Source organism: Microcoleus sp. Pol12B5, assembly GCF_036701335.1.
GTDB lineage: Bacteria > Cyanobacteriota > Cyanobacteriia > Cyanobacteriales > Microcoleaceae > Microcoleus.
On record NZ_JAUBQQ010000042.1, the window covers coordinates 1 to 50,698 of the forward strand.

Sequence of the window (50,698 nt, forward strand, 5' to 3'; positions counted from 1 at the left end):
GTCCCGCCCGTCCTTTTTGGACGGGCGGGACGCCCATCCCACTTTCAAGAGTGGAAGTTATTTAATTCTCATTCCTAACATGAGGTCCACGCTTGATAAGCGGGCATAGGCCTCCGTGGGCATAGGGCATACCTCACCAAGATTGAGAACTGCTGTAATTTTTTTTGAACTATAGCAAGCGCGCCCGACGTTTATGACCCAGATGTGGCAGTATTTTCAATCAGCTTTTTATGGGCGGCGTCGCAGAAACGGCCCACAAAAATTATTTTTTATTATGGAATAGGCCCGAAACCCTGTTGCCGACATTGCTGAAATCCTTGCCGAAGATTGCTTCTGATATCTTTTCCGGTTGAGTGGGAATGATAAAGTCAAGGTCAATAATTCCACATTCCCCCACTCCCCACTCCTCATCATTCCAGTGTTACCGGAATTCATATGACTTCTCTCCTGGGTAACTCAAACCTTCTTCCTTCTTCCTTCTGCTATATTTTGCCAGGTTTGGACTCGCTAAGCAGTTTGGCAACAGCAAGCAAGATGAATTATCATACAATGGTCAGAATGTTAAAAAATGTAAATATACTAATGGGGGTGTGTCGGAATTTTCAACAGAATTAAAAAGTGGACAGCAGGACACCCTTACTGTTGCATGTACGATCGGGACTTTAAAATTATTTTATGACAACTTCAAGATTTGATTTTCAAGACTTGAAACGCCGCTTTGGGCGGATTTCGCGGGTGCAGACGGCAACGCTAGTCGTGTTGGGGGCGGTTGCTTTCGCAGGTGCGATCTCCGCAGCCTGGTTTGGAAGTGAAGGTACAGTCAGCGGTATTTTTGCCACAATCAACACTTGGCAGCAAAACCCGCCTGTGTGGCTGCAAGTGCCTGCTACGAGCAAGATGTATTTGTTAGCGCCGACGATCGCACTTGTCTCCGTTGCTTTAGCTGCAATTAAAATTTCGCCTCAACCGCAGAAATGGTCGCGCGCTGTGGTAGTTGCAATTGTTCTGGCTTTAACCATTCGCTACGTTTTATGGCGATCGCTCGCTACTCTAAATTTAAACGATCCCCTCAACGGTATCTTTAGTTTGGGGCTATTTTTCCTAGAAATGTTACTGGTTTTCAACACCACTATTCAACTGTATTTAATGCTGAGAATCAAAGACCGGCGTCGAGAAGCCGATCGCATGGCAGTTGCAGTTGAAGCTGGAAACTTCACCCCGCCAGTAGATATTTTTATCCCAACCTACAATGAACCGGCTTTCATTTTACGGCGCAGTGTGATCGGCTGTCAAGCATTAGATTATCCCAACAAAAAAGTATATTTGCTTGACGATACTAAGCGGTCTGAAATCAGGTTGCTGGCCAAAGAACTGGGATGCGAGTATATAACCAGACCAGATAATATTCACGCCAAAGCTGGAAACATTAATCATGCCACAGCCCTTACAAATGGAGAACTAATTGTAGTTTTCGATGCGGATTTTATTCCCACTAAAAACTTTTTAACTCGCACAGTTGGATTTTTTCAAAATCCCGAAATCGCCCTCGTTCAAACACCGCAAAGCTTTTACAATCACGACCCCATCTCTCGTAATTTAGGTTTAGAAAATGTGCTGGCGCCGGAAGAAGAAATCTTTTATCGGCAAATTGAAATCATCAAAGACAGCGCCGACAGCGTGGTTTGTTGCGGTACATCTTTTGTTGTGAGGCGGAGTTCTTTAGAAGCAGCGGGAGGCTTGGTCACAGATTCAATCTGCGAAGATTATTTTACCGGAATTCGGCTGTCAGCAACCGGATATCGGTTAGTTTATTTAGATGAAAAATTGAGTTCTGGTTTGGCGGCTGAAAATATAGAAGCTCATCTAAATCAAAGGCTACGCTGGGCGCGAGGCACGCTTCAGGCATTTTTTATTGATTCCAATCCTTTAACAATTCGCGGTCTCACATTCGTACAAAGGCTGTCTCATTTGGAAGGATTACTGCACTGGTTTACCAGTTTAACCAAGGTTTTATATCTGTTAATACCTTTAGCTTATTCATTTTTCGGCATCATTCCTTTGCGGGCAAGTGCGCGAGAATTGCTGTACTTTTTCCTGCCTTACTATTTGGTGCAACTTACTGTGTTTTCTTGGCTGAACCGCAGATCTGGATCGGCTTTGCTTTCCGATGTTTATTCGTTCGTCCAGTGTATTCCTTTAGCGGTGACGGTGGTGAGTTCCATGCTGAATCCCTTTGGGAAAGGGTTTCAGGTGACGCCAAAAGGAATGGCGAGCGATCGCTTTCGTTTTAACTGGAATTTAGGGTGGCCTTTGATTGTATTGTTCGCAGCTACAGCAGCCAGTTTGTGGCACAATTTAAACATTAATTTAGTTAAAAATGTTGGCACAGTACAGTCAATATCCGAAAGTGTACATTTGTCAAAAGGAATGAGTTTGGGATGGATTTGGAGCGGGTACAACCTGCTGATGATCGGGATTGCATTGCTGATTTTGGTGGATATTCCTAAGCCGGACATTTACGAATGGTTCAATTTACGCAGGGTTGTACAATTGAATATTGGCGGTAAAAGTTTTTGGGGTATAACCACTGTAATTTCGGAAAGTGGCGCGGAAGTTGCTTTGACGCAGTGGCCAAGTTTTGCGGTGCAAAATAAAGGCAGTAAAGAAAGTTTTACAGAAGCAGAGATTTCGCAAAAATATGCCTTTGAGACAAGTTTATCCCAGGGTAAAATGAAACCACTATCTCGCAGTGCGGCAGTCAAACCAAGGAGATCGGTAGCGCCGTCTGTTGTTGAGTTGGGTACAGAGCGTAGTTTAGCAAAAGGTTTAATTGATTGCGATTCTGCGACTTTGGAAATCATGGAAGAGAACTGTTTTATTCCTGTGGCTAAGATTGAGTTGGTGAGCGATAAATCTCAGTTGGAGTCAAGTTTTCGGGATGGAAAAGAGTGCAGTTTTGTGGAATTTCCCACTGTGCGAATTGCGTTCGATCGCCTGAACATTAGCCAGCACCGCTGTTTGATCGAAATGCTGTACTGTCGGCCGGGCCAGTGGCAGCGCCAGGAAACTCCAGGAGAATGCCGAGCGCTGTGGCTATTGTTGAGGATTGCTTTGAAACCGAGGGCTGTTTTCGAGAGGAATAGGTCAGTTAGACCGATCGCAGTTTCGCAACTTTAGCCATATCTCGCTGTTATATCCTGATTAAAACATCACAGTATGAATATTGGGTAACATAAAGTTAGTTATTTTTATCTAAGTTACCTAATCCATGAAACTCAACTCATCTTTGTTTTATAAAGCGGTTTTGGTGGCAAATTTGCCCCTAGCATCTGTCACCGGTGTGAGGGTCGGTGTTCAAGCCGAAACCAAAAACCATCCTGAGAATTATCGCTCTAAATGCAGTTTTTACGGACAGAATCAACGACAAGCACAAACAATAAGCCGTTCAGTCAAGCAGAATCCCAACAAAATTACAAGTGTCTGGGATGATGGGTTCACAATTAATCTAAAGTTTTCAAAAGATGGTGTTTGGGAATCAAGGCCATCTCGATCGAAAGCAGGAATATAGGAGTTACGCATTGACAGAATAACAAAATAGTGAATTGATAAATATATGTCGTCTACTTTTTAGGTATCGGACAATCAGAGAAATCACGCTTACCCTCCACAGCGCAATGCAATCTAGACCTATACACCTTATTTTTACTGTCAGAGCCAAAGTTTGGAGGTTGTAGCAGGTTATCAGAAATATTGGGAGACGTTTCACATTCAGGGTGTGAATCGCTTTTTATTGAGAGAGCGATATGAACCGAAAGATTTATTCAAGATAATAGAGAAAATTATTAACTTGATAGGAGGAATACTAAGTGTAGACGATACTGTTATAGAAAAGATTTACAGCGACCCGAAAAATGCCGAGTTAATCAGTTATTTTTGGTCAGGAAAAGCGCATAAAACAATTATTGGTTTAAATTTAATTACTCTATATTACAGCGATATTAATAGTAATTTAGTGCCAATAAGTTACAGAATATATGATAAAAGGAGGAGAAAACAAAAAACGATTATTTGAGAGAGATGATAAGTGAAATAATAAGCTGGGGAGTCAAGCCAAGAATAGTGACAGGAGACAGTTGGTATTCAGGAGTAGAAAACTTAAATTTCTAAAAAACAAGAAATTGGGTTTTCTATTCGGAATTGAAAAAAACAGAACTGTCTCAAATGAGCCGCATAAGTATTGCCAAGTAAGGAATCTGGTAATTCCAGAGTCTGGATTGAGAACTCATCTGAAAGAATTTGGATTTGTCAAGTTGTTTAGGAAAGACTTTAAAAAAGAAGACTCTAGACATTCTATCTTGTATCTTCCCGATGAGGAAAAAATTAAAGATATAACTAGAAATGAATTTATGATAATTCATGATACTCATTGGGGAATTGAAACCTTTCATTGAGCCATAAAACAAGTCTGTGGAATTTGTCGGTTCATGGTTAGAGATATTCAGGCAATCAAGACTCACATCTTTTGTTCCCTTCAAGCTTTTGTTAGGCTGGAGTTTATGGGCGTTGAAAAAATAATTAGCAATTGGTATGAAGTACAACGGAATCTATTTACTTTAGTTGTAGGTGAGCATATTTTTGCTAATCTTAATAGTAATGGCACGATCTGCAACGCATAGATAATGTTTTTTGTCAATGCGTAACTCCTAGAGTCATAATAAATTATTTAATATGCTGCGTGATTACACAATCATTCTGCCTATTCAGGACGGCGAATATCTGAGGGGTGAAACCCCTCAGACATTCGCCAACAGTCTCAAAAAATCCACACTACACTGTGCTAAATTCATTAGAAACTATGAACCCTAGTCTAGGAATAAACATCGCCGGCTACATTAACGGCGAATTTGGTATAGGAGAAGGTGTCAGAGCTAATATCAGGGCTGCAGAAGCCGCCGGGATTCCCTTCGCCATAAACAATTTTACCCGCAGTCCTCACCGCAAACAAGACACCACATATCAAAACTTTAGCCAAGACAATCCCCATCCCGTAAACTTAATTCAAGTCAACGCCGATCAAGTTGCAGCCTTTATCAAACATACAGGTTCCACCTATTTTGAAAACAAATACAATATCGGATTTTGGGCCTGGGAACTTCCCGCATTTCCCCCAGAATGGCAGCCAGCATTTAATCACTTTCAGGAAATATGGACTTACAGCAACTATTGCGCCGAGGCAATTTCTGCACTTGCGCCAATTCCAGTCATCAAAATCATGCCCAGTATTGCTCTTCCCGCACCTTCCCTGAACAGAGAAGCACTGAATTTACCGAAAAATAAATTTATTTTCTTGTTTGTATTCGACTTTTCCAGCCGCATTGAGCGCAAAAATACTTTAGCGACAATTCAAGCATTTAAACAAGCTTTTGGCGAAGATGACAGCCTCTTGTTGATTATCAAATCTTCTAATTCAAACAAACATTTAGAGGAGCAAAACTTATTAAATTCTGCCATCGCCAATTGTTCAAATATCAAACATCTAGACGGGTATTTGTCCAAAAATAAACTAAACGGTTTGCTGTATAATTGCGACTGTTATGTATCCCTGCACCGCTGCGAAGGATTTGGCTTAACAATGGCTGAAGCCATGTTTTACGGGAAACCCGTAATTGCCACCGGCTATTCATCAAATACAGAATTTATGAATGTCGGCAATAGCTATTTAGTCAAGTATAAGTTAATCCCAATTGAGCAAGATTGCGGGCCTTACAAAAAAGGCAATGTTTGGGCCGAAGCGGATGTGGAACACGCTGCTGATTTAATGCGGTACGTTTTTAACAATCACCGGGAAGCTCAACAGATTGGAGCGATAGCCGCTGAGGAAATTAAGACTTTACTCAACCCGCAAGTTACAGGTAATAAAATTAGAAAACGTCTCGAATATATTGCCGAGATTACCGATAACTTTCAAAGCATACCTCTGTCAGGAACATCCAAAGCGAAGTCTGCCAAAATTAGGGCTAACTTGCCACAATCAAAGCAACAAAGCCAATCAAAAGGAGAGCTGCCAAACGAGCCGCCGAAGGTTAGCATTTGCATTCCGACATACAACGGAGAAGCATTTATTGGGGAAGCAATTCAAAGTGCTTTGGCCCAAACATACCCTAACATAGAACTGATTATATCCGATGACGGCTCCACAGACCGCACAATTGCGATCGCCCAATCATTCCAATCACAAACCTCAGTCGATTTCCGCATCATACTGCACCGCAACTACGGCTTATCCCAAAACTGGAACTTCTGCATTTCCCAAGCAACAGGCCAATACATTAAATTTCTCTTTCAAGACGATTTAATCGCACCAGAATGTATTGAAAAAATGGTCGCACTCGCCCAAGAGAATCCCAAAATAGGTATGGTTTTCTCCCCGCGTGGCATCACCATAGCTGAAGATGAATCCAACCCGATTTTGCGGAAAGCTTCCCACTCAATTAAAGATTTGCACAAAAGCTGGTCGAATTTAAAATCTATTCAGCACGGCAAAGAATTACTGGCAGATACTAACTGCTTGAGCAACCCGATAAACAAAATTGGCGAACCGAGTACCGTCTTAATTGCCGCGCGAGTATTTGCCGAAATAGGATTATTTGACTCGGGATTATCTCAGTATGTAGACTTAGATATGTGGTGGCGAATCATGGGGAACTATCACATCGGATTTGTAGATAAAAAACTGTCGTCACTGCGGATTCATCCCGAACAACAAACTTGGAAAAACTTCGCTGCTGGGGAAAATTATAAGGATGTAGTAAGATTTTACAAAAAACTACTAAATAGTCCTGATTACAGTTTCCTGGATCAACAAATCAAACAGACAATCCGCCAAAAGCTGGCATTGAGAACCCAGCCGAGTTTATCGGAATTGTCAGCAATGCTTGATCAATACAATAAATTCCCCTCGAAACAGCCTCTTCTCGCGCTGCGCCCCTACCGCCAACAGCTAGCTGAATATTGGCTGAATTTGCCAGCGGAAAAATTAGAAACTGCTTACTCGAAAGACATGGGGAAAGCTCATAAATTGCTACTAGATAGCGCCCTCAAAAATGAAACTTTAACTGAGGAAGAACAACGTTTTGTCCAGCAGTTGTCCTCGAAACTTGCTGAAGGAGGGGAAATTGCCGAGAAGATGCAATATCTCCTCGCAGCGATGCTGTACCGGGACGCTTATCAGTTGCCACTTGAGTATAACAATGCAGCGATTCCCCAGTGGTTTTTTGAGGACTTTTTGAAATTTATATTTCAGTCTCCCGGTTATTTTCAACAAAACTGGGAAATAGAAAGGTACTCTGAATATTTCCAGCAGTTAATCAAGTACGTCGCTGCTAATATCGCCAGTTTTCCCGATTCAGAAGTTTGGCGTTATTTGGCGGCTTTTATTGCGAAAAATGTTAGCTTCCAAGCTTTGTATTTGAGCGAGATAAATCTGCTCAATATATTAAGTCAGCGAGCTGATTTTCTGGAATTTTATTTGAAAAATATCGGCTGTCAAGTAGAAGGGAATTTTCCTCAGAGAGAACCTGAAATAACTAAAATCCGAGTTGGCTTTTTGCTTGATAAAATTAGTGATGAATCCGAGACTCGTACTGCCATCTCGAATTTTGAATATTTAGACAGAAGCAAGTTTGAAATTATCCTGTACTATTTCCAGGTACAAGACGAGCGACTGGGGAAATATTGCGAAAATTGCGCCGACAAACTGGTGCAACTGTCAGAAGATTTGCCCAATCAAGTTCGAGAAATGCGATCGCACGATTTAGATATTCTGCTAATCTGCACCAATACTACCGACACTTCTCAACCAAGCGCCCTTCTGTGCCTGCACCGACTAGCGCGGGTGCAAATAGCTACCGGTGCATCAAACCCCGCAACCACCGGAAGCCGAAATATCGATTATTTCATTGCTGGGGATTTGACATTGCCCGCAGGTGCAGCAGCAGAGTATCGCGAAAAATTAATTACTTTAAAAGGGTCGGGAGTTTGTTTAAGCTATACTGTACGCTCAGCACCTGCCAGAGTTGAACCGACTCGCAGGAGTTGGGGAGCCACTAAGGAATCTGTAGTGTTCATGTCCGGCGCTCCAGCTTTGACAATTATCCCAGAATTGAGAGAAACTTGGGCAAAAATTATTGCTGCCGTACCGAATTCTATTTTAGTTTTGTATCCCTTTAGTTCCCGCAATGGAAACTATCCGACGGTGCCTTTTTACAACCAAATTCGATCGCTCTTTGCCGAATTTGGGATTGACAAAAAGCGCTTAGTTGTGATTAAGGCGCTGCCATCTCGCGCCGATTGCATAAAATGTCTGGAATTGGCTGATATATATTTAGACTCCTATCCATACAGCAGTGGCTGCTCCTTAGCAGAAGCCCTGTTGGTGGGGTTGCCTGTAGTGGTAAGAAAAGGGCAAACAACTCGATCGCGACAATCAGCCGCCGTGCTCGAAGAACTGCTACTTCCGGAACTGGTAGCAGACAGCGAGAACTCTTATTTAGAGCTGAGCACAGCACTGGGAACCAACCCAGAACTGCGCCGGCACTACCGCGAGCAAATCCAGGAAAAAATGGCGGCAAACCCCAAATATCTCGACAGTCGCGCTTGCTCGACCCAACTCGAAACACTCTTTGAAAGACTATTCCGAGAGTGAAGGAAGAAGGAAGTTCAGCAACTAAGCAGTGTACGGGATTTAACGGATAGATGTTGAGGGAAGATTTTCCCACTCTCCCACTCTCGCATCCCGTTACCATTCTGAGCCCCGCGGGGAACCCCTCGCTAGGCAGAGCGTCAAGAAATAGACGGCAATAGCGCTAGCCCACTGACGGTCTGCTATCATCGGGAAATCGAGGGGTTAGTGGTTGTCGCTCTTTTCCTGCCACAGCTAAATTAAAAGGGGAAGCGCAAGTCAGTTGGAGATAAAAAAATGACAGGACTTTTTCAAATAGGCGATAAATTACTGCAAGCTCAGGATATGCCATCGCTCCTGAAGCGGTATCAGTTGATGCCACAATTCTTGCGGGGTGTAATAGTAGACCAAGCGATCGCATCCTTTAGTTGCAGCGACGAAGAACGCAAATCCGCCGTCGAGAACTTTCTGGCACAACACCAACTGACAGCCCCGGAAGCCAAAGAAGCTTGGCTGCGCGGCCAAAATATGACGGAAGAAGAACTTCAAGAGATGGCCGTTAGGCCCTTGCTGATCGAAAAATTTAAGCAAGCCACTTGGAGACCTAAAGTAGATAATTATTTTTTAACCCGCAAAGCCAGCCTAGACCACGTAGTCTATTCCCTGGTACGCACCAAAAATCCAGCACTAGCAAACGAACTTTACTTTCGCATTCTCGAAGGGGAACAAACCTTTGCTGAAGTGGCCCGCGACTATTCCGAAGGGCCCGAGTCCAAGTCAGGCGGCTTGTTGGGCCCAGTACCCCTCTCGCAGCCCCACCCGGCAATCAGCAAACTTTTGTCCGTCAGCCAGCCAAATCAACTCTGGACGCCGCGTCCTCTGGCAGAATGGATGGTAATTATTCGACTAGAAAAGTTCATGCCGGCCCAGCTCGATGAATCGATGCGGCTGCACTTGATTAACGAACTCTTTGAAAGCTGGCTCGCCGAACAGATATCGCAAATAGGCCCGCTACAGCCCCTCTCTTCCGTGTCTTCAATATCATGACAATCCAGCAATTGGGTCAGGGGCCCCCGGATTTATCCGTGGAGACTTGAAAAAGCGTAGCATCCTGACAAAAACCCCCTGGATTAATCTGTTGATTCAATCTAAAATCTAAAATCTAAAATCTAAAATTGGATGACTTCTTCCGCTGTTTCCCTCTCCCAAATTCAGGATTTCCTAGCTCAAACACCTCCCTTTGACCGACTGTCAGAGACGGCTCTGACAGCCTTGGTGGCTAAATGCCAACTCCTCGGCTACCGGACGGGGCAACCCCTGTTTGAACGGGAAAAAATGCCGACTCAAGTGGCAATTATCTATCAAGGCCAGGCCCGGCTGCTGGGCTTTGACCAGCGCTCGCAGCGCCACGTAAGTTTACGCTTGGTGCAGTCGAAGGAAATCCTGGGCTGGGCTGGCTTGCTCAGGGGAGTTCCCTGCGAAACGGCGATTGCTTCTACAGATGTGATCGCGATCGTTCTACCTGCCGAAGATTTCCTGAGCGTACTGGAAAAACAGCCGACTTTTGGAGAAGCCTTTCGCGAACACTGTTCCTTGAGCGAAGTATTTGAACTGTTGAGTCTGGAATTGCAGCGCCAAGCCGACGGCACTTCCAATCTCAAGGAACTCACCCTGCAAGCTTGGCAAGACGCGACAGTTGTAAACGTACCAAACGGCAACAAAAAAACTCAAGACATCGCCAAAGAGCTAGATGCCGATCGAGTTTGGCTTGTCAGCAGCGGCGTCTTGGGCGACTTTCCCACCGGCAGCCGCTTCTCTGTGGAAAACGCAGCCAAATCCTTAAAAGTAGAAGGCCGCCTCGGCGCCCGCTTGGTCGGCTTCCGGGAACCCCCAGAACCCCAACCCGAAACAGACTCATTAAATGGCTCGACAGATACAGTAGGTCCAGGGCAGAATCCGCCCAACGGAACATCGATCACGGTTATAGACGCCCCAGATCGTCCCCCAGAACCCGCAAGCGGTCAACCAAAGGATGCCGGGAGATACCCAGTTTTCCGCGCCAAAGGGCAGATTGAGGCCCCGCTTGCTTGCTTCCAAATGTTGAGCAAGTATTTTGGCCTCAAATTTCGTCGAGATATCATCCGCAAAGTTCTAGAAAATCAGTTAAAAACCGCCGGTTCTATCAGTATGCAAGCTTGCGGGGCGATCGCCCAAAGCATCGGCCTCACGCCCCAATTGGCGCAAGTGCCAGCAGAAGCAATCAACCGCATCAAAGCTCCCGTAATGATTAAATGGCAAGATAGCTTTGCCATTATTTACAGCATCACCGAGCAAGAATTGGTGATGGCCACGCCCGAACAGGGGCTGATGCGGAAGCGGATACCTCAGTTTAAAGAAATCTGGGGCGAACAGGGAGAAGTCCTGCTCCTGCAAGCTCCGCAAGTCGAACAAAAAGAGCAGTTCAGCTTCTGGTGGTTTGTACCGGCGCTGATGGAACACAAGACAGTGTTTTTTGAGGTGTTGCTCGCTTCGTTTTTTGTACAGTTATTTGGTCTTGCCAACCCATTAATCAGCCAAATAATTATTGATAAAGTCTTAGGTCAGCGCAGCATTGACACCTTGGATATTTTGGGGGCGTTTCTGTTAGGTGTTGCTCTGTTTGAAGGACTGCTCAACGGATTGCGTACCTTTTTGTTTATAGATACCTCAAACCGCATCGATGTCAAATTGAGTGCAGAAGTCATCGACCACTTGCTGCGGCTGCCCCAAAATTACTTTGACAATCGGCGCGTGGGAGATCTGGTTTACAAATTCAGCATGATGGGCCAGATTCGGGAATTCATGACGAGCACAGCTCTGACAGTAGTTCTTGATGCGGTATTTTCGGTGGTTTACGTCGCCGTTATGCTCTCTTACAGTGTGCAGCTAACGTTTGTATCTTTGGCAGTGGTACCGATACTGGGGCTGATGATTATTCTAATCAATCCGCTGGTTCTGCGCCTGATCAAACAGAGAAATATGCGTTTTTCTGACTCTCAATCTTATTTAGTGGAAGTAGTCGGCGGGATTCAAACTGTTAAAGCTCAAAATATTGAATTGAAATCCCGCTGGGAGTGGTCGAGCCGCTACGCAAAATACATTACAGCCAGTTTTAAAACAATTATCACGGGAACTGCAGCCGGTACGATTAGCAGCTTTTTAAACCAGGTGGGTAACTTAGCTCAGTTGTGGGTGGGAGCTTATTTGGTACTGGGAAATGAGATTACTTTGGGTCAGTTGATTGCTTTCCGAATTATTTCCGGGAACGTGACTGGTTCGCTGCTGCGTTTTGTGAGCGTCTGGCAGAGTTTCCAAGAAGTCTCGATGTCGATCGATATGCTTAAGGATGTGGTCGATACGCCGACGGAAACCAGCGATGAAGACCGGAACAATATCCCGCTGCCGGCAATTCAAGGGCAGGTTAGCTATGAGGAGGTTTCCTTCCGATTTCTCGAAAGCGGGCCACTGCAATTGGCTAATGTTAATTTGGAATTTCCCGCTGGCAGTTTTGTGGGAATTGTGGGTGGAAGCGGTTCCGGTAAAAGTACGGCGATGAAGCTGTTGCAGCGTCTTTATCCGCCGCTGTCGGGCCGGATTTTTATTGACGGCTATGACATTTCTAAGGTGGAACTGTACTCGCTCCGCAGCCAACTTGGGGTGGTATTGCAAGATACTTTGCTGTTTAACTGTACTGTGCAGGAAAATATTGCTCTGAGCAATCCCGATGCGAGTACGGATGAGATTGTGCGAGCTGCAAAATTAGCGGTAGCTCACGATTTTATTATGGGCTTGCCTGCTGGGTACAATACGGTGGTGGGAGAGCGGGGTGCCTCGCTTTCTGGAGGTCAAAGACAGCGTTTGGCGATCGCCCGCACGATTTTGCAAAACCCGAAACTGCTGATTTTGGACGAAGCTACAAGCGCCCTCGACTACCATTCAGAGCGCCAAGTTTGCAATAACTTAGCAGAAGCTTTCGCCGGCCGCACGGTATTTTTCATTACTCACCGCCTGACTACCATCCAAAACGCTGATGTAATTATTATGATGGATCAAGGTTCTGTAGTCGAGCGGGGAACTCATAAAGAATTAATGGCTCTTAAAGGGCGTTACTACTGCCTCTTCCAACAACAAGAGTCATCGAATACCTGATCTCTAACAACTCACAACTGATCACTAACGCTTAACAACTGAGAACTAACAAATGGCTATGAAATCGTTAATACTTTCTGAGCAACCAGTCATTCTCGAAAAACCAGCGATTTGGTCGCACTTGTTTTTGTGGATGATCATGCTGATGACCACTTCGGCTGTAGTTTGGGCTTATTTTGCTAGCGTAGAGCAAGCTGTCCCCGCTGTCGGCCAATTGGAACTCAAAGATGGTGCCAGAGACATCCAAGCACCTGCTACGGGCGCTGTGGTGAGACTTCACGTTGAAAATGGCGATCGCGTGGAAAAGAACCAGCCTCTGCTCACTTTCAACCCCCTTGCACCCAGCGCCGATTTAACATCGATACAGAAAACTAAAGAAGCTCTGGAAAAGGAAAATAAATTTTACGAAGATGTTGTCAACGGCAAAATTCAAGGCGCTGTTCCTTCTAACCTAGAATCAACAATCAAGGACAGACAGAGCCTCACGGCACAAAATCAAGTGCTGCAAGCTTTGATTGACGAACTGTACCTCAATCGGGGAGCTAGCGGAAATTTTGATGCTGCTCAGCAAGGACTTTATGTTAATTATCGATCGGAATTTCTGTCTCGCGTCGCTGCAGCTCAAGGCCAAGTTCAGGAGTTGGAAAAACAACTGAAGCAAGCTCAGGATGCTGAGAAAGCCGCCGGCGATCAAATGATAGTGGCACAGCAACAATTGGGTTTTGCCCAAAACCAATTAAATTATGCTCAGCAGCAGTTAGGTTCTTCGCAAGAGCAAGTAAAATCCGCCCTGGCTCAGAGAGATTTGGCCCAAGAACAGTTAGCGAAATCCCAACAAGTATTGAAGTCGAATCAAAACATTCTAGGCAGACTCGCCCCCCTGGTGGAGGAAGGAGCCATCGCTGAACTGCAAAAAGAACGTCAAGAACAAGATGTTTTCAGAGGCCAAAGCGACGTTCTCAAACAGCAAGATCAAATCAAGCAGCGCGAAGGTGAAATCAACTCTCGCAGGGGCGAAATTAACACGCGCCTTGGTGAAATCAATACGCGCCGAGGCGAAATTAACGCGCGTCAAGGTGACATCCAAAAAATTAGTGCTGACATACAGCGCCAGCAAGGAGAGCAAGCGCGCATTCAGGAGTCCATCGCCCGCGCCCAAGAACAGTTAAAAAACACCAAGGATTCCTGGGCAAAAGAACTTTACAGCAAAATTGCTGAAAACGAGAAACAAATTGCCAGCAGCGATTCTCAGCTAAGCCGCTTCAAAGTGGAAAACCTGAAAAAGTTGTCCGAGGTGAACGCTCAGCTAGAAAAGGCTCAACAAAACCGCGACACTCAAGTGATGAAGGCTCCGGTATCGGGGGTAATCTTTGATTTGAAGCCTTCTACGAAGGAGAAAGCTAAGTTGGATATGGCGAAAGATCCGATATGCCAATCCATTATTAATACGGTGCTGAAACCGGGCGAACCGCGCCCAGCACGCTGCGAAGAAGCTTATTACGAAGCGCAGCAAACTGAAAAGCTGCTCAAAGTTTTGGATGACGACAACGGTCTGCAAGGAGTAGTTTACCTGGAAAACAGCAATGTGGCTCTGGTATTGGATGCTTTGAGACAGAAGCGGGCAAAATTGGAGCAGTATCACGGCAAGCAATTAGACGGAGAAAAGATTGACTGCGAAATAGGTAAAAGTTGCGTTTGTCCAGAGAAGGAAGTTAACAGAGAGAAACTGGGTTTGACGAAATACCAATGCGTGCCTGTGGAAGTGAATGTAGAAGCTTTCCCGGCGATGGAGTTTGGTACTGCTGAGGGTGAAGTGATAGAGATTAGCAGCGATGCTGAGCCTCCTACTGAACTGCGGAAATACTATGCTTTCAAAACCATAATTAAGCTCAAAAATCAGAAGTTTGTTTTGAACAAGGGCAAGGCAAATGAAGTGGAGGTTAACTTGCAGTCGGGAATGTCCGTGAGTTCTAATATCAATATTGGCAAGCGGACTGTTTTGCAGATGTTTATCAACCGATTTACTGGGAAAATGGATACCTTCAAGACTATTAAGTAATTCGGTTAACCGAATTGAATGCGAGGCTTTTAGGCTGTTCGGAAACCCGGTTTCTTCAAGAAACCGGGTTTCTATGTGTTATGTTTTTCAACTTGTTTGTAGTAAGGAATGCAAGTCCCGGCTCAAACTATGAGGAGTGAAGTCTTCACTACAAACTTGATAAAAATTATTTAACCGGGTTTGATATAAAATGGTGATGGCAATCGGTGCGATCGCACTTTCATGAAAAAAATCATCTTATTTACTTTATATCTAATTCCTGTTGTCCTGTTAATCGGATTTGTAGCGAATTTTAGCGTTAACCTTCCCGTTGATGACGAGTGGAGGTTAGCTAGCCTTTTTGAGAAAATAGCTCAGGGAAATGTAACTTTTAACGATTTTTGGGCTTTGCACAGCAACCACCGCATACTTTTTCCGAAAATAATTATTGCGGTGCTGGCTTTTGCTTCCCGATGGAATATTAATTATCAGTTGTGTCTCAGCATAGGTTTGGCTGCGATAACTTTTATTGCTATGTACAAGTTATCCTCGATGCAAGTTAAGAATGTAGGGGATGATTTGTGGCATTTAGCTAATATTTTAAGTTGTATTTTGCTTTTCTCGCTAGTTCAGCACGAAAACTGGCTTTGGGGATTTCAATTAGCTTGGTTTTTTGTGAATTTATGTTTTGTAGCTGCGGTTTATGCGCTGGTTTCACATCACAAATTATTGCCTAATATTAGAATCTCTATTGCTGCTGTATTCTGCTTTTTTGCGAGTTTTTCGCTCGCTCAAGGCTTGCTGTCTTGGTTGGCGGCGATTCCGGCTGTGGTGGCTTTGGAGGGAAATGCAGCGCAGAAACGAAAAAGACTTATTGTCTGGATGCTGCTCTTTGTGGCAACTTGTGCTGTTTACTCAATAGATTATCATCCGAGTCGGAAAGCAAGTATTATTTCATTGTTGAATAAGCCGTTTGTAGTGATTAATTACTTTTTAAGTTTGCTGGGCTCGCCAATTGTGCGATCGCCTGGAATCTCGGCATTGGTAGGATTGCTAATATTTGCAACTTTCTTATTTTTGGGATTCCACTTTGGGAGAAAGATTACCGAGCATCATGAGGCTTTACCTTGGCTGTCAATAGGTTTGTTTTCAGTTTTATCGGCTCTGTTTATTACGGCTGGTAGGGCAGAATTCGGGGCGATTCAGGCGATTGAATCGTCGAGATATACGACTAATTCAATTTTGCTGTTAATTGCTTTGGTTCAGCTCGGTCAATTGTTGGTCCGAGGTAAGATTGCTACCATAAATCGCACCTATAAATTTGTTTATCGGGTGTTAGCAGGGGTGTTAATTGGGATAATTATTGTTAACTCTCAACAGGCGATAGCCCCAACTAGATCCGCACTTCTTTACAAACAAGCCGCTCAAGATTGTTTGCAGTTAATTAACTATCTGGAACCGTCGGATTTTTTCAAAAATTCGCCGGAAAGCTGTTTGAGGGTGCTGAGCAAAAAAACTTGGCTGGTGAGAGAAGGCGCTGCAATTATCGATAAAATAGGTTGGCTCAAGTTCGCGAAAAATGTAGAGTTTATTTCTAATACAGAGAAAGTTTACGGTTATTTAGACAAACCTCAAACTAGCAATAAATCCTTGAGTGTTAAGCAAAATGATGCTGTCAAGGCTGCTGGTTGGGCGGTTTGGCCAGAAAAATTGCAACAGCCCAATATTGTACTGCTATCTGTCGGGGACAAAAAATCTTTTTTTGCTAACGCTTATGTAAATTTGGACAGTCCCGACATTGCTGAGAGTTTAAAATCTGAGTTATACAATAATGCCAGGTGGGCTGTTGATTTGTCGGATAATAATTTGCCGATCGCCCAAACGGAAATTAAAGCTTGGGTGTATAATCCTGTTGACAACCAGTTTGTCCAGTTGCGCGGAGGATGAGGAGTGAAAATTTCTGTGATTATACCAGCCCACAATGAGGAGGGCTGTTTGTACGGTACTGTGCGGGCGATCGCCCAGACGCTCGATTTAGAAGGCATTCCGCACGAAATTTTGATAGTGAATGACAACAGTGTCGATCGAACTATTGATATTTGCCAGGAGTTGTCAGAGACTTTTCCCACAGTTAGATACATCAACAATCAACCTCCGAATGGTTTCGGATTTGCCGTGCGCCGTGGTTTGGCGGAATTTGACGGAGATGCCGCAGCAATTGTGATGGCGGATGCTTCCGACGATCCGATGGATTTGGTAGCAGGATACCGCAAGCTACAAGAAGGATATGATTGCGTTTTTGGTTCCCGCTTTATCAAAGGTGGCTTTGTGGTGGATTATCCACTTCACAAGTTAGCAATTAACCGCTTAGCAAACTGGTTTGTCAAAAGTATTTTCGGCTTGCGGTACAGCGATGTCACCAATGCTTTTAAAATTTACCGCAGAGAAGTGATTGAAGGCGTGCAACCGATTTTGAGCCATCATTTCAATTTGACAGTGGAACTGCCTTTAAAAGCAATTGTTCGGGGTTTTTCCTATACGGTGATCCCTCTGAGGTGGTACAATCGGACTGCTGGTATTTCTAAGCTGAAAATCAAAGAGATGGGCAGTCGGTATTTGTTTATTGTCTTGTATGTGTGGCTGGAAAAACATCTCTCTCGCGGCGACTACCACCGGACTAGAAAGATAGCAAAATTAAAAGTGAATGCCTGAGAGAATCTTAATTGTGGGGGGTGCGGGTTTCATCGGCAGTTGTTTGGCAATTGGCCTGAAGAAACTGCACCCGGAATGGCAAATAATTTGTTTAGATAACCTGCGTCGCCGCGGCTCGGAATTGAATCTGCCTCGGCTTAAAAGTTGCGGGATTCAGTTTGTTTACGGGGATATTCGCACAGCGGCAGATTTAGATCCAGTTGCACTCAATGCTGACTGCATTATAGATTGTGCTGCGGAGCCTTCTGTACTGGCTGGTTTTAGTTCACCTCAGTACGTTTTGCAGACGAATTTACTGGGCACTGTAAATGTTTTGGAGTTGGCGAGACAAACGGGTGCGAGTTTGCTGTTTTTGTCTACCAGTCGGGTTTATCCGATCGCCAGTGTCAAATCGGTTAAGCTGTTAGAGTTGCCGAATAGATTTGCGATCGCCCCTGAGCAAACTTTACCCGGTATATCCGAGTTGGGCATATCAGAAGACTTCCCATTAAAAGGACACCGTTCGCTTTACGGAGCAACTAAATTAGCTTCGGAATTGCTGATTGAGGAATACAGGGAAGCATACAATGTGCCCGCAATTATTAACCGTTGCGGGTTAATTACTGGTGCTTGGCAAATGGGTAAAGTAGATCAGGGAGTTTGCGGTTTGTGGGTGGCGGCCCACTATTTTCAAAAGTCGCTGAGTTATATCGGTTTTGGCGGCAGCGGGAAGCAGGTTAGGGATTTGCTGCACGTTGAAGATTTGTTGAGGTTAGTTAATTATCAATTAGAACATTTCGCTGAATTTGACGGCGAAGTTTTTAATGTTGGCGGTGGTTTGAGCAACAGTCTTTCTTTGGTTCAGACAACTGATTTGTGCCAAAAGATTAGTGGAAAATCGATTTCAATTAATCCTGTTTTGGAGGAACGTGCGGGGGATATTCCGATTTTTATTACTGATTCTTCTAGGGTGATGGAGAAAACAGGATGGCGGCCTGCTATTGGGCCGGAAGCGGCTTTGCAGGATATTTATGATTGGATTGCTGCTAATGAGGTGGTTTTAAGTTCAATTTTGTAGGGATTTTTTAACCGCAGATGCAGGGGGATGTTGTGTGCAATTTGGTAATAAAAATATTTCCATGCGGTAGGAAAACGGCTTTTGGAGTGCCCGGTATTAGGACACGGAAGTGCCGCTTCCTACATAAATTTATACATAAACCTATTTTTTCAATCGGACTAGATCGAATTATATCTCAATTGTTGTCCGATTAAAACATGAGGAATGACCGCTCGCAGATATTAAACGCCATTCAGCATTCATCCCCAAACTTCTGTCAAATCTAAGACGAACCCAGGCAACACATCTTCACCGGATAAACTAATAGGATTTTCCAAGACTTCTACATCTTGATTTAGCCTGTAAATCTCCACCTTTTTGTTTTTCCGATCTATCAACCAACCCAAACGAGCGCCATTGTTCATATACTCTTTCATCTTGGCTCGCAGCGGTTCCATATTGTCAGTTTTAGAACGGAGTTCTACCACAAAATCAGGACACAAGGGAATAAAACTTTCTTTTTGTTTTGGGGTGAGCTCATCCCACCTTTCTTGACGCACCCAAGCAGCATCGGGAGAGCGATCTGCTCCGTTGGGCAAGTGAAAACCAGTAGAAGAGTTAAACGCTTTACCTAGTTTAGTTTGACGGTTCCACAACCAAAGTTGTCCTTCTATATCGAGATTTCTATATCCTGTTTCGCCTCCGGTTGGTGGATTCACGATTAACTCTCCTTGTGCTGTTCTTTCTAATTGTAATTCTCGGTTGGCGATCGCCAATTGAACGAATTGCTCGCGGGTAACGGTAAGTATTAGTGTCGGCGGAATATTCACAGCAATGGCGCGGGATGTTTGTGTCATCATTTTTTTCCTAAAATTGATGCTTTTTTAGCAAATTTATCCTGATTTTGCCCAGCCCAAACTACAGGAATACTTGCAATTTTTATTATAACAATTGAAATGCTCTAGGGGCGGCGATCGCTTTCCCCGACCATTAATTGTTTGGTTTCGATGCTTTGACAAACATTTGCCCTCCCAAAAACCGCCACAAAAAAGGCAATTTCAAGTAAATTTTTAACAGCAAAGGCGAGGCCGGTCTGCCTTTGGTCGAAAATGGTAAAAATCGCGGTATAATTAGGTCGATTTCAAAAGCGACTGTTTGTAAAAGTTCTTGCAGCGATAAGTGGGTAATTGGTAATTGATGGTCGATAAAGTCGTAATACTCTTTGAAAGAATATTTAAAATTTGGTTGGACAACTAAGAGAGAACCCCCTGGCTTAAGTGCCTCAAAGCAAAATAAAATAAGTTGGATGAGTTCTTCTTTATTACGGAGATGTTCAAAAAAGTTAGAGATAAAGATCCGGTCAAATTCTTCCCTAAAAGCAGGTTGATTCTCAAAACTTAAAACATCAATATTCAGCACTTTTACATCTGGATTGGCAAATAAATTGGAATCGGGGTTGAGATCAATTAAATATTTTTTTTTAGCTCGAATTTGATTTATGAACTCGCAGTAACCGCCACCAATATCTAAAATGGTTGATTCGGGAGGAACATAATCTTGTAAAAATTCGTCAATTAAAACTTTCCAGAGTGCCATCTTGGCTTGCAGTTGTCGGGAATCAAATCGATTGGCGTACAAGTTTTTGAGATATGCGTCGGCTTTCATAGTAAAATAGCAGAGACTGAGTATTAGTTTATCACTTTCACAGCTAACTATGAATGTTATATCTACCGAAATACCGGAAGTTCTGATAATTGAGCCGAAAATTTTCGGAGACGATCGCGGTTTCTTTTTTGAGAGTTTCAATCACAAAGCTTTTGTTGAACAAACAGGCGTTACCGCAGAATTTGTTCAAGACAATCATTCTAAATCTTCTAAAAATGTGCTGCGGGGTTTGCACTACCAAATTCAGCAGCCTCAAGGCAAATTGCTGCGGGTAGTTGCGGGAGAAATATTTGATGTAGCGGTGGATATTAGAAAAAGTTCGCCGACTTTTGGGCAGTGGGTTGGCTGTTTAGTGAGTGCAGAAAATAAACGGCAATTTTGGGTGCCGGCGGGATTTGCTCACGGTTTTTTAGTGGTTTCCGAGACGGCTGAAGTTTTGTACAAAACTACAGATTATTACGCACCGGCACACGAGCGGTGTATCCTATGGAATGACCCGGATTTGGCGATCGACTGGCCACTAGATGGTGCCCAACCAATCTTATCAGCTAAAGACCAAGCGGGACAAACGTTGAAAAGAGCTCAAGTGTTTTGATCATGAAAATTTTACTTGCAGGCGGCAGCGGACAGCTAGCTCAAGAATTGCAGCCGATTTTATTATCTGTGGGAGAGGTTATTGCGCTCGATCGCACTCGCCTCGACTTATCCCAACCCGAAAGCATCCGTCAAGCAATGGCTGAAATTCAACCGGATTTAGTCATCAATTCGGGTGCTTACACTGCGGTAGACAAAGCCGAAAGTGAGCCAGAATTAGCATATGCAGTCAACGCTATTGCCCCAGGAATTTTTGCCGAAGAATGCGAAAAACAGGGAGCAAGTTTGATTCACTTTTCTACTGATTATGTATTTGATGGCAGCCACGGTTCTGCTTATCTGGAAACAGATTCTACGAATCCACTGGGAACTTACGGCAAGTCGAAATTAGCAGGCGAGGCAGCAATTCTAAAATCGGGAAACCGACATATTATTATTAGAACCGCGTGGGTTTACGGCAACGGTGGCAAAGGTAATTTTGTGAAAACCATGCTGAGGTTGGGAAAGGAAAGGGAAGAAATTCGAGTAGTAGCAGATCAGATCGGAAGTCCTACTTGGACTGGGGATTTAGCGGAGGCAACTTCGCAAATTATTCCTCTCCTAGGGTCAGAAACTTTTGGGACTTACCAGTATACTAATAGCGGTGTTTGTAGTTGGTACGATTTTGCGATCGCCATTTTTGAAGAAGCAGCACAACTCGGCCTTCCCCTAAAAGTTCAGCGCGTAATTCCCATCACCACCGCCGAATATCCAACACCCGCAAAACGTCCGGCTTTTTCTGTCCTCTCTACGGTAAAAATATCAGCACTTCTAGGCACGTATCCTCCCCACTGGCGGCAAGGACTCAGAAAAATGCTGGCAAGAGAAGTGAAATGAAATAAGATTTACCCATAGAAATAAACCCGGTTTAAGCCCGCCATCTTTGGTTTGACGACTAGACAGACAGGAAGAAACCGGGTTTCTGGTTCTAGAGGAAAAATCAAAACGCGAGGTGGGGTTTTGTTCGTGAGTTACCTGTTATATTCTAAGTTGATCGCCTTAACCTGCCCCTACCAATTAATAAAAATCTCCCTATGTCTGAATCCATGAAAGTCAAGCAACAATATATTTTAATTTCCGCATCAGTTCTCGGGATTATAATACCAGCTTCATATATTTTGTACTTGATATCCCAAGCGGGAGACTTGTCTAACTTTGATTATTGGTGGATGACATGGAATTTTTATTCAGTAGACGGTTTCTCTACAAATCCTTTTAATTGGATATTTCGGGCGAACGAGCATTTTGTCTTTATTCCGGCAATTATTTATGGCTTGAATATAGTTGTCACCCAAGGTTCAAATATTGGTTTGTGTTTAGTTGCCTGGTTCTTGGCTTGGATTCAGTGCCACCTATTAATTGCTCTGCTGCCGTTAAATTTGAGGCGTTTTCCGCTGCAATTTATCTCGCTACTTCTTTGCATTTCTATTTTTAATTTTACTCCGGCGGCGGCTCACAATTGGATGCGGGGATTCAGCGGCGTTCACTGGATAATTGCTAATTTATTTGTGATTTGTTCGATATTTTGTTTGCAATCCTATGCGACAGATTTATTAAATAAAAGGGAGGCAGAGCCTGGTAACGAGTTTGTAGGGGCGGTTCCCCGGTGCCCGCTCCCGCATTTAGAAAATAAGTGGGTAATTGGGAGCATTGTTTTTGGCATTTTAGGCTGTATTAGTTACAGCACTCCTTTAGCTTTGTGGCCGATATTGTGTGCGGCTGCTGTTGTGCTGCGGTTCCCTCGGCAAATAACTTATTTGTATTTCATTGCTTCTATTGGAGTGATTAGCATTTATTTCTTAACTTATAAAACTCCATCTCACCACCCTTCTTTAACAAAAATTAACCCCCTCAAAACTCTCGAATATATTCCCACTTATCTCGGCGGAATATTTAGCGAAAATATTATTGTTGCTTCAATTATTGGTATAATTGGTTTGATTGCAGCGACGGGTTTTGTGGGTTATTGGCTATTTGTACAAAAGGTCGCTCGCCCGGATTGGCTGCCTTGGCTATCAATCCAACTTTACACGCTGCAAACGGCGTTAATGGCCGCGGTTAGCCGATCGGGATTTGGCGTCGAACAAGCCACAGCTTCCCGCTACGCCACACTCCCAGCCTTGTTTTGGATGAGCACAATTGTGCTGACAGTATTGTGGGTGCGCGAGTTGCAGCCAACACCAAGAATTCAAGGGCGTTGGCTGACACCGCTGTTTGCAGTCGCCACAGTCGCGATTATTTTAATGTACGGGGTGGGAGGCGAAACTGCAATGGCGATCGCCCGCAGAGCAACCTATCAACCGTTAGTAGCATTATCACTGCAATTAGGCATCACCGACGTAACGCTAATTAAAGACCGCGTAGGCAACAAACCCGCCGCTTTTGTCGGCTTAATCGACGCCTTAAAAACTAACAACTTAGTACCATTTAACCGAGACATCAAAAAACACAATTTCTGTGCAGCATTAGACACAAAAATCGACGCAAATTTACTGTCAGCGCCCAAAGACGGAGTACCCGGATATTTTGATACAGCCACCAAACTTGCACCAACGGCAGCGAGAGTAATTGGCTGGGTAGGAGACCCCGAAAACAATGTAAAATGTATTGCCATTCTCAACCAAGAAAATGTCGTTCGAGGTTTCGCCATGTCAGGATTTACGCGCCCAGATTTAGTTAAATTGTTTGGCCATTCCTACGAATTTGCAGCTTGGAGAGGATACATTCAAACATCACCAACAGATAAATTATTGACAGCCTATGCCTCCTTTAAAAACCGCAAAGGTTGGGTAGCCTTGCGAAACTCCCAAGTTATCAATAAAAACTAAAAAACTTCTCTTTCGCCTCATCTGCGACCTCTGCGCCCTCTGCGGTTAATAAAAAAATCTCCTTGACAACACAAATTAAATAGAATAGCCCTATGCCAAAACATCTCAGCTTCGTAATCCCAGTTCACAACGAAGAAGCCACCCTCAAATTGCTGTTTGAAAAAATTAAACTTGTCATGTTCCAAACAGAAATTGACAGTTACGAAGTCATTTTCATAGATGACGGTAGCCTCGATTATTCCTGGCAAGAAATCACAGATTTAGCCAGCCAACATCCCAAACTAATTAAAGCGATTAAAATGCGCCGCAACTTTGGCAAATCCGCCGCACTTTCAGCAGGATTTCGCAATGCAGCAGGGATAATTATCTTTACTCTCGATGCTGACCTTCAGGATGATCCCGCTGAAATTCCCAAATTTTTACATCATTTAGAATCTGGATTTGACTTAGTTTCCGGCTGGCGAAAACAGCGAAACGACCCGCTTTCTAAAACTTTACCTTCCAAGCTGTTTAATGCCGTGGCGTGTTTGCTGACTGGGGTGCAAATGCACGATATGAATTGCGGTTTTAAAGCGTATCGTAGGGAAGTTTTGCAGTCGATTAAATTGTACGGAGAATTGCACCGCTACATTCCAGCTTTAGCAAACAATTTAGGGTTTAAAATTGGCGAAGTAGTTGTGGAACATCATCCGCGCAAGCACGGAAAATCGAATTACGGCTGGGAACGTTATGCGCGGGGATTTATTGATTTGTTGACGGTGTTAGCCACGACGCAGTATTTACACAAACCGGGTCATTTGTTTGGGGGTTTGGGATTGTGTTTTGGCTTGGTTGGAACTGTTTCGCTGAGTTATTTGATAGTTATTTGGTTTCTGAATTTGGCGGGGATGAATTTTGGGCCGATCGGGAATCGACCTTTGTTATTTTTTGGGATTTTGTGTACAATTCTGTCGGTGCAGTTGATTTCTTTGGGGATTTTAGCTGAGTTGATGGCGCGGAATGTGGATGCTGATTATGTGGACAAGCAAATTAGCGAAATTATTGATGATTCAGGTTTTGATATTTAACCGCAGATTAAGGCGGATTAACGCAGATAAACCAGATATTGAAATTGCTTACAGACAAGCAAAGTTTGTCTCTGCAAACTCAGATAAAATTCTAATTGGGATTTAACAAGTTTTACCAATTACCTATTACCTAATTTTAAACAGTATCCATTTGCCTTCTTGTTCTACTATTTCTCCGTCAATATTTGGATGCCAATCGCTGCGAGTGAGGATATAATCGGCATGATAGTTTCTGGCTACTTTGACTAAATCTGCACTGCTGCGGCGGATGAAAAAGTTATTTCCTCCCCAGATAATTTGCGGATTTAATGGTACTCCTAAAACAGCCTCCATGCGATTTTGCCATTCTTTAATGCCTTTTTCCGTAAAGGGAAAGTTCTTGAAGTTGACGAGAATCGCTCTTTCGGAGAAAAACTGGAAGCTGGTAACTGAGGGGGGGATTAATACGAGTGAATCGCGGCTGCTACTTTGCGAAAATCGTACAGCTAATTTGCTTAAGTCGTCTCTGGGAACGGCATTGATATTAACTCTTGTTTGAAATACATTTAATATAGGTTTAGGCAGAATTCCTGCTATTCCAAAAACCAAGGTGGCTGTAGATATTAATGCTAATGTGTGAGTTATAGTCTGTTTTATAGATCTAGCAAGGGATGCTTTTTCTAAAATGAATGGGAAGGCGAGAATTGAGAAAAAGACTGGGATGCTAATTATTCGATCGCCCATTATTTCCCATGAATCAGTTACCGGATATATCAAGCTGAAAATTACCGTTCCTGCTGTTAAAATCCACAACAATATATTATATCTTTTAGTAAATACGTAATTTTTTGTTTGCCAAACTGATAATCCTAAGAAAATGATGCCCCTAAAAGGCAAAGTTAGTACAGCTAACAGCAACAAGCTAATAGCTATTTGTTTTTCTCGATAAAGTTGCTCGACCGTCAAAGCAACAGCAATAAATATAATTAATTGAGCAAAAGGTACGGTTCTAGCTAACTGTAGTTTGGCGATAAAAGCTAAAGGATAAACTTCGACAAATACGTAATTTAGAAATAATGCAAAAAGTGATGTGCCAACCATTACATAAAAATTAATCTTGTCTTCTTGTGGCAATAAATCGGATTTTTTGATGCACAGTAAGCCACCAATTATGAAACATATAAAGTTGAACCAATTCCCAACATCCCAATTTGACGGGAGGATATGGTGGGGGTTTCGCACTTTCGCGTGAATGTAGACAAACTGGGCGTTGTCGATAGTGTGAGTGCTAGTAGTACCTGTTAATAACATCGGTACGTAAACGATACTTGCCATGGCTGCTAAAAGTGCGATCGCCAAAATCAATGTTTTGAAATTCCGCTGTTTTACAGATTGAATTACCAAAACGGGAACCATCATTAATCCCGGCAACAAACCAACTAAAAATTGCAGCAGACAACCCAGTCCAAAAAAGAAATACCCGGTCAGCCATTTCTGGCGCAAACTAAAGTAAATTCCCCAGATGGCGAAACCCATTGCGAAGCTACTGGGTACTGATTTTGTGGAAAATATCAGGGTGTTACCAACATCTGTAAATGAAGCCGCTATACATAAAAAAGCCATCGCTGCTGCAGGCAGTTTAGAATTAGTATAGATATTGAGAATTGCGTAGCAAGCTACGATAAATGAACCGAAGGCTAGGAATTGATAAATAAAGTGCGATAGGGGAATGCTTGTTCCTAAGTTGGCGAGCAAATAGATGATATAATAATAGTAATATCTCGGATTAAACTTAACCATTTCCTGAACGTAATAGTCATTTTTGTACAGTTCAGGATTTAACATAAATTGAATGGGCGGCACTTCGGGGAAGTTGCCTCCAATCGGGAAAAGATAGCCTGTAGCCATCAGGGAACCGATGATGACAAAAGTATACAGAGATAGATTAAAATACCAGTGGGATTTTTGATGTTTTTGCATTGACGGTTCAACTTACCTACTGACAGCTAAATTGTTAATCTCCAGTTGGCATTGGTTTGTTAAATCCTGTTTGCTGTTACTCAATACCTCAAGGAGCAGATAAATGGGATTTTTGCCCTCAACTAATAGATTTAAGCCGATCGCACTTTTTTGACTATAAGCCATCTCTGCTAAGTCTACTAATTTACCTTGCTTGTCCCACAAAGTCAAGCGCAGGGCAACTCCCGGACATTGTTTGTTAGGTAAATTGAGTTTGCCAGTAACTTTCACTTTGTCTGAGATGGAACCTAAATACAGGAAAGATGTATCGATTTTCTTGCTTTTTTTAATTGGATGAGTTACAATCTTATATAGGTTATCCGATTCTTGACTGACTGAATAATTAGCACTTGTGTAGATTGATTGATGCAAACTAATCCAATCTAACTGTGTGCCTGGTAGATCGACTATTTGCCGCTGCATTGCATCCAGAGTCCTAACTGCCGTTGCTGTATCAGTCGGCCGCATCCTCCGGTAAACGCTGACAGTCACGCCGTTTTCTAGCTTAAACTGTTCCGGTAGAAATTGAAAATCGCGGGCAATTTCCCAGTTTTGAGTAAAGGCATCGTACACAACTTTAACAACATCTTGTTCGTGCGATCGCAAAACTTGTTCGTCAGTCGGTAACACCTGCTGAAAAGGTACAGCAACCACCGCATATTGTGACTGCAATAACTCGGGTAGCGGGTAAGTATCGCGCGAGTCAATTTGCGGCCTCCCGATTGTATTTAATTTCCACCAACCCTCCGGCGGGTTTAATTTTCGGTTAGCTTGTCTGAGGATATTAGCATTGAAATTGTTAGAAGCACCGGCAATATAAATTGGTTCTTCATTCGGTGCTAATTTTCGCAGAAACTCTACTAATTTTACAACTTCATCGTAGTCCGATCGCACTAACGGCGGAAAATTACCCACAAACAGTCTTGACAAATCAATTTTGAGAGGAATTAACCCGACTGCGGCATTCAAAACCAGGTACAAACCCGCTGCGCCCACCATCAAATACCGGACTTTTCCCTTGAGTGTCAGCCAAGTTATCCAGAAAAATGTGGATAGTCCTAAAAGTGCGATCGGTGTAATATGAATTGTATAGTGCAAGTAGCCGTAACGCAAAACTAACAGCCATTCAATCAGCGACAAAACTCCAAACAATGAAACAAAAATAGCCGCCGCCGGAACCAGGATTCGGGTGATAATTCCTGCAGAAAAACCAATCAGTACCAGCAGCCAAGTTCCCAAACCGTAAAAATCCGCATAACGAGTTAAAATATCATTTACAGGCAAACTCCAAGCGACATACAAATTGCGGTAGTCTACCGTCAGAGCACTGCGAGTAAAATCTCCCGCTACCAACATTAAAATAGTCAAGCTAGTTACAGCTATCAAACCCAACTTTACACCTGATTCAAACAAGCATCTGTAGGGAAACGGCACTACCCCCTCCTTGTCTTCTGGAGACGACAATGCCGATTTCCTACGGTATATTAGTACAATAAACTCGATGAAAGCCTGTAAAGTCGCGGCACCAAAAAATGCAATCGCACTATAAGCAAAATGGCGCCGCAACAGAATAGCCGCCGCCAGCAAAAACCCAATTAACGGGATTTTCCACCAAGATTTCAGCTTAACATCCTGCAAATAAACCCAAATTGCCAAGGCTACAAACACACAGCCACCAGTATCCAGATATCCCCGCAGAGTCGGTATCCAACTCATAGGAATTAATAAACTCAGCAGCACAGTAGACCAAAACACCCGGCGGGGATAAACTGGAATTAGCTTTGCAGAAATTGCCCCCAGCAATAGGCGAAACGGCAGCACATAAATTAGGGATACGCTGAGGATGTAACTCAGCCGAGAGTCGCCAAATAATAGAATAAATGGCACTAACGGCAGAGAGATTAACAGGTTTTTTTCCTTAGATAGCGATTCTATAACTCCCCGCCATGCTTTATCTGGCGAGTCTCGAAATAAATTTGCCGTGTTGACTGTAGCGGTATTGTAGCCCGCGTAATCCCACCAATAAAAAGTATGTTCGCTGGATACATAAATTGATGTTACTGTAACTGTTACGAGAACAAGTAAAAACAGGAAAAAACCATCAATGATAAATTTTCGAGGCAGTTTAAAAGAAACTAAATCAAATACTCCCATTAGTCTAGCAACCCTAAATAACTTCTAAACTTCCTCTTTCCCTCTTCCTTCGCGCCCTTTGCGCCTTCGCGGTTCATTAACTTACCTTAAAACAGTACCTTGCAAAAAACCTTCCAAATTTTCTGCATATTGCCGATTGGCGATCGCACTTGGATGAAGGTCATGAGGTAAATTATTATTGGCAGGTATTTTCAAATCAACCGAAATATCCGCTGTAGCAATTCCTTCCTGACTTAACTCCTCCAACATTTTAGCAGAACCCGCATTAATTCCTGCCACAACTAACTTAACACCATTAGCCTCAGCCACACGGTTAAATTCTTCAATAATTGCCTTAGAAACCTCATGGCTTTTATACAATCCCTCTTCAAATTGATTGTAATTAACCTCCAAAAAATGGCTTAATGCAGAAACCCGCATCAGGGGGAACTCGCGATATTCAAGTTTTGCCATGCTGTAGGTAAAATTATTTTCTCCATTCAGCCTAGCATCGGGCTGAAATAGAATACCGAGTTTATTCCAAGCAGCCATTTGTTTTCTTCTCGCCCTTAACAAAGTATTGCGGCGGTCATGAAATCCCGCATAAGCAATCACCGCAATTTCGGGTTTATTTCCTTGTTTGAGTGCTTCTTTGAATTGAATCAACGAGTGCAGCGTGCCGTAGCCGTTAACGCCAAAATTAACTATTTCATATTTGGGTAATTTCTCTTGCAGTAACCAAGCATAAGTTTCACTGTCATTCAATGACCAACCGTAGGTAAAAGAACAGCCCAATATCCAAATTTCAGGTTTCTGTGAGGATTGATTATAAGTATTGAGTGGATGTGTAATTCTTAAACTATTATTGAGGTGAGTCGCATGAAATGAGTAATTGCCATTAAGTGTCACCTTGAATTTACCCGGCAAATGCTTGTAGCCGAGTTCCGAGTCTTTGGTAAAAAAGTTACCTTTTGGTTCGACCGCAACATCAACATTTTCTATTTGCCAGGGTTTGTATCCCGCAACTCGCAAGACCATTTCAGCCGTGGTGGTGGATAAAAAAATTGGAAAAATTAGATATGTTATTAATCTGAAAGCAACATTTTTAGCAAAGTCTTTTTCGCTCATTAACATAATATGAAACGTCAGCCAAAGTATACTAAACTGCCATGCCAGTATTATCTAGTTCATGGATCTAATTTAATTAGATTGAGCGCACCAATATCAGCAACGGGCAAGATGCCCGTTCCACAAAAAATAAACTTGATTGTGGAACAGGCATCTTGCCTGTTAAGCGAGAATAGTGCCACATCTCAGTTTAAACTCACATCTTGCACCAATATCAGCAACGGGCTAGAAGCCCGTTCCACAAGAAAATCTACTTTTTGTGGAACGGGCATCTTGCCCGTTCTTAAGAAGAGTGCAAAATATTGGTTTGAGCTAATTGATTAATTCCTAATAACCAGGCTCCTCCTCATACTCAGGAGTCTTAGTTTTCTCAGGGATATTAACCCTAGGAGCCTGGTAAGGCTTCGGTGCCTCATCGTCAGCCCAAGCATCAGCCTCCACATCATCCTCGTACTCGTACTCCACCACCGGCTGCTTCGGGCGAGAAATCTCAGCGCGAGTGTATTGCGGCTTCTCCTCGTACTCCTCCTCTTCGTAATCGTCCTCCTCGCCGCCCCAATTATCCTCTTCGTAATCCTCGTAATCCTCGATGGGCTGCTGCTGTACCTGCACCGCGCGCATCTGCGGCTGGCGAACCGCAGGTCGATTCCACTCTAAATCCTCGTCCCAAGGAACTTCCTCCACCGCAGGCGCAGCTACCCGGCTCCGCATTTCCGGTGCAGGTATCCGCACGCCCGGGCCCAATTGATTTCCCGTAGCCACGGGTTTCGGATAATAACCTGCCTCGTCCTCTTCTCGTTCCCAAGGTGCTTGGCCCAAACCAACGCGCTCCAGCAAACCCACACTAAGCTGCCTGAGCCTTTCCTCGGAACCTTCAAACACAATCAAGCGATTCGGGCCGCTGCTGACAATTTCTTCAATCCCCAACTCGTAAGTGCTGAGAACTTGGTCGGGGATTTGGGGGATTCCCAGGGAAGCGATAATTATAGAAACTAACTTACCGTCTTCGGGATCGAACCTAAAGCCCCGCACCCTACCTAAAAGTTCGCCGGTTTCGGTAATAACTTCGCTGTTAATCAAAATGCTGTAGACTTCAACATCAACATCATCTTCGATCGCGCTCTCATCTTCCACCAACAGCACGTCGCCGATTTCACTGACATTGCTGAGGAACATAAACTTCGGCATTCCAGCGACCGCGAATATATTATCACGCAGACCGATCGCCACAACTTCCCGCCGATCGATGTCCACCCACAATTGACTAACCACCCCCAAGCGTTTACCTCTGTCGCGGGTGATGACTTGAGTGCCTAGAATATCGGAGCGTTGGCAGATTTGTTCGGATGTCATTCTAACTTTAATCCTGATTTATTAAGTACATATATCACTCAACACGAGCGTTAACATAAACTCCGGGACTACAACTTCAGTCCTATGACTTGAGTATAAGCTCCCCGCGCTTGAGTAACGCCAATTGTACGCTCAGCCGATTGAATCATAGGTCGCCGCAAACTCACAACAATAAACTGGGCTTGTTCAGACTGTCGTTTTATCATTCTAGCTAATCGCTCCACATTTGCCCCATCCAGAAACATATCCACTTCATCAAAAGCGTAGAACGTAGACGGGCGGTAGCGTTGCAGCGCAAAAATAAAACTCAGCGCCGTCAACGACTTTTCGCCTCCAGACATGGAAGCCAGCCGCTGTACGGGTTTGCCCTTCGGGTGAGCCACCAAATTCAAGCCACTGCTGAAGGGGTCTTCCTGGTCATCTAGCTGGAGATAGCCGTCGCCTTCGGAAAGTTCCGCAAAGATAGTCTGGAAGTTCTCGTTAACCGCGTCGAAAGCTTCTTTAAAAGCACGCCGCCTGAGTGTGGTAAAATTTTCGATTCTCAACAGCAGTTCAGTGCGTTCTCCTTCCAATGTCGTCAATTTTTGACTCAATTCTTGAAGGCGTTCTTGAGTGCGGTTGTACTCTTCCAAGGCTAGCATATTGACCGGTTCTAAAGCTTGAATGCGTTTGGCGATCGCCTTTACTTCTTGCTGCAATTCCGTCAAATTGGCTTTCTCGACATTTTCAGGAATCGACGGCACGGGGTCGGGCATTTCCGCCCGCTGCGCTTCCAATAGAGTGCGGATGGCGGCTAATTGTTCCCGGCGTTCTTGCTGGGTTTCGTGGAGTTTTTGCAACTGCCATTGTAACTGTTGTTTGGCTAAATGCTGTTCTCGCAGTTGAGATTCCGCCCGATCGCGCTCTCCCTTCTGCACGCCCAATTTTTCCTCAATTTCCCCCAAAGCCGCCTTAGCTTCCGCAATTTGCCGATCGAGTTCTAACTGCTGCGAAACAAGGCGATCGAGTGCATCCGCCCCTGTGTTTTGCTGCACTTGCCATTCCTGCAATTTCTCGCTGCCTTCCTTAATTTTGTCTTCCAAACGCCCGAATTGATTTTCCAAGTCTACAAGGCGTTGCTGGACGTTTCTCAGAGCCAGTTCTCGCTCTTGGAGTTGCGCTTCCAGAGCGCGCAAACCCGATTGCATTTGCTGCCATTCGCTGTGACTGTTCGACTCTTCCAACTGCGCCAAAGTTTGCCGATACTGCTGCAATTGAGTTTCCTGTGCGGGCAATTCTCCCTCCAGCAACTGCAATCTCGATCGCGAATTAGTTAATTCCTGTGTATTTTTCGCAATTTGCGATCGCACTTGTTCCTGTTGCGCTTGCAAATTCTTAATTTCTGAATCCAACTGTTCCAAGCGCAACTGATGTTCGCGCAAATTTTGTTTCGCTTCCATCAATTCTTGGCTGCGAGTTTTGACTGCAACAGAAGCGCGATCGATCGCAATTTTGCACCGTTCCAAAATCCGCTCAATTTCCTCCAACCTTTCTTGCAAAGAGGCGATCGTCCGCGCTTCACTAGCAGCCTCACTAGCCTCAACCGTGCCAAAATGCAACGTAGATCTGTTAGTAGAACTTCCCCCAGTCATCGCCCCGCTAGTTTCCAAAATTTCCCCGTCCAAAGTGACAATGCGGTACTGTCCCAAATAGCGGCGGGCATCACTGAGGTTGCTAAACACAACCGTACTGCCAAAAACGTAAGCAAAAATTTCCTGATACCGCGAATCGCAGTCAATTAAATTCACAGCCGCATCCACAAACCCAGCCGCGCGCCGCAAATTTTCATTCACCGAATACCTGCCGCCCCTAATCTTATTCAAAGGCAAAAACGTCATCCTTCCCGCCCGTTTTTGTTTCAACAATTCGATCGCAGCAGCAGCCACGCTGTCATCTTCCACCACCATATTTCCCATGCGCCCGCCCGCGGCAATTTCCAGCGCCAACTGATAGCGCGGTTCCACCCTGCCGAGTTGAGCCACCAAGCCGCAAACTCCCCCAATTCCGCTTTGCGCGACAATTTTTGCAGTAAACGTTCCTGTCGCTTCTTGCAGTGCTTGAAACTGCACTTCTAATTTGTCTAATTTGCGCTGTCTTTCCCGCTGTTCTTCCAACAAACGAGTTTGAGTTTCCTGTTGCAGTTGCAATTCTTGTTCGGCTTCGACTAAAATCTGATTGAGCGATTCTACTTGCAAAGATGCAACGCCTTTGGTTTCCACAAGGCGAGATTGCTGTTCTTTTTTCGCTGCAATTTCCTGTTCCAATACTTGCAGCGATTGGTTTTGTTCTTGAATTTGACTTTGCAGGCGATCGGCTCTTTCGCCAATGGTAGCTTGTTCTGTACGTTGCGGTTCTAAAGTTTGTTGAATTGTTTCGATTTGGCGGTGCAATTCCGTTTGCTGCTGTACCCAAACTTCGGCCGTCGAGGCGATCGCATTTGCAACTTCCCGATTCTTATCTAAAGAATCCTGAGCTTCGTCCCGCTGTTCCTGCAAAGTTCCTGTTTGAGACTTAACATAAGATATTTCAATTTCAATTTGCTCCAAACTTTGCCGGAATTGCCGAACTTCTTGCTCGGTTTGTGCTATATTAGCCGCCATTTGCCCAGCAGTTTTTTCCAAATCCTGTTTGCGGTTTTGCAGTTGCCGCCGTTCCGCTTCCTGAGTCGCAATCGTCGCTTGCAAAGCCAACAATTCCGACTCTCCCAAAGCTTTAACGCGGGCATTCAGTGCGTCAAGTTCGGCGGTTGCTTCTTGAATTTGGGTACTAATTGCTTGCAGTTGTTCGGTGAGAGATGCAGAAGTGCGATCGCCCGTTTCGATTTGTTCTCGCAGTTTCCATTCTTGCTGCTGCAATTGGCGGAATTTCAGCACAATTTCCCACTGCGACTTTTCTTGAAATTCCGCCCGCAATTTTTGATATTTTTCCGCTTTTGTGCGATCGGAAGCCAGTCTATCGCGCTGAGAAATCAGCTCTTTTTCCACAATACTGCTGCGTTCTTCCACCTCCTTAACTTCATCCAACTTCTGCCTAGCTAAGGAGATTTTGCGATCGAACTGAGCCACACCAGCCAATTCGTCAATGATTTCTCTGCGTTCCTTAGAATTCATCGAAATAATGCTGGTAACGTCTCCTTGCAGCACGACGTTATAGCCTTCGGGATAAATTCGCAAGCGGTTGAGTTGTTCGTGAAGTTGAGTCAGCGTGCAAGGTGCGCCGTTAATGTAATAAGTTGAAGTGTAAGTACCTTGGCGAGTTACCCGAAGTTTGCGGGTTACACTCCACTCATCCGGTTTTGGATTTTGGATTTTGGATTTTTTATTAGTAGCGAGTAGTTGTCCGTTGTTGTCTTGACTTGCTGCAATTTCTATCTCTTCTACGTCTTCAACAGATAACTCATCCGATTTTGGATTTTGGATTTTTGATTTTCGATTGAGAGGAGATGATTGGCCGTTGTTGTCTGGAGTTTGGGCAGTTTCTATCCCTGCGGCTTCTGCAACTGAGAGAGGCGATTCTTGATTGACAGAAGATGATTGGCCGTTGTTGTCTTGAGTTTCGGCAGTTTCTATCCCTTCAACTTCCTCTGCTTCAACAGATAACTCATCTGTTACATTTTCCTCCTCATCTTCATCCCGCGCGAACCATTCCTCCCCCACATCTTCCAGCGCAAAAGTCGCAGTCACGCTAGCTTCGATCGTACCGCGTTTGTTTTGGGCGCTGTTCACCAAATCCGGCAAACGTTCAGCCCGCATTCCCTTAGAACTCGAAAGTCCGAGACAAAACAGCAAAGCGTCGAGGATGTTGGACTTCCCAGAACCGTTGGGCCCGGAAACCACAGTAAAACCGGGCAGCACGGGAATGGCCGTCGTGCCGCCAAAAGATTTAAAGTTAGTCAGTTCGATCCGTTTAATGTGAACCATATGCTAGGAGTAGCTTTGGCTCTAGGTTGTTGTCACAGGGTAGCACAGGCAATGGGGCGATCGACAATGTGTTAACTTTCTGGCATTGTCGATCGAACCGATATCTTACACCTTTGTCAACAACCCAGCCGGGTTTTACTTAAAAAGTTCGTTGACAAAGGTACAACATCTGTGAGCCGAGCGAACGCTACAAATGAACGTAAAGTTTGATACAGATAACTTCATGAGACTAGATGGACAATATTTGTGCGAGTAAACCTGAAAGCCTTGCCCAGATTGAATGCCAGCAAATATAATTCCGGGAATTCCTAATGTTACCCCTAGACATATAAAAACTTTCCGGTAAAATCGAACCAAAATTAATAATGTATAAAGTAACGAAGCGAATTATGGAGGGCAAACCCATTACACCAGCTCAGAACTCATCTAACCTGCCAGCTTCATCTGAAAGCGACCAACAAGTATTGCAAATTTGGGGTCGCCAGCCCCTTAAAGGACACGTCAAAATCAGCGGCGCCAAGAACTCGGCCTTAGTCGTCATGGCAGGAGCCCTGCTATGCCCAGAGGATTGCCGTCTCCGCAACGTTCCCGGTCTAGTCGATGTCGCCCGCATGGGGCAAATTCTCTCGGCTGTAGGAGTCAAATTACAGCAGCACGGAGACGTTTTAGACATCAACGCCAGCAACCTCATAGACGCTCAAGCCCCCTACGAATTAGTCAGCCAACTGCGGGCGAGCTTCTTCATCATCGGGCCGCTGGTAGCCCGTTTGGGATTTGCTAAAGTGCCCTTGCCCGGTGGGTGTGCCATCGGCGCGCGACCCGTTGAACTTCACGTTCGCGGTTTGCAAGCCCTCGGTGCCGAAGTCCACATCGACCACGGCACGGTTCACGCTTACGTCAAAGGGCCGAACCGCCGCCTGAAAGGAGCCAAAATTTATTTGGACTACCCCAGCGTCGGCGCAACTGAAACTTTGATGATGGCGGCGACTCTGGCTGAAGGAGAAACCGTGATTGAAAATGCGGCTCAAGAGCCGGAAGTCGCAGATTTGGCGAATTTCTGCTGCGCCATGGGAGCAAAAATTCAAGGGGCTGGCACGAATACGATCGTCATTTCGGGAGTTCCCAAGCTGCACGCGGTAGACTATTCAATTATTCCCGATCGCATTGAAGCCGGAACATTTTTAGTAGCAGGAGCCATCACTCACTCCGAAATCAGTTTGTCGCCGGTAATTCCCGACCACCTGACCGCAGTCATTGCCAAATTGAAGACCATGGGGGCGAAAATTATTGCAGAATCCCCCGACATTTTGCGGATAGTTCCCGGCCAAACTCACTCAGCCACAGACATCGAAACTCTGCCTTATCCCGGTTTCCCCACAGATATGCAAGCTCAGTTTATGGCTTTGCTGACGCTGAGCCAAGGAGACAGCTTGATCAAAGAAACTGTGTTTGAGAATCGCTTGCGCCACGTAGCAGAGCTCAACCGCATGGGCGCGGACATTCGCCTGAAAGGCAATGTAGCGATTGTGCGCGGAGTGTCCCGGCTGTCGGGTGCGCCGGTAGTGGCAACAGATTTGCGGGCTTCGGCGGCGTTAGTGTTAGCGGGACTTGCAGCCGATGGTGTCACCACCATCAGCAGCTTGCAGCATTTAGACCGCGGCTATGAGCAGTTAGAGGTGAAACTGCAAAAATTGGGAGCTAACTTGCGACGGGTCAAAGAGGGTACAGACCCGGCGACTGCTGAGGCTCCTGTCAATCCCGTGCGATCGGGTTTAAACTGTTAATTAGTCATTAGTCAGCAGTCATTAGTCATTAGGAAGAAGGAAGAAGGAAGAAGGAAGAAGGAAGAAGGAAGAAGGAAGAAAAATAATTCAACCTTTTTCAATTGCCAATTCATAATTCCCACTTCCCAATGACCAATGACTAACGACCAGTGATTATTGACTAATGACTCAGGATTAAAATGTCGAACATACCCCTCATCGGTTTGAAAGCAGACCAGTTTCGCCACCCGTTAGACTTGGAAGCCACCAACTCGCTCAAACAACTGCCCGGCCTGGATTTGATCGTGCGGCAGTTGCTGGGACAACTTGGCGAACAGTTTTTTATGCTGGAAAATCTGGCTTCCAGCGTCCAAGTCGGCGAAAATCAATTGCCCCACCTGCATCAATTGCTGTTGGATGCCTGCAAAACTCTGGATTTGGAAGCGCCACAGCTTTATGTCCGCCAGCATCCGATGCCAAATGCTTACACCTTCGCGATGCGGGGAAAACAGCCTTTTGTGGTGATGCACACTTCTCTGATTGATTTGCTCACAGACGAGGAAGTTAAGGCAGTAATTGCTCACGAGTTGGGGCATTTGAAGTGCGAGCACGGAGTTTACCTGACTCTGGCTAATTTAATTGTGTTGGCCGCCGGCCAAATTTCGCCTGTGGGAACTGTGCTGGTGCAGGGTTTGCAGGCGCAAATGTTGGAATGGTTGCGGTGTGCGGAATTTACTTGCGATCGCGCCGCCTTGCTCGCCACTCAAAACCCAAAAGTGGTAGCATCGGTGCTGATGAAACTGGCTGGAGGTTCGCCGACTTTAGCTCCGAAACTGAATGTCGATGCGTTTTTGGCGCAGGCCCGGGCCTACGACGACCTCAGCAGCACTCAACTGGGAGATATGCTCAAACAAGCTCAGACGGCTCAGTTGTCCCATCCTGTACCAGTATTGCGCGCCAGAGAGATCGATCGCTGGGCAAGTTCAAAAGATTATGAATCTTTGCTTGCAGGAAATCGATCGGTGTGTTATGATGGTGAAACCCAAAAGGGCGGGTGGCGAAATTGGTAGACGCATCAGACTCAAAATCTGACACCGAAAGGTATGAGAGTTCGATTCTCTCCCCGCCCACTGCTAAAAAAGCTTAATAAATCTAGGGTTCCAGATGATAAGTCTGGAACCCTAATTTATATTGGGCATCGGGCATCGGGCATCGGGCATCGGGCATCGGGAATTGCGAATTGGTAACTAATGACAACAGTCAACCGTTAACAGTCAACCGTCAACAGTCAACCGTCAACAGATTTTATGGGTGAAATTGCCGCTTTAGGCGCTGCATTTGTCTGGGCTCTATCTTCCACCATCTGGCAGCGAGTGGGACAGCAAATCCCCGCAGTGGTGCTAAACTTGCTCAAAGGCGCGATCGCCCTTTTCATGCTCCTTGCCACTGTACTAATTTTAGGTAAATCTTTACCAGCAATCAACCCTAATATTTTAGCAATGCTGCTCATCAGCGGTGGCCTAGGAATTGGCATCGGAGACACCGCTTTTTTTATCGTATTAAAATATTTAGGCGCGAGGCGAACGCTACTTTTAGAAACCCTATCTCCCCCTTTAACAGCTTTATTGGGCTTAATATTTTTGCAAGAAAAGTTATCGCCCATTGCTTGTACTGGCATTCTTTTAACAATCTGCGGCGTAGCGTGGGTAATTGCAGAACGAACCGCCGAAACAACCTTATCATCAAAACATCTTTGGCAAGGATTAGGTATTAGTTTATTAGGACAAACAACCCACGCCGTGGGAGCAATTTTATCCCGCGCCGCCTTCACTCAAATAGATATCGATCCCCTATGGACAGCAGCCTTGCGTTTGAGCGGCGGCATGGCAGTCATGCTGTGCTTTTTTAAGCCAACAAACCTTGACAGTTTCAAACAATTAAAAGTGCCAAAACTATTAGGGGCAATAATTCTAGCAGCTTTTTTAGGAACCTATCTCGGAATTTTCCTGCAACAGACTTCACTGAAATATGCACCCGCAGCAATCGCTCAAACACTCAGTTCGACCAGTCCCCTATTTATACTGCCTTTAGCGGTGCTGGCGGGCGAAAAAGTGAGCATTCGGGCTGTTCTAGGGGTAGTTGGTGCGATCGGCGGAATCGCCTTATTATTAGGTTTGAAGTGATGAGATGGGAGACAGAAATGTTGGGGCTTGCTAAAAAATAAAAAAATAGGCGGTTTCGTACTTACTGTCCTTAAATATTAGTTTAAGTATCCAAAAACGGGTCTTCCATACTTAGTATGCTCAAATATAGCAATCCTTGTAGGATTGGTGAATAAGATTTAAAGGAAACGCTCTTAACGCAGACCAAGAGAATAGAAAAGAAAAAAAGTTCGCAAGTGAGAATTTAAGGCTTGACAAATGTGCTGATCGCCATTGTATACTGGCATCGCAATGCTAACCTTCGGCTGGTTGTCTGTCGGCATGGGTTGCTCTGTTTTATTTTACGATCAACTAATCAGGAATTTTAGACAAAGTGATCGATCGCGCCAACCACGACTTCTTGAAGCTGCTACCGCCGGATGCTAAAGTCATTGTTGAAATTGGCTGCGGTACGGGATCGACGGGCGAACAGTACAAGCTGATCAATCCCCATTGTCAGTATATTGGCATTGAATGCGATCGAGAAAAAGCGAAAATAGCAGTCGATCGGCTAAACTGGGTGACAGCAGCCGATATTGAAGAAATTGCCCTCGAAAGTCTCGACATCGCCCCAGGAACCGTCGATTGCTTAATTTTCGGCGACTTGCTACCCTATCTGAAAAATCCCTGGGAAGTCCTCAAGCAGTACAGTGGTTTGCTGAATCCAGAGGGGCAAATTCTCGCCAGAATCCCTAATGTTCAATACTGGCGGCGAATTGTCAATCTGCTGCGGGGACAGTGGGAGAATCCCGACAGCAAGATGCAGCACTGGTTTACTCTAGAAAGTATTAAATCACTATTTGCTCAAGCCGGATTGCAGGTTTACGAATTTCAAGGGAAGGGACACAAAACCGAAAATTTTGTCCACTTTCAAGAATTACTGCATCCCATGGTAAAGGCTTTAGAGCTAACATCGAGCAGCTTTGCTACGGAAACCGGTGCTGAACATTATATCGTGCGATCGACAAAATCGACCGTACCTACGCGCAGACTGCTGATTCAGACTATCATTATGGCTCCTACAGGGTGCGATCGTGTGCGAGTTTTGGAACCGGACAAATTTAGCGCTACAATTCCCGGTGTCCGCACCGTATCCGGCGTGAAAACAGCAGGATTAATCCCCCCCCTGCCGGAAGAAGAAAAAGTCTTCATTTGGCAGCGGACAATCATGCAATATCCCGCCTACATTCCCCAACTAAAAGAACTGTTGCAACAAGGCTATTTAATAGTAGCTGAAATTGACGACAATCCCATCCGTCGCCGCGAATACGCCGACAATAACTACCTCAGCTATCGCGGCTGTCACTGCGTTCAAACTTCTACAGAACCGCTAGCAAAAATTTTGCGGCACTACAATCCCAATGTTGCCGTATTTCCCAATCAATTAGCCTATCTACCTCCGCCGCGAACTTATCTCACAGAAGATACAGTCACAATCTTTTTTGGTGCGCTCAACCGTGAAAAAGATTGGCAGCCGATTATGGCAACACTAAATCGAGTTTTAGTTGCACACAAGCACCGAATTAGAGTTAAAGTAATCCACGATCGCCGATTTTTTGAATCCTTGAAAATACAGCAAAAAGAATTTGAACCCTTTTGCAGTTACGAACGGTACCAAGAAATCATGTACAGTTGCGATATAGCTTTGCTGCCGCTTGTTTCCAACCCGGTTAACGAAACGAAATCTGACTTAAAATTTATTGAATGTGCAGCGCGGGGAGTAGCGGTACTGGCAAGTCCCACTGTGTACGAACATTCGATAGTCGAAGGTGAAACAGGATTGATTTATAGATATGAAAAAGAGTTTGAAACCAAACTAAATTCGCTGATTTCAGACACTTCTATGCGCCGGAAAATAGCCGCGAATGCTTACGAATGGGTGCGGGACAACCGCTTGCTGCGTGGGCACTACCGGCAGCGGCGAGATTGGTACTTACAGATGCGGGACGAGTTGCCACGTTTAAATGCTGAGTTGCGCGATCGCCTGCCGGAGTTATTTGGTGACTAAGTGCGGTAAGATTTATAGGGTTATTGTGCGATCGTTCTGTTTTATTGTTTAATTTCTAATTGTTACTCCACACCAATGCGAATTCTATTCACTATTGCTCACTTTTACAATCCCAGCGGCGACGGGAAACACGCTTCCCAGCGAAATGATCCGCAACCACGACTAAATGCTTTAACCGCTTGCGTGACCTCGCTGCAAGCTTTGTACGGCAAATCTCAGTCCATGATTGACATTAGCGAATGTGCAACTATCCCCGCAAATCAATCTCAACAGCACGAAATTGACATTGTTGTTTGCACTACTCAAGGTTATCATCTGTTGCCTCAACTCCCTGTGCAGCCCAGATGTTTTATGCACCACGCTACAAAATGCGAACCGCTGCTGTTGGGGTTTGAGTGTCAAGCAGTTTTGCGAGCGTGTCTTAACAAATACGATTATTTCTGTTATTTGGAAGATGATTTAGTGCTGCATGATCCATGGTTTTTTAGTAAATTAAAGTGGTTTACGCATCACGGGGGAAATGGGAATTTGCTGCAACCTAATCGCTATGAAATAGCGCCTAAAGGCGCGGTTTTTAAAGCATATGTTGATGGTGATTTAGCAGACTCAGCGACTTCTCCGTTTCAAAATGTAGAGGAGCAGCGGCAGTTAATGGGAAAAATCATGGAACAAACAGTCGCTTTTGAGCGGGCCTTAAATCCTCATTCCGGCTGCTATTTTTTGAATGCGGAACAGATGGCACATTGGGCTAAGCAGTCTCATTTTTTGGATAGAGATACTAGCTTTATCGGCCCGCTGGAAAGCGCGGCGACTTTAGGGATTATGCGAACTTTTAGAGTTTACAAGTCAACTCCTTCCTATGCTAATTTTTTGGAGGTTCAACATTTTGGAACGAGTTTTCTGAACTTGATTGGTAATAAGGTGAGGGTGGCGGAATAAGGATGAGTTAAGATATTCATGTAAGCTGCAATACTTGAGAGGTACCATGACCCCGGCAACCGAAAAGATTGTCCTTCCCTCTCCCTTCCCCGACCACACTCAACTGCCAGAGGAAGACGGCACTTTTGTGAAGAATTTTCAGGAGCATCCCCAGAGCATTATTTTGACTGATTCTATCGGGTCGGTATTGCAAGGGCTTCATCCCGATGGGCAATATGCTATAGGGCAAGACTGTGGCATCTACTGGCGAGAAACTGACCCGCTTGAAAAGGGAGCAGAAGCTCCAGACTGGTTCTATGTGCCGAATGTGCCACCAACATTAGGAAATCAGATTCGTCGCTCTTACGTGCTGTGGCGGGAATTCATGGCTCCGATGATTGCTTTGGAGTTCGCATCGGGAGACGGTTCACAAGAGCGGGACACAACACCACTATCGTACTCAGAAGTCGAATCGGCGCCAAGACCTGGGAAGTTTTGGGTATATGAGCGGATCATGCGGATTCCGTATTATGGCATCTATGAGATCAATAGTGGCAGGCTGGAGGTTTACAGCCTGAACAATGGGTTTTACCAGCAGTTGCTTCCGAACGATCGCGCTCATTATCCGATCGCGCCAATGGGCGTAGAATTAGGACTGTGGGAAGGCAGTTATCAAAACCAGACAATTCTGTGGCTGCGGTGGTGGGATAGCGAGGGCAATTTGCTTCTGACAGGTACAGAACGAGCTTCCTTAGCAGAGCAGGCTTTGAGTGCAGAAGCCCAAGCACGGCGGGATGCCATCCCTCGGTTGTTGGCAATGGGATTGAATACACAGCAAGTGGCAGAAGCACTGAGTTTATCAGTAGAGGAAGTTAGCCAGCATTCACAATCTTAATGTCGCTTTTTATTAATAAGAAGTCAAAACATCGCCGATTTTAACATTGCCGCTGTTGATAATTTTGGCTAAAACTCCAGTTTGCGCGTGTCCGAATTCCTGTTGCAGTAAACTGAGTAGGGAAATATCCCGATCGCCCGTTTCTGGATTCACTTCTATATTGACGCAGCGGCCGATTCGTGCTGTAACTTCTATGAGCGCCGTGCCTAATTGAAACTGTTTTCCGATCAACTCAAATTCTGACCAAGCTGCCATACCTTCTAGCACAATGTTCGGGCGAAATCGGCCCACGTCAATGTTTTGAAGAGCGATTTCTGTTAATTGGTCTAATGTGGCTTGACTGAGTAAAGAGATGTGTACGGGTTCTCGATCGGGATAACGAGTTTCGCCGCTGGTGTCGCCGACTAAGTGCAAAGGTGCAAACTGCGGGTGTCTCGCTTCTTTTGTGGGTTCAATTGCAGCCAGATATTCGGTGAAAAAAGTGCCGATGCGATCGCGCCCCGCTGCTGTGTTCGTTTCTGCCGATAACACTTCCACTCCTTCACGCTTGACTGTTAAAACGGCCGTTTCCGGTTGATAATCACATTCTAAAGCTGCTAACAAAGGCCAATCGTTTTGGACAGCAAAATTTTTTTTGCTCATCCAAGGGACATTTTGGGCGGGCATCTTTGCAGCTTCCAGATTATCTGCAAACATTAAGGCAAAAGCTCGATCTCCCTTAATTCCGTGTCCTGCTGTTAAAGCAAACTCTGACATTTCTTGCGGTGTCAGCCCTTTAATTGGATAAATAAATAACTGTTTTATTGTTGCTAATGTCATATTTTTTTTAGTTTTGCTTCAATTTATAATGAACTATAGCCCCCTTAAAAAGCCGATATAGGGGGCATAAGCTATTTCACAAACCTTAATAAAATTGCTATAAAAACCCAATTAAGCTAGCAATTCATAGCGGCGGATATCTGGAGGGCCAACGGCCAAACCGTCTAATTTCTGCACGGCGTCTTGAATGTGAGTTGAACCGAGATGTAGTTCGAGCAAATCAGCACTTTCCCACTCTTCAACATAGGTAAAATCTGTGGGATCGGCTTGATTTTGCAGGAGTTCGTATTTGATGCAGCCATTTTCTTTGCGAGTTGGCTCTATAATGCTCAGCAGAAGGGATTTAAGTTCTGCTACTTTGTCGGGGAAGGCGGCAAGGCGGGCGACTACTCGCAAGGTTGTTTTGGACATAGGAGAAAAAAGTCACAGATAGGACGATCGAATTTACCGATTTTTATTTGGCAGACTCAGCAAAACACGATTTTACTTAAAATAACCTAAAGAGGTTGCTCGGTCAACGGCAGTACAATTAGTCCAGGACGCGCTCATCTCTCAGAAACCCGCTTTCTTCCTAAATTCTTCGTTACTAAGCGCAGAGCGTCGTATAAACCGGGTTTCTTGATATATTTTGGTAAATACCGCAGGAACTCAATCTTTGGGATAAAATCGCTTGTTTTCTGTAGAATATTCCCAGGCGAGATCTTCAGGGTCTTTTTCGCGGCTCCACTGAGCAAACTCCGGCTTAAGTTTCCACTTGCCGATCGTAGTTGCGTGAACTTTGAACCTGCGGGAGAGTTCCGTCTGGGTAAAAGAGATTTTGGGTTTTTGAGGAGTCTTGGTTTGAGCAAGGGGGAATAAATTTGGTTTTTTATCTTGTGCTTTTTCCCGATTTGTGGGAGGCTCTTGAACAGCTATTCCCGCATTAGCTGTTTCGCTTTGATTGACAGATGGAGCTATTTGAAAATAATACAAAATTCCGCCTTGTTCCGTCACTTCAAAATCTGCGGCAAACTCAGAAGCTCGTTCGTCGAGATACTCTTGAACTTTTTCTCCCGGCAGTTTCGCATTCATCGCCAAATCCAAAGCCGTAACTCGCCCTTGATTTTCCTTGATCAACTTATAGAAAACCGAGTCTAAATGAGCGAGTTTATGTTTTTGCTGCTGGTGGTAGAGTTTGTAAGCCCAAGCAATGCCCGCTGTGGTGGCGATCGCCCAAAACATCCTTCCCGACTCGAAACTGGCAACCGCCGTCAAGGAAATAGGCAAAAGCAGGGTAAGATATCCCCAAATGCTTCCCTTCTTTAGGTTATTGCTGTTTTTGACCATAGTTCCTAAACAGGTACGTAGTTTAGCTTAGTAGAGCGTGTCTGAATGTCGCGAAAGTTTTTCGACAGTCGATATATCGGCTAATCGCTGACGCACTCTACGACAAAATCCCAGAATCTACTTTTTTTGCAACCGAGGGTTCATGTACTTTTTTCGCAAACAGATTGCCATCCTGTTGATAGTTGTTGCTTGCTGTACGCTGACGATTAGTTGCAGCGATAGCCGAGCTGTCCAGTGTACTAAATTTACTGAAATTGTCAACAAAGGCAACGCTCTCCTTGAGGTTGATAAAGACAGCAACGATGCTGCAACGACCGACAATTTAGCTAAAAATTTGAACCTGATAGCGAATGAACTTGAGGATCTGCGAATAACAGATCCAACCCTCAAAGAAATTCAGCAGCCATCGGTTAAATCATTCCAGGAAATTAGTCAAGCACTCGGCGACATAAGCAAAAGTCTTCAGGCTGGAAATCTCGCTTCTACAAGTATAGAAGGTCGAGAGCAAATCCAAACCGCTCAAGCAGATATTATTAGAGCCGGCCAACAGGCGAATCAAGCAGCCGCAAATCAAGACGCTTTGACTAGCAAACTAATTAATTATTGTAAGGGCGATCGCTAAAGGCTAAGAGTTTTGAGTTCTGAGAGGGCCACGCGAACCCCAACACACCACGGGGGGTGAATGAATTTGAGGAATGCGTCGCCTTCACCTACTATCTACCCCTTTGCAATTACCCAATTTAGTGATGAATTTCTAGATTCAAAATATAGCGACCGAGTTGTACTTTCTCCGACCACAACTCGTATTCTAACCGCAAGTGATCCGGTTCCGGCTTTCCTGTCAGCGCCAAGTTGCGAGTGAAGTTGCGGAGTCGCAACTGTTCGGGAGTGGCCAGCGATTCGCCCTGAAGCCAATAACGGCTCAGGCCGTACATTCCTCGTTCCCAGCAGTGGCGGTAACTGTATTTGCCGTTTCCTTGCATGGTCATAATGACTCGATAGGGGGAAACTTCTAGCCAGAGCAACCGGGGTTTTGTAGTTGGGGGTAAGATTGTAACTTGCTCGGCAGATGCGTCGGAGTCGTCAGAAAATTGGCGATCGAGGATGGCTGGTTCGTGCAACAACAAGTGAAAGCGATCGCGGTCTTTTTGATAAAGCGTACCAGCGGTTTCAACAACTGACCACAATGGTAAATCTGTGGATACCAGCGATAAACTTACAGGCTTGCGGTGATGCGTCAGCATAAACAAAAGTGTAGGAGTTGTTGTGGATCGGGGGCTTTGAGATTTGAGATTTTAAGCTTTAGATTTTAGATTTTAGATTAGCTGGGTTCCAAATTCCGGAGCTTTTGCTTAAAAAAATGAAAAATCTACAACTGGCAATCGAAAATCGAAAATTGTTTAGTCACAATTCAATCATCTGGTCGATAACTCACAGCAGGAGATGAAATCTAAGCATATACACGGATAATATTGGTGAAATTAATGTGAAATTAAAGTGAAATCCGTGCCGTTGCGTCCGCACTCATGTGTCCTCGATAACTGACAGCAGAGTCTCTGGGCGAGTTTAATCAGGCTTTAAGTTAACCGGACACATTGGGAAAAAACCCGCAGGCCGTACAAAAGACGACTGACTTAGGACTGAGAAAAAGGTAGGATAGCTAACGCCATCCAATCCTAGTTTATCTCAATGCAAGCTGACATTATAACTACTACGCTTCTTGACAAAAGCCAAACTTTAAGCATTCAAAAACCGACCTCGGGCTTGTCGCTGGTGGGGAGGATTCGAGTTCCGGGCGATAAGTCAATTTCTCACCGAGCTTTGATGTTGGGTGCGATCGCCCAAGGTGAAACTACTATTGAGGGACTACTCCTAGGGGAAGACCCCCGCAGCACGGCTAAATGTTTCTCGCTCCTGGGAGCCAAAGTTTCTGAACTCAACGCGGAACGGGTGACAGTCACGGGCGTCGGAATTGGCGAGTTAGAGGAGCCTGTAGAAGTCTTGGACGCTGGCAATTCCGGCACAACGATGCGGCTGATGTTGGGAATTTTAGCTTCTCATCCGGGGCGTTTTTATGCAGTAACGGGTGACAGTTCTCTGCGATCGCGCCCGATGTCGCGCGTCATTAAACCGCTGCAACAAATGGGAGCCCAAATTTGGGGCCGAAAAAGCAATTCTTTAGCTCCTTTAGGGATACTGGGACAGCAGTTAAAACCGATTCACTACCATTCTCCGATCGCCTCGGCTCAAGTTAAATCTTGCATTTTGCTCGCCGGTTTGATGGCGGAGGGAGAAACTACAGTCACAGAACCAGCTCTGTCGCGGGATCACAGCGAACGGATGCTGCGAGCGTTTGGAGCCCAATTGAGCGTCGATCCAGAAACTTGTAGCGTGACAGTTACTGGGCCGACACAACTGCAAGGGCAGAATGTGATTGTACCGGGAGATATTAGTTCGGCGGCATTTTGGCTAGTTGCAGGGGCGATCGTCCCGGGTTCGGAACTCGTAGTCGAAAATGTCGGCGTCAACCCAACTCGTACAGGCATTTTGGAAGCTTTGGAAATGATGGGGGCCGATATTGAACTGCAAAATCAGCGAGAGGCCGCCGGAGAACCTGTAGCGGATATTTTGGTTCGCAGTTCCGGCCAATTGCGGGGATGCACCATTGCGGGCGACTTAATTCCCCGACTGATTGACGAAATCCCGATTTTGGCAGTAGCGGCGATCTTTGCGTCAGGTACTACAATAATTCGAGATGCGGCCGAGTTGCGAGTCAAAGAGAGCGATCGGCTGGCCGTGACCGCTGCCGAACTCAACCGCATGGGAGCCCAAATTTCCGAGTTACCTGACGGTTTAGAAATTACCGGGGGAACTCCTTTGACCGGTGCGGATGTTGACAGCTACACCGACCACAGAATAGCGATGAGTTTGGCGATCGCAGCGCTCAACGCCACAGGTATTACTAACATTCACCGGGCAGAAGCTGCTGCCATTTCCTACCCCGAATTTACCGCCACTTTGCAACAAGTTTGCCATCCAAATTAAGATTGGACATTGGGCATTGGGCATTGGGCATTGGGCATGGGTTGCTGGTTACTTGTTATCGGTTATTGCTATAGCCTTACAAATAACAAATAACCAATGGCTAATGACCAATGACTAATGACTTCCTCTAAGAATCTTTCCCTACAACTTGTTCTTTTAAAGAATCAATTTCCGTTAACAACTCTTGGCGATTAGAAGCCTTGAGCAGATACCGGTAAACAAACCAACCCGTATATCCCATGCCAATCAACTCAAAAATTGGAGCTACCAAAGGGACATCATTAAGAGCACCTAAAACTCCCAGCATTACCTTAATACTAATACCGCCTGCCAGAATTAAACCAACAGTTATGAGGGGCTTTTGGTAGTCAGCAAAAAAATTAGAGAGATAGGCTGGGAGTTCCGACAAAATTGTAATAACTTGGTCTTTAATATCTTGGAACTGGCTCGCCGTTGTTTCCGTGGTTGTCACTGTAGTCATTACCCCCGGTTTGTCCTCCACCAGGTCTACTGTGACGACTTCAGTAACTGTTTGTGTCTCGTCCGAAAAGTTAGCTTGTGTCATTGGATACTTCCTCCGTTGTCAGGTAAAATTGCAGGCTGTGAATTGCTGCCAGTATAATTCTCCGGCAATTAGCACAGCATTCGCGCTGCAGGGACTAATTGATGAGACTAAGGCAGAGCTTCACAAATTGCAAGCAAAAATAAGGATAAGACTTGATTGTAAACAATTCCCCTCGTTGCTAAATCGGTCTTTTGACTCATTTTTTCACTTGATCGAGGTCAATTTGATTCGGGCAAGGGCGTCCTTGTTCAAAGTCGGTGATATTGCCGATCGTGGTTTCGGCGATATTTTTCAAAGCTTCCTCGGTGAAAAAAGCTTGGTGTCCGGTAATCAGGACGTTGGGGAAAGTCAGCAAACGCTGAAATACGTCGTCTTGAATGACGTGATTTGACAAATCCTCAAAAAACAGATCCGTCTCTTGTTCGTAAACATCTAAACCGAGGTAGCCAATTATACCAGACTTCAGTGCTTTGGTGACAGCTTTAGTGTCAATCAACTGACCGCGGCTGGTATTGATCAGCATCATCCCTGGTTTCATTTGTTTGATCGCCTCTGCACCGATTAAATGGTAAGTTTCCGGTATCAGCGGACAGTGGAGGCTGACAATATCAGAAGCGGCGAAGAGTTCCGGGAGTGCGACGTATTCCATGCCTAGGGCGAGGCAATCCGGGTTTTGGTAAACATCGTATCCCAGCAGGTGACACCCGAATCCGTGCAGAATTTGGGCAGTAATTGCGCCAATTCTGCCTGTTCCGACGATTCCCACCGTTTTGCCGTGGAGATCAAAACCCAACAAGCCGTCTAGGGCGAAATTGCCTTCGCGGACGCGGTTGTAGGCCCGATGGATTCTGCGGTTGAGGGACAAAATCAGAGCGACTGCGTGTTCGGCCACTGCGTAGGGAGAATAAGCCGGAACTCGGAGGAGAGTTAGATTTAAATCCTTCGCTGCTGCTAAATCGACGTGATTGAATCCGGCGGATCTCAGGGCCAGCAAGCGAACGCCTTTTTCGGAAATGCTAAGCAGCGTTTTCGCGTCCAAGGAGTCGTTCACGAACGCGCAGACTGCCGGAAATCCAGCAGCCAAAACGCTGGTTTCCAGGTTCAGACGCGGTTCAAAAAAAACTAAATCGTGTTTGCCGCCGACATTCGCTGCTTCCAGAAATGTGCGATCGTAAGATTTGGTGCTGAATACGGCTACCTTCATGATTTTTGCCTGCAAACCCAGTAATAGTGGGAAATTCTTTCCCGATCAACTCTAAATTTTACTAGAACGCCGTTGTCCCAAACAACCAGTTTCCACGATCAATATTGAGTTTCGTAACAAGAGCCTCTCTGAAGAAACCAATTTTTTAGCTTTAGCACAACTCCTGCTTAATTTTTTGAATCTAATTGCTTAGACTGTAGTAAAGCGCGATCGTTAATTGCTAAAATTTTAGAAGCAACTCAGATGGGTAAAAAATCAAAACTATAATTTATGAAATTTTAGAAACCTCAGACTCAAGCAATTTATACAGTTTAGCAGATGATATTTTCATAACTTGTTTAATTCTGATCAACGTCGCAGCTTTCATTGCTTCTACTTCGTCCACATTGTCGCCAGAATACACATCCTTTTTGGCAAACATCGAAATTGTTTTCTCTTTAGTATTTACGATAGAATATATGTAAGGATTCAGGTGAAAAATAGTTGATTGAAAGCCGAAAAATCTGGTAATGTAGTCAGATGAGCGAAAAGCCAGA

34 protein-coding genes, 1 tRNA gene and 1 pseudogene are annotated in these 50,698 nt (G+C 44.8%); 22 read left to right on the top strand and 14 right to left on the bottom strand.

The window, feature by feature from the left end:
- Positions 1–675: 675 nt before the first annotated feature.
- The 9 genes and pseudogenes from QUA24_RS17550 to QUA24_RS17590 all read left to right on the top strand — a co-directional run bounded on the left by QUA24_RS17550 (position 676) and on the right by QUA24_RS17590 (position 18,675).
- Positions 676–3,177 carry a glycosyltransferase gene (locus QUA24_RS17550; protein ID WP_333230954.1) on the top strand — a complete coding sequence of 834 codons (2,502 nt, stop codon included), beginning with the start codon at positions 676–678 and terminating at the stop codon, positions 3,175–3,177.
- Between the two features lie 456 nt (positions 3,178–3,633).
- A pseudogene (locus QUA24_RS17555) lies at positions 3,634–4,676 on the top strand (IS701 family transposase).
- 179 nt (positions 4,677–4,855) lie between these two features.
- Positions 4,856–8,704, top strand: a complete 3,849-nt coding sequence (locus tag QUA24_RS17560; protein ID WP_333230955.1) for a glycosyltransferase — start codon at positions 4,856–4,858, stop codon at positions 8,702–8,704.
- 273 nt (positions 8,705–8,977) lie between these two features.
- Positions 8,978–9,727, top strand: coding sequence for a peptidylprolyl isomerase (locus QUA24_RS17565; protein WP_333100464.1), 750 nt, complete (start codon positions 8,978–8,980; stop codon positions 9,725–9,727).
- Between the two features lie 132 nt (positions 9,728–9,859).
- The gene (locus QUA24_RS17570) at positions 9,860–12,868 is read left to right on the top strand and encodes a peptidase domain-containing ABC transporter (RefSeq protein WP_333230956.1); all 3,009 of its coding nucleotides are present in this window, start codon (positions 9,860–9,862) and stop codon (positions 12,866–12,868) included.
- Positions 12,869–12,926: 58 nt separating this feature from the next.
- Positions 12,927–14,927 carry a chromosome partitioning protein ParA gene (locus tag QUA24_RS17575; RefSeq protein ID WP_333213916.1) on the top strand — a complete coding sequence of 667 codons (2,001 nt, stop codon included), beginning with the start codon at positions 12,927–12,929 and terminating at the stop codon, positions 14,925–14,927.
- Between the two features lie 222 nt (positions 14,928–15,149).
- Complete coding sequence (locus QUA24_RS17580) at positions 15,150–16,853, top strand: hypothetical protein (RefSeq protein ID WP_333230957.1); 1,704 nt, start codon at positions 15,150–15,152, stop codon at positions 16,851–16,853.
- Between the two features lie 3 nt (positions 16,854–16,856).
- Positions 16,857–17,618 (top strand): glycosyltransferase family 2 protein, encoded by a 762-nt coding sequence (locus QUA24_RS17585; RefSeq protein ID WP_333230958.1) that lies wholly within the window; start codon positions 16,857–16,859, stop codon positions 17,616–17,618.
- Entirely contained in the window at positions 17,611–18,675 is a 1,065-nt protein-coding gene (locus QUA24_RS17590; RefSeq protein WP_333230959.1) for an NAD-dependent epimerase/dehydratase family protein, read from the top strand. The genes QUA24_RS17585 and QUA24_RS17590 overlap by 8 nt, the downstream gene beginning before the upstream one ends.
- Before the next feature lie 239 nt (positions 18,676–18,914).
- Here the strand turns inward: QUA24_RS17590 and QUA24_RS17595 are convergent, their stop codons facing one another.
- Both QUA24_RS17595 and QUA24_RS17600 read right to left on the bottom strand, forming a co-directional pair.
- Positions 18,915–19,514, bottom strand: coding sequence for a Uma2 family endonuclease (locus QUA24_RS17595; protein WP_333230960.1), 600 nt, complete (start codon positions 19,512–19,514; stop codon positions 18,915–18,917).
- Between the two features lie 130 nt (positions 19,515–19,644).
- Positions 19,645–20,319 carry a methyltransferase domain-containing protein gene (locus tag QUA24_RS17600; protein ID WP_333230961.1) on the bottom strand — a complete coding sequence of 225 codons (675 nt, stop codon included), beginning with the start codon at positions 20,317–20,319 and terminating at the stop codon, positions 19,645–19,647.
- A 49-nt stretch (positions 20,320–20,368) separates the two neighbouring features.
- On the opposite strand from QUA24_RS17600, the gene rfbC reads away from it, so the two are divergent.
- From rfbC to QUA24_RS17620, 4 genes are all read left to right on the top strand, one after another.
- Complete coding sequence (gene rfbC / locus QUA24_RS17605) at positions 20,369–20,914, top strand: dTDP-4-dehydrorhamnose 3,5-epimerase (protein WP_333230962.1); 546 nt, start codon at positions 20,369–20,371, stop codon at positions 20,912–20,914.
- A 2-nt stretch (positions 20,915–20,916) separates the two neighbouring features.
- On the top strand, positions 20,917–21,789 hold the full coding sequence (gene rfbD, locus QUA24_RS17610) for a dTDP-4-dehydrorhamnose reductase (protein WP_333230963.1): 873 nt from the start codon (positions 20,917–20,919) through the stop codon (positions 21,787–21,789).
- Between the two features lie 197 nt (positions 21,790–21,986).
- On the top strand, positions 21,987–23,780 hold the full coding sequence (locus tag QUA24_RS17615; RefSeq protein WP_333230964.1) for a hypothetical protein: 1,794 nt from the start codon (positions 21,987–21,989) through the stop codon (positions 23,778–23,780).
- A 92-nt stretch (positions 23,781–23,872) separates the two neighbouring features.
- A complete protein-coding gene (locus tag QUA24_RS17620; RefSeq protein WP_333230965.1) occupies positions 23,873–24,847 on the top strand; it encodes a glycosyltransferase family 2 protein in 975 nt (324 codons plus the stop codon).
- A 126-nt stretch (positions 24,848–24,973) separates the two neighbouring features.
- Here the strand turns inward: QUA24_RS17620 and QUA24_RS17625 are convergent, their stop codons facing one another.
- From QUA24_RS17625 to smc, 5 genes are all read right to left on the bottom strand, one after another.
- Entirely contained in the window at positions 24,974–26,806 is a 1,833-nt protein-coding gene (locus QUA24_RS17625) for a DUF6798 domain-containing protein (protein ID WP_333230966.1), read from the bottom strand.
- Positions 26,807–26,818: 12 nt separating this feature from the next.
- Positions 26,819–28,999, bottom strand: coding sequence for a hypothetical protein (locus tag QUA24_RS17630; protein ID WP_333230967.1), 2,181 nt, complete (start codon positions 28,997–28,999; stop codon positions 26,819–26,821).
- Between the two features lie 81 nt (positions 29,000–29,080).
- Positions 29,081–30,016, bottom strand: a complete 936-nt coding sequence (locus QUA24_RS17635) for an SGNH/GDSL hydrolase family protein (protein WP_333230968.1) — start codon at positions 30,014–30,016, stop codon at positions 29,081–29,083.
- A 417-nt stretch (positions 30,017–30,433) separates the two neighbouring features.
- The gene (locus QUA24_RS17640) at positions 30,434–31,459 is read right to left on the bottom strand and encodes a PRC-barrel domain-containing protein (protein ID WP_333230969.1); all 1,026 of its coding nucleotides are present in this window, start codon (positions 31,457–31,459) and stop codon (positions 30,434–30,436) included.
- A gap of 68 nt (positions 31,460–31,527) precedes the next feature.
- On the bottom strand, positions 31,528–35,418 hold the full coding sequence (gene smc, locus QUA24_RS17645; protein WP_333230970.1) for a chromosome segregation protein SMC: 3,891 nt from the start codon (positions 35,416–35,418) through the stop codon (positions 31,528–31,530).
- Between the two features lie 365 nt (positions 35,419–35,783).
- On the opposite strand from smc, the gene murA reads away from it, so the two are divergent.
- The 7 genes from murA to QUA24_RS17680 all read left to right on the top strand — a co-directional run bounded on the left by murA (position 35,784) and on the right by QUA24_RS17680 (position 43,203).
- Positions 35,784–37,202, top strand: coding sequence for a UDP-N-acetylglucosamine 1-carboxyvinyltransferase (murA, locus tag QUA24_RS17650; protein ID WP_333230971.1), 1,419 nt, complete (start codon positions 35,784–35,786; stop codon positions 37,200–37,202).
- Between the two features lie 179 nt (positions 37,203–37,381).
- Positions 37,382–38,251, top strand: coding sequence for a M48 family metallopeptidase (locus QUA24_RS17655; RefSeq protein ID WP_333230972.1), 870 nt, complete (start codon positions 37,382–37,384; stop codon positions 38,249–38,251).
- A tRNA-Leu gene (locus QUA24_RS17660) sits at positions 38,230–38,311 on the top strand. Before QUA24_RS17655 ends, QUA24_RS17660 begins: the two co-directional genes overlap by 22 nt.
- Before the next feature lie 177 nt (positions 38,312–38,488).
- Entirely contained in the window at positions 38,489–39,364 is an 876-nt protein-coding gene (locus tag QUA24_RS17665) for a DMT family transporter (RefSeq protein WP_333230973.1), read from the top strand.
- A 352-nt stretch (positions 39,365–39,716) separates the two neighbouring features.
- Entirely contained in the window at positions 39,717–41,390 is a 1,674-nt protein-coding gene (locus QUA24_RS17670) for a methyltransferase domain-containing protein (RefSeq protein ID WP_333230974.1), read from the top strand.
- 75 nt (positions 41,391–41,465) lie between these two features.
- Positions 41,466–42,329, top strand: coding sequence for a calcium-binding protein (locus QUA24_RS17675; protein ID WP_333230975.1), 864 nt, complete (start codon positions 41,466–41,468; stop codon positions 42,327–42,329).
- Positions 42,330–42,375: 46 nt separating this feature from the next.
- The gene (locus QUA24_RS17680) at positions 42,376–43,203 is read left to right on the top strand and encodes a Uma2 family endonuclease (RefSeq protein WP_333230976.1); all 828 of its coding nucleotides are present in this window, start codon (positions 42,376–42,378) and stop codon (positions 43,201–43,203) included.
- A 12-nt stretch (positions 43,204–43,215) separates the two neighbouring features.
- On the opposite strand, the gene QUA24_RS17685 is transcribed toward QUA24_RS17680, so the two are convergent.
- The 3 genes from QUA24_RS17685 to QUA24_RS17695 all read right to left on the bottom strand — a co-directional run bounded on the left by QUA24_RS17685 (position 43,216) and on the right by QUA24_RS17695 (position 45,348).
- Positions 43,216–44,022: an MOSC domain-containing protein gene (locus tag QUA24_RS17685; protein ID WP_333230977.1), complete on the bottom strand. Its 807-nt coding sequence runs from the start codon at positions 44,020–44,022 to the stop codon at positions 43,216–43,218.
- 111 nt (positions 44,023–44,133) lie between these two features.
- Entirely contained in the window at positions 44,134–44,433 is a 300-nt protein-coding gene (locus tag QUA24_RS17690; RefSeq protein ID WP_333230978.1) for a putative quinol monooxygenase, read from the bottom strand.
- Between the two features lie 237 nt (positions 44,434–44,670).
- Complete coding sequence (locus QUA24_RS17695; RefSeq protein ID WP_333230979.1) at positions 44,671–45,348, bottom strand: hypothetical protein; 678 nt, start codon at positions 45,346–45,348, stop codon at positions 44,671–44,673.
- 142 nt (positions 45,349–45,490) lie between these two features.
- Between QUA24_RS17695 and QUA24_RS17700 the strand changes: the two genes are divergently transcribed.
- Positions 45,491–45,970 carry a hypothetical protein gene (locus tag QUA24_RS17700; protein WP_333081267.1) on the top strand — a complete coding sequence of 160 codons (480 nt, stop codon included), beginning with the start codon at positions 45,491–45,493 and terminating at the stop codon, positions 45,968–45,970.
- Between the two features lie 118 nt (positions 45,971–46,088).
- On the opposite strand, the gene QUA24_RS17705 is transcribed toward QUA24_RS17700, so the two are convergent.
- Entirely contained in the window at positions 46,089–46,592 is a 504-nt protein-coding gene (locus QUA24_RS17705; protein WP_333230980.1) for a hypothetical protein, read from the bottom strand.
- Between the two features lie 445 nt (positions 46,593–47,037).
- Here QUA24_RS17705 and aroA point away from each other — a divergent pair, with 445 nt between their 5' ends.
- Positions 47,038–48,393 carry a 3-phosphoshikimate 1-carboxyvinyltransferase gene (gene aroA / locus QUA24_RS17710; RefSeq protein ID WP_333230981.1) on the top strand — a complete coding sequence of 452 codons (1,356 nt, stop codon included), beginning with the start codon at positions 47,038–47,040 and terminating at the stop codon, positions 48,391–48,393.
- Positions 48,394–48,520: 127 nt separating this feature from the next.
- Here the strand turns inward: aroA and QUA24_RS17715 are convergent, their stop codons facing one another.
- The 3 genes from QUA24_RS17715 to QUA24_RS17725 form a co-directional block, all read right to left on the bottom strand.
- A complete protein-coding gene (locus tag QUA24_RS17715; protein ID WP_333230982.1) occupies positions 48,521–48,958 on the bottom strand; it encodes a CAAD domain-containing protein in 438 nt (145 codons plus the stop codon).
- Positions 48,959–49,154: 196 nt separating this feature from the next.
- Positions 49,155–50,162 (bottom strand): 2-hydroxyacid dehydrogenase, encoded by a 1,008-nt coding sequence (locus QUA24_RS17720; protein WP_333230983.1) that lies wholly within the window; start codon positions 50,160–50,162, stop codon positions 49,155–49,157.
- A 268-nt stretch (positions 50,163–50,430) separates the two neighbouring features.
- Positions 50,431–50,698 (bottom strand): hypothetical protein (locus QUA24_RS17725; RefSeq protein ID WP_333230984.1); only part of this gene is annotated, 268 nt, incomplete at its 5' end.

Bases quoted from the DNA above. Each gene is read 5' to 3' on its own strand.
- rfbC (WP_333230962.1), top strand. From the start codon at position 20,369: ATGAATGTTATATCTACCGAAATACCGGAAGTTCTGATAATTGAGCCG.
- QUA24_RS17665 (WP_333230973.1), top strand. From the start codon at position 38,489: ATGGGTGAAATTGCCGCTTTAGGCGCTGCATTTGTCTGGGCTCTATCT.
- aroA (WP_333230981.1), top strand. From the start codon at position 47,038: ATGCAAGCTGACATTATAACTACTACGCTTCTTGACAAAAGCCAAACT.
- QUA24_RS17685 (WP_333230977.1), bottom strand. From the start codon at position 44,022: ATGACATTAGCAACAATAAAACAGTTATTTATTTATCCAATTAAAGGG.
- QUA24_RS17620 (WP_333230965.1), top strand. From the start codon at position 23,873: ATGCCAAAACATCTCAGCTTCGTAATCCCAGTTCACAACGAAGAAGCC.
- QUA24_RS17715 (WP_333230982.1), bottom strand. From the start codon at position 48,958: ATGACACAAGCTAACTTTTCGGACGAGACACAAACAGTTACTGAAGTC.
- QUA24_RS17550 (WP_333230954.1), top strand. From the start codon at position 676: ATGACAACTTCAAGATTTGATTTTCAAGACTTGAAACGCCGCTTTGGG.
- QUA24_RS17680 (WP_333230976.1), top strand. From the start codon at position 42,376: ATGACCCCGGCAACCGAAAAGATTGTCCTTCCCTCTCCCTTCCCCGAC.
- QUA24_RS17600 (WP_333230961.1), bottom strand. From the start codon at position 20,319: ATGAAAGCCGACGCATATCTCAAAAACTTGTACGCCAATCGATTTGAT.
- QUA24_RS17590 (WP_333230959.1), top strand. From the start codon at position 17,611: ATGCCTGAGAGAATCTTAATTGTGGGGGGTGCGGGTTTCATCGGCAGT.
- QUA24_RS17625 (WP_333230966.1), bottom strand. From the start codon at position 26,806: ATGCAAAAACATCAAAAATCCCACTGGTATTTTAATCTATCTCTGTAT.
- QUA24_RS17560 (WP_333230955.1), top strand. From the start codon at position 4,856: ATGAACCCTAGTCTAGGAATAAACATCGCCGGCTACATTAACGGCGAA.
- QUA24_RS17690 (WP_333230978.1), bottom strand. From the start codon at position 44,433: ATGTCCAAAACAACCTTGCGAGTAGTCGCCCGCCTTGCCGCCTTCCCC.
- rfbD (WP_333230963.1), top strand. From the start codon at position 20,917: ATGAAAATTTTACTTGCAGGCGGCAGCGGACAGCTAGCTCAAGAATTG.
- smc (WP_333230970.1), bottom strand. From the start codon at position 35,418: ATGGTTCACATTAAACGGATCGAACTGACTAACTTTAAATCTTTTGGC.
- murA (WP_333230971.1), top strand. From the start codon at position 35,784: ATGTATAAAGTAACGAAGCGAATTATGGAGGGCAAACCCATTACACCA.
- QUA24_RS17580 (WP_333230957.1), top strand. From the start codon at position 15,150: ATGAAAAAAATCATCTTATTTACTTTATATCTAATTCCTGTTGTCCTG.
- QUA24_RS17695 (WP_333230979.1), bottom strand. From the start codon at position 45,348: ATGGTCAAAAACAGCAATAACCTAAAGAAGGGAAGCATTTGGGGATAT.
- QUA24_RS17655 (WP_333230972.1), top strand. From the start codon at position 37,382: ATGTCGAACATACCCCTCATCGGTTTGAAAGCAGACCAGTTTCGCCAC.
- QUA24_RS17635 (WP_333230968.1), bottom strand. From the start codon at position 30,016: ATGGTCTTGCGAGTTGCGGGATACAAACCCTGGCAAATAGAAAATGTT.
- QUA24_RS17615 (WP_333230964.1), top strand. From the start codon at position 21,987: ATGTCTGAATCCATGAAAGTCAAGCAACAATATATTTTAATTTCCGCA.
- QUA24_RS17570 (WP_333230956.1), top strand. From the start codon at position 9,860: ATGACTTCTTCCGCTGTTTCCCTCTCCCAAATTCAGGATTTCCTAGCT.
- QUA24_RS17595 (WP_333230960.1), bottom strand. From the start codon at position 19,514: ATGATGACACAAACATCCCGCGCCATTGCTGTGAATATTCCGCCGACA.
- QUA24_RS17640 (WP_333230969.1), bottom strand. From the start codon at position 31,459: ATGACATCCGAACAAATCTGCCAACGCTCCGATATTCTAGGCACTCAA.
- QUA24_RS17705 (WP_333230980.1), bottom strand. From the start codon at position 46,592: ATGCTGACGCATCACCGCAAGCCTGTAAGTTTATCGCTGGTATCCACA.
- QUA24_RS17630 (WP_333230967.1), bottom strand. From the start codon at position 28,999: ATGGGAGTATTTGATTTAGTTTCTTTTAAACTGCCTCGAAAATTTATC.
- QUA24_RS17720 (WP_333230983.1), bottom strand. From the start codon at position 50,162: ATGAAGGTAGCCGTATTCAGCACCAAATCTTACGATCGCACATTTCTG.
- QUA24_RS17575 (WP_333213916.1), top strand. From the start codon at position 12,927: ATGAAATCGTTAATACTTTCTGAGCAACCAGTCATTCTCGAAAAACCA.
- QUA24_RS17675 (WP_333230975.1), top strand. From the start codon at position 41,466: ATGCGAATTCTATTCACTATTGCTCACTTTTACAATCCCAGCGGCGAC.
- QUA24_RS17565 (WP_333100464.1), top strand. From the start codon at position 8,978: ATGACAGGACTTTTTCAAATAGGCGATAAATTACTGCAAGCTCAGGAT.
- QUA24_RS17700 (WP_333081267.1), top strand. From the start codon at position 45,491: ATGTACTTTTTTCGCAAACAGATTGCCATCCTGTTGATAGTTGTTGCT.